Annotated in this window: 52 protein-coding genes and 9 pseudogenes (1 of these 61 running past the window's edge); 32 read left to right on the forward strand and 29 right to left on the reverse strand. The window is 69.8% G+C overall.

All coding sequences use genetic code 11. The features are described from left to right. Positions 1–62 precede the first annotated feature (62 nt). Together KUM44_RS29680 and istA are read right to left on the reverse strand one after the other, a co-directional pair. A pseudogene (locus KUM44_RS29680) lies at positions 63–533 on the reverse strand (ATP-binding protein); the annotation flags it as partial. Continuing rightward, positions 527–2,182: pseudogene (gene istA, locus KUM44_RS29685) on the reverse strand (IS21 family transposase). The pseudogenes istA and KUM44_RS29680, both read right to left, overlap by 7 nt. A 696-nt stretch (positions 2,183–2,878) precedes the next feature. Here istA and KUM44_RS29690 point away from each other — a divergent pair. Then, the gene (locus KUM44_RS29690; RefSeq protein ID WP_217212832.1) at positions 2,879–3,571 is read left to right on the forward strand and encodes a VOC family protein; all 693 of its coding nucleotides are present in this window, start codon (positions 2,879–2,881) and stop codon (positions 3,569–3,571) included. A gap of 219 nt (positions 3,572–3,790) precedes the next feature. Here KUM44_RS29690 and KUM44_RS29695 read toward each other — a convergent pair whose 3' ends face one another. From KUM44_RS29695 to KUM44_RS29720, 6 genes are all read right to left on the reverse strand, one after another. Then, entirely contained in the window at positions 3,791–5,050 is a 1,260-nt protein-coding gene (locus KUM44_RS29695) for a S9 family peptidase (protein ID WP_254390300.1), read from the reverse strand. Between the two features lie 274 nt (positions 5,051–5,324). Continuing rightward, positions 5,325–6,818, reverse strand: coding sequence for a ThiF family adenylyltransferase (locus KUM44_RS29700; protein ID WP_217212834.1), 1,494 nt, complete (start codon positions 6,816–6,818; stop codon positions 5,325–5,327). Further along, positions 6,815–7,186, reverse strand: a complete 372-nt coding sequence (locus tag KUM44_RS29705) for a hypothetical protein (protein ID WP_217212836.1) — start codon at positions 7,184–7,186, stop codon at positions 6,815–6,817. The genes KUM44_RS29700 and KUM44_RS29705 overlap by 4 nt, the downstream gene beginning before the upstream one ends. Next, a complete protein-coding gene (locus KUM44_RS29710) occupies positions 7,183–7,446 on the reverse strand; it encodes a hypothetical protein (protein ID WP_194038078.1) in 264 nt (87 codons plus the stop codon). The genes KUM44_RS29705 and KUM44_RS29710 overlap by 4 nt, the downstream gene beginning before the upstream one ends. Before the next feature lie 386 nt (positions 7,447–7,832). Then, complete coding sequence (locus tag KUM44_RS29715) at positions 7,833–8,351, reverse strand: ImmA/IrrE family metallo-endopeptidase (RefSeq protein WP_217178957.1); 519 nt, start codon at positions 8,349–8,351, stop codon at positions 7,833–7,835. Then, positions 8,338–8,664 (reverse strand): helix-turn-helix domain-containing protein, encoded by a 327-nt coding sequence (locus KUM44_RS29720; RefSeq protein ID WP_217212838.1) that lies wholly within the window; start codon positions 8,662–8,664, stop codon positions 8,338–8,340. Before KUM44_RS29720 ends, KUM44_RS29715 begins: the two co-directional genes overlap by 14 nt. 272 nt (positions 8,665–8,936) lie before the next feature. Between KUM44_RS29720 and KUM44_RS29725 the strand changes: the two are divergent. Next, a pseudogene (locus KUM44_RS29725) lies at positions 8,937–11,069 on the forward strand (Helicase associated domain protein); the annotation flags it as partial. 203 nt (positions 11,070–11,272) lie between these two features. On the opposite strand, the gene KUM44_RS29730 reads toward KUM44_RS29725, so the two are convergent. Then, the gene (locus KUM44_RS29730) at positions 11,273–11,506 is read right to left on the reverse strand and encodes a hypothetical protein (RefSeq protein ID WP_217212840.1); all 234 of its coding nucleotides are present in this window, start codon (positions 11,504–11,506) and stop codon (positions 11,273–11,275) included. A 145-nt stretch (positions 11,507–11,651) separates the two neighbouring features. Between KUM44_RS29730 and KUM44_RS29735 the strand changes: the two genes are divergently transcribed. Next, positions 11,652–12,188, forward strand: coding sequence for a hypothetical protein (locus KUM44_RS29735; RefSeq protein WP_217212841.1), 537 nt, complete (start codon positions 11,652–11,654; stop codon positions 12,186–12,188). An 81-nt stretch (positions 12,189–12,269) separates the two neighbouring features. Here KUM44_RS29735 and KUM44_RS47680 read toward each other — a convergent pair whose 3' ends face one another. The 4 genes from KUM44_RS47680 to KUM44_RS29755 all read right to left on the reverse strand — a co-directional run bounded on the left by KUM44_RS47680 (position 12,270) and on the right by KUM44_RS29755 (position 16,039). Next, positions 12,270–12,653 (reverse strand): transposase, encoded by a 384-nt coding sequence (locus KUM44_RS47680; protein WP_374202087.1) that lies wholly within the window; start codon positions 12,651–12,653, stop codon positions 12,270–12,272. After that, positions 12,568–12,990, reverse strand: a complete 423-nt coding sequence (locus KUM44_RS29745; RefSeq protein WP_308402761.1) for a GMC family oxidoreductase N-terminal domain-containing protein — start codon at positions 12,988–12,990, stop codon at positions 12,568–12,570. Before KUM44_RS29745 ends, KUM44_RS47680 begins: the two co-directional genes overlap by 86 nt. Before the next feature lie 340 nt (positions 12,991–13,330). Continuing rightward, positions 13,331–14,647: a cytochrome P450 gene (locus KUM44_RS29750; protein WP_217212847.1), complete on the reverse strand. Its 1,317-nt coding sequence runs from the start codon at positions 14,645–14,647 to the stop codon at positions 13,331–13,333. A gap of 36 nt (positions 14,648–14,683) precedes the next feature. Next, complete coding sequence (locus KUM44_RS29755) at positions 14,684–16,039, reverse strand: glutamine synthetase family protein (RefSeq protein WP_217212849.1); 1,356 nt, start codon at positions 16,037–16,039, stop codon at positions 14,684–14,686. Between the two features lie 348 nt (positions 16,040–16,387). On the opposite strand from KUM44_RS29755, the gene KUM44_RS29760 reads away from it, so the two are divergent. From KUM44_RS29760 to KUM44_RS29800, 9 genes are all read left to right on the forward strand, one after another. Then, positions 16,388–16,576 (forward strand): ferredoxin, encoded by a 189-nt coding sequence (locus KUM44_RS29760; protein ID WP_217212851.1) that lies wholly within the window; start codon positions 16,388–16,390, stop codon positions 16,574–16,576. A gap of 6 nt (positions 16,577–16,582) precedes the next feature. Further along, positions 16,583–17,803, forward strand: a complete 1,221-nt coding sequence (locus KUM44_RS29765) for an NAD(P)/FAD-dependent oxidoreductase (RefSeq protein WP_217212853.1) — start codon at positions 16,583–16,585, stop codon at positions 17,801–17,803. Between the two features lie 10 nt (positions 17,804–17,813). Beyond that, positions 17,814–18,620 carry an acetoacetate decarboxylase family protein gene (locus tag KUM44_RS29770; protein WP_217212854.1) on the forward strand — a complete coding sequence of 269 codons (807 nt, stop codon included), beginning with the start codon at positions 17,814–17,816 and terminating at the stop codon, positions 18,618–18,620. A 35-nt stretch (positions 18,621–18,655) separates the two neighbouring features. Further along, positions 18,656–20,119: an aldehyde dehydrogenase gene (locus KUM44_RS29775; protein WP_217212856.1), complete on the forward strand. Its 1,464-nt coding sequence runs from the start codon at positions 18,656–18,658 to the stop codon at positions 20,117–20,119. Then, a complete protein-coding gene (locus tag KUM44_RS29780) occupies positions 20,112–21,038 on the forward strand; it encodes a 3,4-dihydroxyphenylacetate 2,3-dioxygenase (protein WP_217212858.1) in 927 nt (308 codons plus the stop codon). Before KUM44_RS29775 ends, KUM44_RS29780 begins: the two co-directional genes overlap by 8 nt. 8 nt (positions 21,039–21,046) lie before the next feature. After that, on the forward strand, positions 21,047–21,892 hold the full coding sequence (locus tag KUM44_RS29785) for a fumarylacetoacetate hydrolase family protein (RefSeq protein WP_217212860.1): 846 nt from the start codon (positions 21,047–21,049) through the stop codon (positions 21,890–21,892). 140 nt (positions 21,893–22,032) lie between these two features. Further along, positions 22,033–22,656, forward strand: coding sequence for a TetR/AcrR family transcriptional regulator (locus tag KUM44_RS29790; protein ID WP_217212862.1), 624 nt, complete (start codon positions 22,033–22,035; stop codon positions 22,654–22,656). A gap of 204 nt (positions 22,657–22,860) precedes the next feature. Further along, positions 22,861–24,318 (forward strand): APC family permease, encoded by a 1,458-nt coding sequence (locus tag KUM44_RS29795; protein ID WP_217212863.1) that lies wholly within the window; start codon positions 22,861–22,863, stop codon positions 24,316–24,318. A 128-nt stretch (positions 24,319–24,446) separates the two neighbouring features. Continuing rightward, on the forward strand, positions 24,447–25,568 hold the full coding sequence (locus KUM44_RS29800) for a class II histone deacetylase (protein WP_217212866.1): 1,122 nt from the start codon (positions 24,447–24,449) through the stop codon (positions 25,566–25,568). 26 nt (positions 25,569–25,594) lie between these two features. On the opposite strand, the gene KUM44_RS29805 is transcribed toward KUM44_RS29800, so the two are convergent. Then, positions 25,595–26,305, reverse strand: a complete 711-nt coding sequence (locus KUM44_RS29805; protein ID WP_217212867.1) for a type 1 glutamine amidotransferase — start codon at positions 26,303–26,305, stop codon at positions 25,595–25,597. A gap of 116 nt (positions 26,306–26,421) precedes the next feature. Here KUM44_RS29805 and KUM44_RS29810 point away from each other — a divergent pair, with 116 nt between their 5' ends. The 6 genes and pseudogenes from KUM44_RS29810 (at position 26,422) to KUM44_RS29835 (ending at position 32,408) form a co-directional block, all read left to right on the forward strand. Further along, positions 26,422–27,912, forward strand: coding sequence for an aldehyde dehydrogenase (locus KUM44_RS29810; protein ID WP_217212869.1), 1,491 nt, complete (start codon positions 26,422–26,424; stop codon positions 27,910–27,912). Beyond that, positions 27,909–28,601, forward strand: coding sequence for a gamma-glutamyl-gamma-aminobutyrate hydrolase family protein (locus KUM44_RS29815; RefSeq protein ID WP_217212871.1), 693 nt, complete (start codon positions 27,909–27,911; stop codon positions 28,599–28,601). Before KUM44_RS29810 ends, KUM44_RS29815 begins: the two co-directional genes overlap by 4 nt. A gap of 7 nt (positions 28,602–28,608) precedes the next feature. Further along, positions 28,609–29,169 carry a hypothetical protein gene (locus KUM44_RS29820; RefSeq protein ID WP_217212873.1) on the forward strand — a complete coding sequence of 187 codons (561 nt, stop codon included), beginning with the start codon at positions 28,609–28,611 and terminating at the stop codon, positions 29,167–29,169. A 111-nt stretch (positions 29,170–29,280) separates the two neighbouring features. Continuing rightward, the gene (locus tag KUM44_RS29825; RefSeq protein ID WP_217212875.1) at positions 29,281–29,508 is read left to right on the forward strand and encodes a hypothetical protein; all 228 of its coding nucleotides are present in this window, start codon (positions 29,281–29,283) and stop codon (positions 29,506–29,508) included. A gap of 64 nt (positions 29,509–29,572) precedes the next feature. After that, positions 29,573–29,758: pseudogene (locus KUM44_RS29830) on the forward strand (TetR family transcriptional regulator); the annotation flags it as partial. A 193-nt stretch (positions 29,759–29,951) separates the two neighbouring features. Further along, on the forward strand, positions 29,952–32,408 hold the full coding sequence (locus KUM44_RS29835) for a SpoIIE family protein phosphatase (RefSeq protein ID WP_254390302.1): 2,457 nt from the start codon (positions 29,952–29,954) through the stop codon (positions 32,406–32,408). Positions 32,409–32,424: 16 nt separating this feature from the next. On the opposite strand, the gene KUM44_RS29840 is transcribed toward KUM44_RS29835, so the two are convergent. Next, the gene (locus KUM44_RS29840; protein ID WP_217212877.1) at positions 32,425–32,997 is read right to left on the reverse strand and encodes a MarR family transcriptional regulator; all 573 of its coding nucleotides are present in this window, start codon (positions 32,995–32,997) and stop codon (positions 32,425–32,427) included. Between the two features lie 103 nt (positions 32,998–33,100). After that, positions 33,101–33,261 (reverse strand): annotated as a pseudogene (locus KUM44_RS45855) (IS481 family transposase); the annotation flags it as partial. Between the two features lie 495 nt (positions 33,262–33,756). On the opposite strand from KUM44_RS45855, the pseudogene KUM44_RS47685 reads away from it, so the two are divergent. Next, a pseudogene (locus KUM44_RS47685) lies at positions 33,757–33,942 on the forward strand (hypothetical protein); the annotation flags it as partial. Here KUM44_RS47685 and KUM44_RS29845 read toward each other — a convergent pair. Further along, complete coding sequence (locus KUM44_RS29845; protein WP_217212879.1) at positions 33,899–34,690, reverse strand: IS5 family transposase; 792 nt, start codon at positions 34,688–34,690, stop codon at positions 33,899–33,901. The pseudogene KUM44_RS47685 and the gene KUM44_RS29845 sit on opposite strands and share 44 nt — an antisense overlap. A gap of 552 nt (positions 34,691–35,242) precedes the next feature. Between KUM44_RS29845 and KUM44_RS29850 the strand changes: the two genes are divergently transcribed. Then, complete coding sequence (locus KUM44_RS29850) at positions 35,243–35,899, forward strand: maleylpyruvate isomerase family mycothiol-dependent enzyme (protein ID WP_217212880.1); 657 nt, start codon at positions 35,243–35,245, stop codon at positions 35,897–35,899. Positions 35,900–36,129: 230 nt separating this feature from the next. Next, positions 36,130–37,431, forward strand: a complete 1,302-nt coding sequence (locus KUM44_RS29855; protein WP_217212881.1) for a DUF4241 domain-containing protein — start codon at positions 36,130–36,132, stop codon at positions 37,429–37,431. Between the two features lie 262 nt (positions 37,432–37,693). Here KUM44_RS29855 and KUM44_RS45860 read toward each other — a convergent pair whose 3' ends face one another. Beyond that, the gene (locus KUM44_RS45860) at positions 37,694–37,942 is read right to left on the reverse strand and encodes a transposase (protein WP_308402762.1); all 249 of its coding nucleotides are present in this window, start codon (positions 37,940–37,942) and stop codon (positions 37,694–37,696) included. 167 nt (positions 37,943–38,109) lie between these two features. Then, positions 38,110–39,306, reverse strand: coding sequence for a serine hydrolase (locus KUM44_RS29865; RefSeq protein WP_217212882.1), 1,197 nt, complete (start codon positions 39,304–39,306; stop codon positions 38,110–38,112). A 601-nt stretch (positions 39,307–39,907) separates the two neighbouring features. Between KUM44_RS29865 and KUM44_RS47690 the strand changes: the two are divergent. From KUM44_RS47690 to KUM44_RS47695, 3 genes and pseudogenes are all read left to right on the forward strand, one after another. Next, positions 39,908–40,074, forward strand: a pseudogene (locus KUM44_RS47690) (Tn3 family transposase); the annotation flags it as partial. 106 nt (positions 40,075–40,180) lie between these two features. Further along, positions 40,181–40,492 carry a transposase gene (locus tag KUM44_RS29875; RefSeq protein WP_254390305.1) on the forward strand — a complete coding sequence of 104 codons (312 nt, stop codon included), beginning with the start codon at positions 40,181–40,183 and terminating at the stop codon, positions 40,490–40,492. A 390-nt stretch (positions 40,493–40,882) separates the two neighbouring features. Further along, positions 40,883–41,464: pseudogene (locus tag KUM44_RS47695) on the forward strand (polyprenyl synthetase family protein); the annotation flags it as partial. On the opposite strand, the gene KUM44_RS45870 reads toward KUM44_RS47695, so the two are convergent. Then, on the reverse strand, positions 41,438–41,716 hold the full coding sequence (locus tag KUM44_RS45870) for a hypothetical protein (RefSeq protein WP_254390306.1): 279 nt from the start codon (positions 41,714–41,716) through the stop codon (positions 41,438–41,440). The pseudogene KUM44_RS47695 and the gene KUM44_RS45870 overlap by 27 nt on opposite strands. A 295-nt stretch (positions 41,717–42,011) precedes the next feature. Here KUM44_RS45870 and KUM44_RS29885 point away from each other — a divergent pair, with 295 nt between their 5' ends. Further along, on the forward strand, positions 42,012–42,902 hold the full coding sequence (locus tag KUM44_RS29885) for an HNH endonuclease signature motif containing protein (protein ID WP_254390307.1): 891 nt from the start codon (positions 42,012–42,014) through the stop codon (positions 42,900–42,902). A 98-nt stretch (positions 42,903–43,000) separates the two neighbouring features. On the opposite strand, the gene KUM44_RS29890 is transcribed toward KUM44_RS29885, so the two are convergent. From KUM44_RS29890 to KUM44_RS29925, 8 genes are all read right to left on the reverse strand, one after another. After that, positions 43,001–43,408, reverse strand: a complete 408-nt coding sequence (locus KUM44_RS29890; protein ID WP_217213081.1) for a lasso peptide biosynthesis B2 protein — start codon at positions 43,406–43,408, stop codon at positions 43,001–43,003. 5 nt (positions 43,409–43,413) lie between these two features. Then, the gene (locus tag KUM44_RS29895) at positions 43,414–43,704 is read right to left on the reverse strand and encodes a hypothetical protein (protein WP_217212886.1); all 291 of its coding nucleotides are present in this window, start codon (positions 43,702–43,704) and stop codon (positions 43,414–43,416) included. Continuing rightward, complete coding sequence (locus KUM44_RS29900; protein ID WP_217212887.1) at positions 43,698–44,507, reverse strand: asparagine synthase-related protein; 810 nt, start codon at positions 44,505–44,507, stop codon at positions 43,698–43,700. Before KUM44_RS29900 ends, KUM44_RS29895 begins: the two co-directional genes overlap by 7 nt. A gap of 20 nt (positions 44,508–44,527) precedes the next feature. Next, complete coding sequence (locus KUM44_RS29905; RefSeq protein WP_217212888.1) at positions 44,528–45,439, reverse strand: asparagine synthase-related protein; 912 nt, start codon at positions 45,437–45,439, stop codon at positions 44,528–44,530. 15 nt (positions 45,440–45,454) lie between these two features. Continuing rightward, on the reverse strand, positions 45,455–46,168 hold the full coding sequence (locus KUM44_RS45875) for a transposase (protein WP_254390308.1): 714 nt from the start codon (positions 46,166–46,168) through the stop codon (positions 45,455–45,457). A 57-nt stretch (positions 46,169–46,225) separates the two neighbouring features. After that, entirely contained in the window at positions 46,226–47,209 is a 984-nt protein-coding gene (locus tag KUM44_RS29915; RefSeq protein WP_217212890.1) for an SMP-30/gluconolactonase/LRE family protein, read from the reverse strand. Positions 47,210–47,509: 300 nt separating this feature from the next. Next, complete coding sequence (locus KUM44_RS29920; RefSeq protein WP_217212892.1) at positions 47,510–48,565, reverse strand: aldo/keto reductase; 1,056 nt, start codon at positions 48,563–48,565, stop codon at positions 47,510–47,512. A 223-nt stretch (positions 48,566–48,788) separates the two neighbouring features. Beyond that, entirely contained in the window at positions 48,789–49,199 is a 411-nt protein-coding gene (locus KUM44_RS29925) for an Atu4866 domain-containing protein (RefSeq protein ID WP_217212894.1), read from the reverse strand. Positions 49,200–49,301: 102 nt separating this feature from the next. Here KUM44_RS29925 and KUM44_RS29930 point away from each other — a divergent pair, with 102 nt between their 5' ends. Both KUM44_RS29930 and KUM44_RS29935 read left to right on the forward strand, forming a co-directional pair. Further along, the gene (locus tag KUM44_RS29930) at positions 49,302–50,132 is read left to right on the forward strand and encodes a helix-turn-helix transcriptional regulator (protein WP_308402763.1); all 831 of its coding nucleotides are present in this window, start codon (positions 49,302–49,304) and stop codon (positions 50,130–50,132) included. Positions 50,133–50,269: 137 nt separating this feature from the next. Then, the gene (locus tag KUM44_RS29935) at positions 50,270–50,464 is read left to right on the forward strand and encodes a hypothetical protein (RefSeq protein ID WP_254390310.1); all 195 of its coding nucleotides are present in this window, start codon (positions 50,270–50,272) and stop codon (positions 50,462–50,464) included. A 17-nt stretch (positions 50,465–50,481) separates the two neighbouring features. On the opposite strand, the pseudogene KUM44_RS29940 reads toward KUM44_RS29935, so the two are convergent. After that, positions 50,482–51,146, reverse strand: a pseudogene (locus KUM44_RS29940) (sodium:solute symporter); the annotation flags it as partial. Here KUM44_RS29940 and KUM44_RS29945 point away from each other — a divergent pair. From KUM44_RS29945 to nhaA, 5 genes are all read left to right on the forward strand, one after another. After that, entirely contained in the window at positions 51,112–51,495 is a 384-nt protein-coding gene (locus tag KUM44_RS29945) for a hypothetical protein (RefSeq protein WP_217213100.1), read from the forward strand. The pseudogene KUM44_RS29940 and the gene KUM44_RS29945 overlap by 35 nt on opposite strands. Positions 51,496–51,504: 9 nt before the next feature. Then, on the forward strand, positions 51,505–52,461 hold the full coding sequence (locus KUM44_RS29950) for a thiopeptide-type bacteriocin biosynthesis protein (RefSeq protein WP_217212896.1): 957 nt from the start codon (positions 51,505–51,507) through the stop codon (positions 52,459–52,461). Positions 52,462–52,597: 136 nt separating this feature from the next. Further along, positions 52,598–52,942, forward strand: coding sequence for an STAS domain-containing protein (locus KUM44_RS29955; protein WP_217212898.1), 345 nt, complete (start codon positions 52,598–52,600; stop codon positions 52,940–52,942). 364 nt (positions 52,943–53,306) lie between these two features. Continuing rightward, positions 53,307–54,842: a sodium:alanine symporter family protein gene (locus KUM44_RS29960; protein WP_217212900.1), complete on the forward strand. Its 1,536-nt coding sequence runs from the start codon at positions 53,307–53,309 to the stop codon at positions 54,840–54,842. 257 nt (positions 54,843–55,099) lie between these two features. After that, positions 55,100–56,195, forward strand: the 5' portion of a protein-coding gene (gene nhaA, locus KUM44_RS29965) for a Na+/H+ antiporter NhaA (RefSeq protein ID WP_217213083.1). It continues 203 nt past the right edge of the window; the window shows 1,096 of its 1,299 coding nt (coding positions 1–1,096); it begins with the start codon at positions 55,100–55,102; its stop codon lies beyond the right edge, outside the window.

The following is a 56,195-nucleotide window of genomic DNA, read 5'->3' on the forward strand; positions in this document are numbered from 1 at the left end:
TCCGTGCGGTGAAGATTCGATACCTCCACCACACACGGGGGCCTTCGCCATGATCAAGCCCGGGCAGTGTTAACAACGCTCGTGATCAATACAGCTAGCACGTAGCGGACGCGGAAGCCCTGCATGGCGGCCTCGGTGCCCAGCGCGATCAGCAGGTGGGACTTGCCGGTGCCGGAGTCGCCGATCAGGCAGAGCGGTTCGCCTTTCTTGACCCATTCGCAGGTCGCGAGCGTATTGACGGTGGCCGGGTCGACGTTGGGATTGGCATCGAAGTCGAAGGCCGGCAGGCTCTTTTCCCTGGGGAAGGCCGCGGCCCGGATGCGTCGTTCGGACCGGCGCCGTGCCCGGTCGTCGCACTCAGCCATCAGCAGCTCTGCCAGGAAGGCCCGGTAAGACATCTGCTCGCGGGCGGCGCCGTCGGCCTGTTCCTTGAACTGCTGGCGGATGGTGGGCAGCCGCAGCATGCGGCATGCCTGGTCGATGGAGGCGGTGGCGGCTTCTTCGGTCAGCCCGCGCTTGCGTGGACTCATGATCCTTCTTTCTCGCCGGCCGTGCGGCCAGGCCGTTTGAGGAGCTGGTCGTAGTGGGCCACCGAGGGAAGCGGCCGGGTGTCGGGTGGGAGATGGGACAGCCTCCAGTCGGCGAGGAAGGTCACCGATGCGGTCGGCCCCTCGTCCTTCGTCGCCTGTTCTGTCCCGGGACGGGCCGGCGAGGTCGGCCCACTGTCCGACTCGGCGAGTTTGCGGGCCTCCAAGGCGACCGCGTCGGCGGTCAGGGCCCCGGCCCGGTAGGCGGCGGCCAGGCCGGCCACGACCTGCTCGTGGTCCATGTGTCTCGCCAGCAGCAGTACTTCGATCAGCGCGCGGGTGCCGGCCGCGTCACCGTGGGCGGCCTTCGCCGCGGCCCACCACTTGTCGTGGACAGGGGTGAAGCGGCCTGCGGAGCGGGCCTGTTCCAGCGCGGTCGATCCGGGAAAGGCTCCTGGCTTGCGCAGCAGGGCCTCCAGGTAGTGGTCCAGGACCAGGCGGGAGCCGTGCCGGCCGCTGAGGCGTTCGTGCCGGGTGACCACGGTGCGGCCGTCGTAGACGATGAGGTCGTTGGCGTGCAGCAGGACCCTCAGCTGGCGGCCGATGAAACGAACCGGCACCGATTAGGCATTGCCGCGGACGCTGATCTGGCTGAAGCGGTTGACCCTCGGGGTGAACCAGCGTCCCGTCTCGAACGGCTCGGTCGGCAACGGCCGCAGCAGGTGCTGTTCCTGCGCGAAGTAGGCGCCGACGGTACGGGTGCGGCCCCGCAGCCTCCGGCCGTCGTCGTCCTGGTCCCACTGGTCGACCATCGCGTTCAGCTCGGTGAGCGAGGCCACTTCGGGGACGGGGACGAAGTGGTTGCGGCGGAAGTAGCCGATCTGGCCCTCGACACCGCCTTTCTCGTGGGCGCCATCGATGCCGGGCCGGCAGTAGAACGGCTCGATGCCCCAGTGCGAGCGGAATGCCGTCCAGCGGTCCGTCTCCACCCGGCCCCGGGAGAAGCCCAGCACCCGCTCGACCGCGGCCCGCAGATTGTCGTAGCGAATGTGCGCCCGCGGAACCCCGCCAAGTACCCGGAAGGCATGCACGTGGCCTTCGAAGAACGCCTCCTGACCTGCGGTGGCGAACACCCTGTGCACTGCCTTGCCGGAATACGACAGCCGCAGCGAGAACAGATAGAGCCGGGTCAGTTCACCGGCCAGGACCACGTGGACCTCACCGAAGTCGACCTCCGCTTCCGCTCCGGGCAGATGGGTCTGCGGCACGAACATCGCCTGCGGGCCGATCCCCGCGTCCCGCCGGATCTCCGGCCGCCGGTCCTTCACGTAGGTGCGGACCATGGGGTAGGAGATGTCGTCGGCGCCGTGCTCGTCCACCAACCGGTCGAAAATCCGCTGGGCAGTGTGCCGTTGCTTGGCTGGCGCGTCCAGATCAGCCTGCAGAATCCCGTCGATCAGAGGCTTGTAGGGATCCAGCCGGGACTCCCGACGTCGCTGCTGCTTGCGGGGCTCCGGCCACTGGCCGTCCAGGGCCCTCCGGACCGTCCGCCAGGTGACGTTGTACTTGCGCTGCAGAGCCCGCTGCGACATACCACCGCGGTGGTCACGGCGGATCGCGGCGTACAGATCGACCTTTGACTGCGACTTCCCCATAGGGCCCCCTGCGGCAGAAGCACAGTCCACCGTCCCACCGCAAGACCTTCGGTGACGTCAAAACAAACCGACATCGCAAACTCGGTCAGAAGGTGACTCCCACAGTCACCTCGAAACGGCTCCCGCACTGAGATACAAAGCCACTCCTCCACCAACTCCTCGCGTAACGCGAGGGAGCCAGGCCGGTCACGGTGGTAGCAGAAGAACTCCACGACCACAGACCCTTCCCCATCAAAGGCACCATCTCAACTGGCTTTCGGCAACGATGCCCCCGCGCTCCAAACGAGGCAGCATCGGGGGGAAGACAAGTCCGGGCATCCCGTGCATACAGCTGGACTACCGGGACCATCGCGACCGGCTCCGGCCCTACGGACGCGTCGAACGGCTTGTAGTGGTCCGGTTTGGCGCACATCGGCCAGGCTCGTCGGCCGACCACAGCAACGGCCCGCCAATGGAACTGTCCCCCGGGCCCGACTGCCCGACCCGGGGTAGAGGAGGGTGACCTCGCGCGCCGTACCGATCGACTCCGGAGAGATGGCCTCGACATCGAGTCGTAACGCCGCCGGCCCTAGCTCCCGCCCCGCCTCCCGTTGCACCCCGTTCAGCCCGTCGGCAACAGGACCGCCACATGCCGACGCTCTCCGGGAGTTCGTATCCCCACAGCCCGTCCTGACAGTGGACTGCAAGGATGCGGTCATGGAGCAGAAACTGAGTCGGCAGGAAGCGTCGGAGGCGGTCCAGGAGCATGGGTGGCGCTACTTGCTGGGCGCCCTGCAAACGTCGGTTCCGGTTGGGACGTTGGCTCAAGCGATCAACTTGGCAGCGGACGCTGTCGCAGTGTGTGGCAACGATGCCGATCGCCATCTCTGTATCGATATCCGTCCCGATCTGGCCGTCTTCACTCTGCAGTCGCTGGATCACGCAGCGGTTACTGCCCGGGATGTCGAACTCGCGCGTCGGATCTCTGCCATCACTGACAAGTCCGGGTTCCTGCCGGAGCCCGGACCCGGAACGGGGGCCCCACGGTCCGTCCAGCTTCTGGAGATCGCAATCGATGCCCTGAACATCGCCGGGATCCGACCGTTCTGGAAGGCAGTTTTGGGCTATGCAGATGAGGCGGGCGCCGAGGGACCGGAGGACCCGCTCGTCGACCCGGTCAGGCAGGGCCCGGCCATCTGGTTCCAACACATGGACCGCGCGCGTCCGCAGCGCAATCGCATCCACATCGACATCAGTGTTCCGCATGACGAGGCACCCCGGCGGATCGAAGCCGCGCTGGCAGCTGGGGGCCTACTCGTGTCCGCGAGCCGTGCCCCCGCTTTCTGGGTGCTTGCCGACCTGGAGGGGAACGAAGCCTGCGTCACCACATGGCAGGGCCGAGACAGCTGATGACACAACGTGGCGGTCACAGCCACTCGTTGATGGCCGCGATGAGGACGGCCGTCTCATAGCGGACCGCGAGTTTGTCGTACCTCGTGGCCACGGAGCGGTGCCTCTTGAGGCGAACCCCAACAGCTCCAGCACCCACGCACGCTGCTGAGCCACCCACCGATCCGTCCCACCCGGCATCGCCAACGCCAGCAGCGGAACACCCGGTAGCCGGCCCGCCTACCGCAGGGATTGGAACCACCGCACAACGGCGGCGGTTCCCGCCTGCTGGGAGCCCAGATGGCGGGAGCCGCCGTAGTCAGGGGCGCCGAGGCCGACCAGCGGGGCATGGACGCCGCGGGCGCGCAGGGCAGCATGGCAGTGGGCGGTGTTCGCGGTGACGGCCTGCTCGTCGCCATCGGCGTAGTAGAGCCGTATCGGAGCCCGCGGCGTCCAGTCGGCGCATACTCCGTCGGCGCTCCGCAGGGCCGCGGCCAGCCGTCCGGCGGGGTGGGCCAGCATCGCCCTGCCCTGGGGTGTGAGGAGTGCTTCAAGGGAGTCCGGAGTGCCAGCCTCGACATCCTGGCCCGTGTGCGTGCCATCGAGCAAGCCTTCGATGGTGCGGTCGTACGGCGCTCGGAACACCTGGGCCGGTGTGTCGTACAGGTGGTGCAGGCGGTTGAAGGCGACAAGGGTCAGCGCCGAGTAGATGACGCCGGCCTTCGGCTCCGTCCGCCCGGCCAGCAGCGCGGGCAGCTCCGCGTCGCGGAACGCGTATGCGCCGCTGATGGGCGCCACCGCGCGCAGCCGGAACCAGGCGTCGGTGCCTTCCTGCAGCGACCGGGCCAGTCCGAGTGCCGCCGACGCGCCCTGGGAGAAGCCGGTGACCAGTACCTCGCGCCGCAGCTCTCGGCCCTTCGCCGTCGCAACGGCGCGGGACGCGCGCAGCATGTCCAGGGCGGCCGTCGTCTCCGAGGGCACGTCCATCCAGGGGTGCGGGCCGGGGCCCAGGCCCAGCCCGAGGTAATCGGGGAGCACAGTGGCGAATCCGGCGGAGGCGTAGGTCAGGGCGGGGGCCTGGTCCCAGACACTGGTCGAGACCGAGGCGACGTCGCCCTTGAACAGTTCGGTGCCGTGCGTGAAGGACACAGTCCGCAGCCGCCGTTCACCGCTCTGCGGCAGGGCCAGCAGTCCACTGGCGGTTGTGGGCCGGCCGTGAGGGTCAACTGTGCGGTACACGATCCGGAAGGTGTCCAGACCGTACTGGACGGCGCCGGTGTCCCAGGCACCCGCCTTGTCCCCAGCCAGCTCGGCCGCGACCTCGCGGGCCGTGAGCGTGCGCAGGAGCTCGACCGAAACGAGCGTGCCCCGCGATAAGTCCGCCGCAACGGGCGCGACAGCGACGGCCCGGGGTCCCTTCGCTCCCTGTGCGAACACGGCCGTCGTGCCGCTCGCCGTCAGCGCCACCGACACCGTCGAGACCATCAGTATCCTGCTCATTCGCTTCATGTCGTGACCGTACGTATCCGCCCACACCGCCGACCATCCGGCCAACCCTCCGACATGTGTGGGGTTTTCCGGAGGATGTGTTCGGTGCTCGCCGTCGCTGTCCAACGACGTTCCCTGCCACTCGTCGGCCCCAGGTCAGCCTCACCACCGTGCGAGGCCCCGCGAGCGGGAACTCAACAACCCGCCCACGCAAGACGATCGGCTGGGAATCAACTCACGGCGGTGTTGTAACAAGCTCTGGAATTCGCCCTTCTGGCCGGGGGTTTCAGCGGAGTCGGTGCAGGAGGTCGTCGATAGCGCGCCGGGCGCGGAGCGGCCAGCGGCGTACCGCACGGGCACGAGCAGTACGAGCCTGTTCAGCGGCCGGGTGCTTTCCCGTGACGGTGACGGGAGCGTCGTCACCGAGCGCCCGCAGCATGCCGTCGTAGGGGCAGCTCGTCTCGCAGCCGTCCTCATGGTGGTCGAGGGTGGCGGTGGTCAGGTGGTACAGGTGGGCGCCGGTGTCGGCGATCCCGCCCGGCGCGGTCGTCATGGTGACGAACTGGTTCAGCTGCGCGGCCGCAGCGCTGGCGGAGAAGACGAAGACGTTCTCCTTGCGGCGCAGCGAATGGTCGGCGGGCAGGCCGATGAAGTAGGCGGGGTCGTCGAGGGAGCCGTCACGTTCGGCTTGGACGTGGGCGGGGTCGTACTGGCCCAGGCATTCCATGCAGGCGCGTCCGGGGGCGGCGATGTGGGCGCGCCATTCGGCGCCGCGCAGGCGTCCGCCGCGGGCGTCGACCGCGATGCCGCCGTCGACGACGGGGATGAGGTGGGCGTAGGCGAGGAGGTTGAGGACGGCGCGGGGCCAGGGCCGGTCGACGCAGGAGAAGATCACGTCGCAGTCGGCCGCGGCGGCGAACCCGTCCGGCTCGACCACGCTCAGCTCGTACGGCGCCGCCCGGAAGTTCGTGGCGGTGGCCGCGCGGCGGGCACTACGGGCGGCGAGACGGGCCTTGGCTCGGTGCAGGCGTACGTCACGGAGGGTCGCATGCAGGAGCCGGTCCAGGTTGACCTCCTCGACGGTGTCGAAGTCGAACAGGCTCAGGCGCTGGATGCCGGTGCGGGCCAGGGCTTCGACGGCGAGCATGCCGACACTGCCGCATCCGACGACACCGACGTGCAGGCGGGCCAGGTCGTCCTGGGTTGTCTGTCCCCAGGCGGAGACGGTGCGCAGCTGCCGGTTCGTGGCCGGCGGTGCGGAAAGGAGGCGGTTGTTGAAGGTGACCGACAGGCGGCCGCCGACCACGCGGACGCTCTCCGCCTCGGTGGGGGCGTAGCGGCGGGATGCCTGCTGCTGCCACATGCGGGCGCCGAATCCGGCATCCGCGCCCGCGAAGGTCAGACCGACCAGCGGACGTCCGGTGATCACCTTGGTCTGCGCCGCGAAGGACGCCTCGGCCGTGTGGTCGATGGCATTCAGGCGCTGCCATCCGCGACCCTTTGGGTGGGCGTGGATGAAGCCGAGCCCGCAGCCGTGCTCGGCCGCGAGGGCTGCGGCGCGCAGGAAGTAGGCGCTGGTGAAGTCCACCGTGCCGTGCACGATCCGCTCGCCCTCCCTCGGCAGCACCACCCCGGTGAGCAGCGCGGTGGTGCGGCTGGTGCCGGTGCTCGGCCGCCACAGCACGAAGGCGCAGTCCTCCTGCCCGTCCGCACGGCGCAGGTGATCCGTCAGGTGCTGGGCGGTGTCGCTGGTCATCGCGACCGAGAAGCGGGTGATCACGCGGAGGGTCCGTTCTCCAGCTGCGTGAACAGGGTGCGCAGGTGCCGCAGATAGCCGCGGAGCGTACGGTCCTGCGCCCAGTCGGCGGGCGGCCGGCTCCAGTGCTCCCACTCCTGCCCGAGCGGAGAGTTGTGCACCGCGCCGTGCGGATGTCCCAGGCGCGGGCTGATGTGCGGGCCGTGCGGGGCCGACAGCGGCCAGTCCGGCACCAGTTCCAGACCGATGCGTACCGTCGTCCCGGCCTGCGGGCCGACCTCGATGAGGTAGTCGAAGACGGCGAAGTTGCCGGCCTGCTCCACCGTGTAGCCGGCGCGGCGCAGGCCCGCGAGCATTCCCGCGGGCCCCGCCTCCGGCATCACCGCGGTCATGCGGTCGGGGTCGGGCCGGTGGAGACCGACACGAACGTCTCCCGCTCGTGCACAGTTATCTCCTCCTCCCCGCGGTCGGCGAACGAGTGCTGATGCCGCCCGGTGATCCGAACCAGGTAGTGCGTGGCCGCGTCGATACCGGCCAGGCCCAGGACCGCGTTCGGCGTCGTACGCTTCGGCACCTCCACCGGCTCACCGTCCACCGTGACCGTCACCGGCTTACCGCCGGTCTCCTGCTGCTGAATGTCTGCCGTCGTCATGACGACCACCTCTCCCCCGACCCGCCGCAGCGGGCCGGGATATGCGAAAGGCGGGCTCGAAGCGCGCCTACTCGCTCTTCTTCGAGCCGCGCGACGCGCGCTCGTTCACCGTCGTCGACGGGTGCCTGCGCACCGTCGACTGCTTCACGAACCGACCCGTGACCGCGCTCCGACCACGCTTCCCACCAGACCCACTCGCCTTACTGGCCTTGCCGGGCATGACGCACCTCCTGTCCCCAGAGACCACAGCGGCCCCTGCCAACACACCCAGGACAGCACGCACAGCCCTACATCGGCAACATTTTTTGAGTGACAGTTTCGCTGTCGTATGTTGACACAAGAAAGCCGCCCGGCGGACCGAGCGGCCTTCGACGACTCAGGGCGGCTTACGCCGTGGGACCAGCAAGGATGCCGAGATTGATCAGTCGGTAGCTCATGGCCATTTCGCTCATCTCAAAGCGCCCGGCCATGAGGTGCACCAACTGCTGGGCCGTACGGAACTCGGCCTCGCGCGCTGCCCGACGCACCATGGACTCAGGAGCCAGCAGGGCCGCAGCGAAACGGTTTGCTTCCATCTCCTCACGGTCCGTGGCCATGCTCGAGACCGTGTCACGGAAGTTGACGCGGGTATCGGTGTCGAGGATCAGCGGCCGACCGCGATGCAGCCGCAAGTGCCCAAGCTCATGAGCCACCGTAAAACGCCGTCGGTTCTCGTGATGCTTCTGGTTCACACCGATGACCTGCTCATCTCCCCGGCGCAGCAGCATGCCGGAGACGTCGTCCGGCATGTCCTGCGGTACAACAAGCACACCCAGCTTTTCCGCGATCAGCACCGGGTCGATAGGCGCCTCGTGGATGCCGAACTGCGTCAACAGCGCCTTGGCCGCCGCGTCAGACCTGGCCATCGCGCACCCTCCGTTCAAAGGCTTCCGACGCCACAGACGCCACCGCGTCCGCAAGATAGTCCGGCAACCCGTTTACCTGGCCGGGCTCCTGCAGCCCCGGCAGCAGGTCGGCCGGCTCCACCCCGAGTGCTGACGCAAGGCGCACCAACCGGTACAGCGGAGGAGCCTGCGCGCCGGACTCAATGTTCGTGACCGACCCACGTGTCAGTCCCGCCTTCCGGGCCAGCAACTCCTGCGTCAACTTCGCACGCACCCTCGCCGCGCGCACCCGCCGGCCAATCTCGGCATTGAAATCCCGCTCGACATCGTCCACGCCACTCCCCGCATTGACAGCCACACTGTCATTCCAACTTAGTCCACCCTCACCAAGACCACCACGGGGGCTCCACGACAACCGCCCAGTCAACGGCATCACCGCCTACGGCAGGCGCCGCACTGCCGGCGCCGACCCCAAGGCCGCCCATACGCGGACGGCACCGCACTCGAAGACCACTCCCCCAGGAAGGCACCCGACGTCGCGAGCATGCACGACACCAGAAACACCAGCTCAGCAGCATTTCTCACACGACTTCAGTCGGTAAAACGGACGAAGCCCACGGAACCGCCGGTGATCTTGGCCGACCCTGGGCCGCGATCCACGACAACGCCCGCATCCCTGCGGACTTCCGGCTCTACCTCACCACGACGCCGCGCATCCTCACCTCACCCCGCCCGCAGAAGGGCGCGGCTGGCCAAGAGCTGGAGATCGCGTCGATGGGCCAGGACTCGGCGACCTACGGGCCGTGGCTTGCCGAGCTCGGGCTGAGCGAGGCGATCGAGCGGGGCATCCTCGCCGGGTTCGAGATCGACGTGCTGGAAATCCGCGACCCCTCCCCGGTCCTCGGTGAGTCGGAGGAAGCGCAGCGGGGCCGGCGCCTGGCCCTCCTGCAGACCGCGCTCCTGGAGCACGCCGCCGCGCACAACCTGCGTACCGTCATGACCTTCCACCAGAAGGTCGAGGAAGCCGCCGCGTTCGCGGAGAGGCTGCCGGAGACCGCTGCCGAGCTGTACGTCAACGACGCCTCGGATGAGGACCTGGCGAAGGCGGAGAAGCTACCCGCGTCGTCGATCGACGCGGAGTTCTACGAGCTGGAAGCCGGCCGCCACGTACCCCCGGACCGCGTCTGGTCGGCATGGCTATGCGGCGACCACCTCGTCACCGAACGACGCGAGGTCCTGCGCCAGTTCGCAAACGGCATCGACGCCAACAACCGGCGCGTACACAGGGCGTTCCTCGCGAGCGTTCGCGTCCTCGGGGAAGGCGTGGAAATCACCGGCGAACGAGGAGTCGAGGCCGTGTGCTTCGCGGACACCCGCGGCTCCCAGGTCGAGATCGTCCAGAACATCGGCCGCGCCCTCAGGCTCAACCGCGACGGCAGCACGAAGATCGCCCGCATCATCGTGCCAGTCTTCCTGGAGCCCGGCGAGGACCCGACCGACATGGTCGCCAGCGCTTCATTCCGCCCCCTTGTGGCGGTGCTCCAGGGCCTGCGCTCGCATGATGAACGACTCGTCGAGCAGCTCGCCTCCCGCGCCCTCACCAGCGGCAAGCGCAAGGTCCACATCCGGCGCGACGAGGACGGGCGGATCGTCGGGGCCGGCGGCGAGGTGGGCGAGGGCCAGGAGCAGGGCAACACCGATGGTGCGGTCGAGTCGGCGCTGCTGCACTTCTCCTCTCCCAGGGACGCGGCAACCATCGCGGCTTTCTTGCGCACGCGGGTGTACCGGCCGGAGAGCCTGGTGTGGCTGGAGGGCTACCAAGCCCTCATCCGCTGGCGAGCGGAAAACAAGATCAGCGGCCTCTACGCCGTCCCCTACGACACCGAGGTCCAGGTCGGCGTCACCAAGGACTTCCCCCTCGGGCGGTGGGTGCATCAGCAGAGGAAGGCGCTGCGGGCCGGCGAACTCGACCCGCACCGCAAGGAGCTGCTCGACGCGCCCGAGGCCGGGATGGTGTGGGAGCCCGGCGAGGAAGCGTGGGAGGGCAAGCTGGCCGCGCTGCGCTCGTACCGGCGGGCCACCGGGCACCTCGCCCCGCGCCAGGACGCGGTCTGGGGCGAGGGCGAGGCGATGGTGCCGGTCGGGCAGCACATGGCCAACCTCCGGCGCAAGGGCACGAAGAACGGCCTGGGCAAGGACCCGAAGCGGGCCGCGGCGCGCGCGCAGCAGCTGACCGCGATCGACCCGGACTGGAACTGCCCCTGGCCGCTGGACTTGCAACGCCACCACCGCGTCCTCGCCGACCTCGTCGACGCCGACGGCCACCTACCCGACATCGCACCGGGGGTGCTCTTCGAAGGTGATGACCTGGGCAAGTGGCTCCAGCGGCAGAAGAATCCGGGCACCTGGGCGCAACTGTCGACCGAGCAGCAGGAACGACTGTCCAGGCTCGGCGTCAAGCCCTCTGAGCAGTCTGCACCGGTGACAGGGGGGAAGGCGGCGGGAAAGGCGTCAGCGGGTTTCCCGCGGGGGCTGGCCGCCCTGGCCCAGTACATCGCACGCGAAGGCAAAACCGTGGTGGGAAGGGCGCACCTTGAAGAGCTGCCGGACGGCACGGTGATCAAGCTGGGTGTGTTTCTGAGCAACCAGAAAGCCAGGCGTGACCGGCTGGATTCGACACAGCGGGCCGCCCTCGCCGAGCTGGGCTATACCTGGGCTGCACAGCCTGGCCGTGGATGACGGGCGTGCCGGGGGTGTGGACGTCTGAATAGCAGCGGTCAATGGCGCCAGTGGCTCCGGTGTTCTGTGTCATCGCATGTAGAGCGTGCCATCGAAGGCGGTCGTGGTGCGGCAACCGCCGGGTGCGAGGCCGTCTTCTCGTCGTGTCTCAATCTCCGGTCTGTCCGGCAGGGAGACTGGGGAGGGCAGTTGGGATGCGCGCCTTACTGATGCTGGCCGATGGCATTGGTCAGTTTGCCGTCGGCGCGGGTGTTGGCGTTGTTGTTCTCGGTGGTCTGCGGGTCGCTGTTGATGTTCGTGTTCAGCGCTGAGAGCTGGTCGATGATGTGGGCATTGTCGAGGGTTCCGTCGAGGAGTCCTGCGTGTGCCGGTGCAGTGGCCAGGATGGCTGCGCCGGCAGAGAGTAGGGCAGTGGTGAGGATGTTTCGCTTCAGCATGATCTGATCAACGGCCGTCGATGCCGCACCCTAAGAAGCTGTTGTCTTTCCGGACGTGATGGCTGTGTTTCTGCTGGTTGGGCATGGGGTCTGTGGTTCGGTGGGAGTGGTGGCCTGTCGGGTTGTCGTTCTCCGGGAGGTCGCGGTGCCGTCGGTGGTCGGACTGCTGGAACAGCACGAGCTGGCTGCCCGTCGTCGAGTTGACGGGTTGCGTAAGGAGGCTGACCGCATCCAGGCCGAGTTGGCCACAGCCGAGCTGGAATGGCAGGAATGGGTGATAGCCCGCAGGCGGGTCGACACGGTGCTGGCTCCGGAGGGCGGCAGCGCTGCGGACTCGGCGATCACCCCGGATCCGCGGGACGCGGACACGAAGCCAGCGCCTCGGGATGCGGCGAAGCCGAAGGCGCAGGTGCCGGTGTGGCGCCAGGGGCTGGCATGGTCGGTGCTGTCGGTGGACTACCAGCACATCCTCAAGGTGCTCGCGGACCGGGCCCGGCTCCATCAAGGGCCGCTGAGCTGCCAGGAGATGGCCGCGGCGTTCGGCATGGACGTGGTGCCGGCGCGGGTGGAGGCACTGCGGTCGAAGATGAAACGCCTGGTCGCCCGGGGCTGGCTGGCCGAGCCCGCGCCGGGCCGGTTCACGCTGGCTGCGGGCGTAAGTGGCCCAGGCGGCGGGGGATGAGCAGGATCAGCGGCCAGTAGATCATCGCCTCGACGCTGGTGGTACAGCGCTCGAAGTCGTGGGTCAGGCGGCGGGTGCGCATCAGCGGGCGAAGAGGTGCTCGACGATCCACCGCTTGGGCAGCACCACGAACCCCTTCCGGTCGTCGCTGCACTTGACGATCGCCAGGACCAGGCCGAGCGTGGCCAGGCAGTACCCGACGAGGCTGCCGGTGTGGCCGCCATCAGCCCAGACCAGGGCCAGCTCGTGGTGCGCGCCAGTCATCTGCTCCAGCAGGACCTGTGCGGCTGCGCGGTCGCCAGTGTCAGCGGCGGTGACCATCGCCCCCAGCAGCAGACCGAGTGTGTCGACACCACGACATGCGGCTGGCGCCTGTTGATCAACTTGTCCGCGTCGAAGCCACTGGCTGTCCGCCGCTGGAAACCGTTCCGACCTGCGAAACGGACGTATATAGGGAATCCACAGTGACTCGGAGTCCGTTCAACGGCAGACTCCCCGCCCCTTCCTGTGCCCGAGCCGGCAGCGGCGCCCCGATCTCGGCGGCGAACGCCTGCAGGGCGCCGTTGGCGGCGTACTCCACGCCGACCGCGCGGCCGTCCTCCAGCAGGACCCGGTGCATGCGGGCGCCCGCGGGCACAGTCAGCGCCGGGTTGTCCAGCGCCGGGGCGACGTAACTCTGCCACGCGTTCATCGGGCGAACGTCGCGGATCGTGGCGTGGTTGAATCCGACGCCGGTCATCCGCTCGCCGTTGAAGTCGTCGATCAGCTTGTGCCCGAGCGCGACGGCCGCCTCGACGAACACGGCGGCGGTGGGGTGGGGACCGGCGATCCGGCTGAGCGGCAGCTCCGCCCTTGCCGTGCCAGGCGCTCTCGCCGTCGACGTGGTCCTCGGACCGCTTGCACAGGTACGTTGCTGCTGCGCCATGTCGATCTCGTCCCGCGACCTCGTCGTCACTTGACGGAAACCGTAAGAGCGCCCGACCGCGGGAGCTCTCCGGCGAGTAGACGGACACTCGCCACCGAGCGCACCGCAGGGAGCCGGCCAAAGCCGCGGGCGCCGCGAACGCCGAGACCGGCCCCGGTGAGAACGGAGCTGCCGCGTCCCGAGGCCGTGGGACGCGGCAGCGCTCATGGGGGGGCCGTCAGGCGAGGGTGACCTCGACGGGCAGGTGCTTGATGCCGTTGACGAAGTTGGAGCGGACCCGGGGCACGTCGCCGGCCAGGCGGATGTCGGCGATCCGGGGGATCAGCTCCTCGAACATGATCCGGATCTCGGTGCGGGCGAGCAGGTTGCCCAGGCACAGGTGGGGGCTGCCCTTGCCGAAGGTGACGTGGTCGTTGTTGGTGCGGGCGACGTCGAAGTCGTACGGGTTGCCGAAGACCTCCTCGTCGCGGTTGCCGGAGGCGAACCACATGACGACCTTGTCGCCTTCCTTGATGTTCTTGCCGCCGAGTTCGACGTCGCGGGTCGCGGTGCGGCGGAAGTGGTAGACCGGCGAGGCCCAGCGCAGAAACTCCTCCACCGCCGACGGGATCAGGGACGGGTCGTCCTTCAGCCGGGCGAGCTGCTCGGGGTGCTGCAGGAGGGCCAGCATGGCGTGGGACATGGTGTGCCGGGTGGTCTCGTTGCCGGCCACCACCAGCAGCAGGAAGTAGTTGTCGAAGTCCTGCGGCGAGAGCGGCACGCCGTCGCGCGGAGTGGTATTGACCAGCTTGGAGACGATGTCGTCGCCGTTCTTGCCCCGGCGCTGCCGGGCCAGCTCGCGGCCGTACTCGAAGACCTCCAGGGCCGCCGGGGAGCGGAAGGGCAGGTCCTTGTATTTCTCACTCTCCGCACTCTCCAGCAGGACGTCCGCGTAGTCGGGGTCGGTGTTGCCGACCATGCGGTTGCCCCAGTCGATGAGCTGCTGGTTGTCCTCCGGCGGCACGTCAAGGAGGCGGGCGAGGACGTTGATGGGGAAGTCGGCGGAGACCTCGTTGACGAAGTCGAAGGTGCCCTTGGGCAGGGCCGCGTCCAGGGTCTGCGCGGTCAGGCCGCGCAGGAAGTCGCTGTAGCCGTTGATGACGTTCGCGCCGAACTGGCGCTGGATGACGCTGCGCAGGGCGCGGTGGCGCACGCCGTCCATCTCCAGGATCGAGGCGCGCTTCTTGATCTGGTCGTCGTCCAGCTCTTCGAGGTTGACGAACTTCGTGGAAGTGAAAGTCTCCGGGTCCCGGTCGACGGTGGCGATGTCGGCGTGCCGGGTGACGGCCCAGAAACCGGAGTTGGGGGCGTCCTCGGGGGTCCAGTGCACCGGGTCCTCGTGGCGCAGCGTGTGGAACATCCGCCAGGGCTTGACGGGGTCGGTGTAGTTGTCGAGGTCGGCGAGGTCGACGTCGCTCAGCACAAGGGGCTCGGCGAGGCGCTCGCGCAGCTCGGCCGCGGTGGCGGGGGTGGCGGGAACGGTGGGGCTGGTCATGGTGGTGGGTCTCCTGGGCGGGGGCTTCGGGGGGGGTTACAGGTGGTAGGCGTACTCGGTGAACTCCCAGTCGGTGACGTGCCGGCCGAAGCGCTCGACCTCGTCCCGCTTGTAGGTGAGGAAGGAGGTGGTGAAGTCCTTGCCGAGGACATCGATGAGGGCGGTGTCCGCCTCCAGCGCGTCCAGGGCGGCCGGCAGGTTCTGCGGCAGGAGGGCGGAGCGGGCGGTGTCGTAGCCGTAGCCTTCCAGCGAGGTCGGCGGCTCCTCGCCGGCCTCGACGCCGAGCAGGGCAGCGGCGAGCGTGCCCGCGATCAGCAGGTACGGGTTGGCGCTTGCGTCGCCGAGCCGCAGCTCCAGACGGGCGCCCGAGCCGCGCTCCGGCGGGATGCGGACCATGGCGCTGCGGTTGTCGAGCCCCCAGTCGATCAGCCACGGGGCGAGAGTGTCCGGGCCGAAGCGCTTGTACGAGTTGACCGTCGGGTTGGCCAGCGCCGCCAGTGCGGGCGCGTGGGCGAGGACCCCGGCGAGGGCGTGCCGGCCAGTGGCCGACAGGCCGTAGGCGCCGGCCGGGTCGTCGAAGGCGTTACGGCCGTCGGCGCCCTCGAAGGACAGGTGGAGGTGGAATCCGGAACCGCCGGCGTCGCCGAAGGGTTTGGCCATGAAGGTGGCGAGGTTGCCTTCCCTGCGGGCCAGTTCCTTCACCGCGGCCTTGAAGCGGAAGGCGCGGTCGGCGGCGTCGAGGGCCTCGGAGTGGGTCAGGTTGATCTCGTACTGGCCGCCGTCGAACTCGTGGTTTCCCGTGACGACGCCGAGACCCAGGTCGCGCAGTGAGCGCAGGGTGCGCAGCAGGTGGTTCTCGGGGTCGGCGCGCAGACCTGCGGTGTAGACGGCGCCGGTGACCTCGGGTGAGCGGCGCCAGCCGGTGGCGGTGCCGGGGGCGGGCTCCAGCAGGAAGTACTCCAGCTCGGGGCCGACGACGGGGTGCAGGCCCTGCTCGGAACATCGGGCAAGGACCGTGCGCAGCAGGTCACGCGGCGACTCGGGGGCGGGGGACCCGGTGGCGGGGTCGGTGACCTCGCCCAGAACGGTGGCGACACCCGGCTCCCAGGGCAGTACGGCCGCCGTGGACAGGTCGGGCCGTACTGACACGTCGGGCAGGCCGGCGTCCAGACCGCCCGCGACCGGGACCACGTCCCCCTGGGGCGTGGTGTGGTACACCGCGCGGCAGAAGGCCAGGCCGTGCTCGACGGCCGAGGGCAGGTGGTCCAGCAGGACGTCCCGGGCGCGGTCGGTGCCGATGAGGTCGGGGTAGATCACCCGGACCACGTCGACGCCCTCGGCGGCGAGGCGCTCGGCGTGCCGGCGGATGTCTGGGATGTCGGATGCGCTCACCGGTGTCTCCTTGGGCGGATGGTGGGGACATCCCCGCGCCCTCGGGGGCTGTGGGGATGGGTGGCGTACGGAAGACGGGCGCCGGGGTGCGGGGAGGCGGGATTACCCGGAGCTACTCGTTTGACCCCGAACGGTACGGAGGGGGATTGCGAACCCGCAAGGGGATCGTCGATTAAATTTATCCAAGTGGACAGCTATTGACCAGAGAGAAGTGGCTGCCTACCTTGTTTGAAGCCAAACGAGTTGGGGGTCCGGTTTTCCGTTCCCCTTTGGCCGGGGGGCCGGCCACACCCGGTCCGGTCCCCCTCACCCCCCTGCACCGACGCCCTCACCCTCAGGAGGACCGCCATGAAGGTCGTCGTCGACATGAACAAGTGCCAGGACCACGGCCAGTGCGTCTTCGCCGCCCCCGATGTCTTCTCCATGGACGACGCCGGCCACCTGGTCTACGTCTCCGACCCCGACGAGGCGCTGCGCGACGAGGTCGAGGAAGCCGCGGACGTCTGTCCGCTCCAGGCCATCCGGATCGAGGGCTGAACCCTCATGACCGCAACCACGACCGGGCGCGTCGTCGTCGCGGGCGCCTCGATGGGCGGCCTGCGCACCGCCGAGCAGCTCCGCGCGGCGGGCTGGACCGGGGCGATCACGGTGATCGGCGACGAGCCCCACATGCCGTACAACCGGCCACCGCTGTCCAAGGAGGTCCTCGCCGGTAAGGCCCCCTTCGAGTCGTTGGCCTTCACACCCAAGGCGGCCGCCGCGGACGTGGAGTGGCGACTGGGCACCAAGGTCGTCGCCGCGCGCCTCGACGAACGGATAGTCGAACTCGATGACGGCACCGCTCTGGCGTACGACGGACTGGTCGTCGCCACCGGCATGCGCCCCCGGCGCCTGCGCTGCCCCGGGCCGCTCGCCGGCCGCCACACCGTCCGCACCCTCGCCGACGCGCAGGGCCTGCGGGACGAGCTGACCCGGCCCGGTGTGCGCGTGGTCGTGGTCGGCGGCGGGTTCATCGGCTGCGAGGTGGCCGCCACCGCCGTAGGACTCGGTGTCCGGGAGGTGACCGTCGTCGATCCGCTGCCGCTGCCCATGGTCGGACCGCTCGGCGAGCTGCTCGGCGAGGCACTGCTCAGGCGGCACGAGGAGCGCGGAGTGCGCTTCGCGCTCGGTACCGGTGTCGCCGGGTTCGAGGGCGAGGACCGTGTGACCGGGGTCGTCCTGAGCGACGGCACCGTCCTTGCCGCCGACGTGGTGGTGGAGTCGGTCGGCTCCGTCGCCAACGTCGAGTGGCTGGAAGGGAACGGACTCGACCTCTCCGACGGTGTGCTCACCGACGAACAGCTGCGGGTCGGCGGACGGCCGGACGTGATCGCGGTCGGTGACGTGGCCCGCTTCCCCAACGCCCGCTACGACGGTGCGCCCCGCCGGGTCGAGCACTGGTCGATCCCCACCGACACCGCCAAGCACGCCGCGAAGGCCCTCGTCGCCCACCTCAACGGCGCGGGCGCCGAGCTCGCGCCCTTCGCGCCACTGCCCACCTTCTGGAGCGACCAGCACGAGTTCCGACTGCAGTCCTTCGGCGCCCCGGCGCTCGGCAAGGACGACGTACGGATCCTGGGTGGCGACCCCGAGGGTGACGTCCTGGTCGGCTACCACACCGGCGGTCAGCTGGTGGGTGTTGTCGCGCTCGGCGGTCAGGCCGCCGCCATGGGCGCCGCCCGTTACCGCTCCCAGCTGCTGAAGCAGCCCGCTCTCACCCCGTAAGGAACCCGTCGTGTCTGCTGTCCGTGGCTACTTCCACCCCAAGACGGCGAGCGGTGCCTCGTCGCTGATCCCCTCCCCGCCGTGGCGCTACTCCGGCGACCTGCTCACTATCGAGTACCGCACGGACCCCGCCCGGGTGCGCGAACTGCTCCCCGAGCCCCTGGAGCCGGCCGACGAGGACCCGGGCGCGGTCGCGCTGATCTGGGCCGACTGGCAGTCCTGCTCCGCCTCCGGGGACGAGCTCCTCGACCCCGTGCTCGCCCAGTACAAGGAGGCCTTCGCGGTCGTCCGCTGCAAGTACAAGGGGCAGACCTACACCCGCTGCGTCTACATCTGGGTCGACAAGGACTTCGCCATCGCCCGCGGACTGCACCAGGGCTACCCGAAGAAGCTCGGCTCCATCCACCAGACCCGCCCGCACCCGTACGGCCCCGCGCCGCGCATCGAGGCCGGTGCCCGCTTCGGCGCGACCCTGGCCGCCGCGGACCGGCGTCTCGCCCAGGCCGTGGTCACCCTGCGGGAGCCGTCGGAGACCAACGGTTTCGTCAACGGCCACCCCATGGCCCACCACCGCTGGCTGCCCTCCATCGAGAAGGGCAAGGGGCTCGCCCTCGACGAGCTGATCGAGTCCGGCGCGGCCTCTTTCGAGGGCGGTCAGGCGTGGGTCGGTGACGCCGAGCTGGAGCTGTTCGAGGCGCCCACCGAGGAGCTGGCCCGCCTGGAGATCCGCGAGCCGATCGCCGCGTACTACCGCCAGGTCGGTGTCGTCTGGGACGGCGGGCGGCTGCTGGAGTCCGGCACGTCCGGCGCCGAGTAACCCCCTTACGCATCGCAGGACTTGGAGAACCGGACATGACCGAACACACCCTCACGGTGGCCGGGGTCGCCATCGACACCCGGCACTGGATCGGCGGCGAACGCGTCGCCTCCACCGAGACGTTCACCGACGTCTCGCCGATCGACGGCAGCGTCCTCGGCGAGATCTCGCGGGGCACCGCGACGGAGGCCGCGGCCGCGGTGGCCGCCGCGAAAGCCGCCTTCCCCGGCTGGGCCGCCACCCCCCGCGCCGAGCGCGCCCGCGTCCTGCACGCCATCGCCGACGGCGTGGAGAAGCGACTCGAAGAGCTCGCGATCGTCGAGACCACCGACAACGGGGCGCTGCTGCGCTCGCACCGGCGCGGTGTGATGCCCCGGGTCGCGCACAACTTCCGGTTCTTCGCGGACTGGCTGCTACAGCTGGAACACGAGGACTTCGACACGCGCGGGCACACGAACCACGTCAGCTGGGACCCGGCGGGTCCGAGCGTGCTGATCACCCCGTGGAACGCGCCGCTGATGCTGTCCACCTGGAAGGTCGCCCCGGCGCTCGCCGCCGGCAACACCGTCGTGCTCAAGCCCGCCGAGTGGACCCCGCTCACCGCCTCCCTCCTCGCCGACATCGCCGCCGAGGCCGGGCTCCCCGCCGGTGTCCTGAACGTCGTGCAGGGCTACGGCTCCGAGATCGGCGACGCCCTCACCTCCCACCCGGACGTGCGCCGGATCAGCTTCACCGGGTCCGTGCCCACGGCCAAGCGGATCAGCGAGTCGGCGTCGGGGAACCTCACCCCGCTCAGCCTCGAACTCGGCGGCAAGTCCCCGCTGCTGGTGTTCGCCGACGCCGACCTGGACCTCGCGGTCGACCTCGCGGTGGAGCAGTACGACAACGCGGGGCAGGTCTGCCTCGCGGCCACCCGGTTCCTCGTCGAGGAGTCGGTCGCCGAGGAGTTCACCCGGCGGTTCGTCCAGAAGGCCGCCACTCTCGTGCAGGGTGACCCGCGCGACGAGGCCACGGACATCGGGCCGAACATCCACCCGAACCAGCTGGACAAGATCGACGGCTTCGTGCAGCGGGCCCTGGCCGCCGGAGCGCGCGCCGTCATCGGCGGGCATCGCAAGGACGGGCAGTACTACGCGCCCACCCTGCTCACCGATGTCGCCCAGGACTCGGAGATCGTGCAGGAAGAGGTCTTCGGGCCGGTCCTGACCCTCCAGACCTTCACCACCGAGGAAGAAGCCGTACGGCTCGCCAACGACACCCGCTTCGGGCTGGCCGCCACCCTGGCCACCGGCGACCCCGAGCGCGCCGAACGCGTCACCGCGCGCCTCGTCGCGGGCACCGTGTGGGTCAACTGCTTCTTCGTACGCGACCTGCAGGCCCCCTTCGGCGGCTCCCGCCACTCCGGTGTCGGCCGCGAGGGCGGCACCTGGAGCTTCGACTTCTACTGCGACATCAAGAACACCGTCACCGCACCGAAGGGCTGGAAGGACCATGGGTGAGATCGTCGGGGCGGGGCTCCTCGCCCATGTGCCCACCATCGTGCTCCCGGAGGAGGTTCGCCTGGAGCTGAACGAGGGCAAGGAGATCACCCTCGTCACCGGGCTCCAGGAGCTTCGCCGGGACGTCTTCGAGCGCGACGACTACGACACCGTCGTCGTCCTGGACTCCCACTGGGCGACCACCGTCGAGTTCGTTGTCACCGCGCAAGCGCGCCGGGCCGGCCTCTTCACCTCCGAGGAGCTGCCGCGCGGCATGTGCCGGATGCCGTACGACTTCCCCGGCGACCCCGAACTCGCCCACAACATCGAGAAGTTCGCCGACAAGCACGGCACCTGGATCACCGCGATCGACGACGAGTACCTGCCGATCTACTACGCCACGATCAACCTCTGGAAGTTTCTCGGCGAGGGCCTCCCGGACAAGCGGTGGGTGACCATCGGCGTCTGCCAGACCGGCGACATGGAGGACCACCTGCGCCTCGGCCGGGCGCTCGCCGACGGCATCGCCGCCACGCCGGGACGCCGGGTCCTGCTCATCGCCTCCGGCGCGCTCTCGCACACCTTCTGGCCCCTGCGCGAACTGCGCGACCACGAGGCCGGCGACCCGGCGCACATCTTCACCCCGGAAGCGCGCGAGGCCGACTACGAGCGGATCGCCTGGTTCAAGGAGGGCCGTCACGACAAGGTCCTCGACACCATGGACGCCTTCTGGAAGTACAAGCCGGAGGCCAAGTTCTTCCACTACCTGATGATGGCCGGCGCCCTCGGCGAACAGGCCTGCGTGGCCAAGGCCCGCCAGTACGGCGAGTACGAGAACTCCATCGGCACCGGCCAGGTCCACCTCTGGTTCGACCGCCCGGCCGACGGCTGGACCGGCACCGGCCTGCCCACCCCGCACAACCCCCACTCCCGCGTCTAGGAGCCTCCATGCCCGAGTACCGCCGCATCCTCCTCGACGGCGCCGCCGTCCAGGTCACCGTCGACGGGGACGAACTCGTCGCCGGGGACGGCCGCCGCGTCAAGATCGACGAGGCACAGCACCTGCCGCCTGTCGTCCCGTCGAAAGTGATCGCCGTCCACCTCAACCACCAGAGCCGCGTGAACGAGTTCGGCATCGAACTCCCGGCCACCCCCACCTACTTCCACAAGCCGACCTCCGCCCTCAACTCCCACAAGGGCGCGATCGTGCGCCCCGAGGGCTGCAAGTGGCTCAACTACGAGGGCGAGGTCGCCATCGTCATCGGGAAGACCGCGAGGAACATCTCGCCGGCCGAGGCGGGCGAGTACATCGCCGGCTACACCATCGCCAACGACTACGGCCTGCACGACTTCCGCGACACCGACGCGGGCTCCATGCTCCGCGTCAAGGGCTCCGACACCCTGTGCCCGCTCGGCCCGGGCCTGGTCACCGACTGGGACTTCCACGGCAAGAGCCTGCGGACGTACGTCAACGGCGAGGTCGTCCAGGACGGTTCGACCGACGAGATGCAGTGGGACATGCACTACCTCGTCGCGGACATCGCCCGCACGATCACCCTGTACCCCGGTGACGTGCTGCTGTCCGGCACGCCCGCCAACTCCCGCCCCGTCCAGCCCGGTGACGTCGTCGAGGTCGAGGTCGAGGGCCTCGGCCGCCTCACCAACCATATCGTCACCGGCCCCACCCCGATCCGCACCGACGTGGGCGCCCAGCCCACCGAGTCGGAGGAGGTGCTGTCCACCGCGCTCGGCGGCGACTGGGAGTTCCGCGGTATCCGGCCGCCCCGGCGTTGACGGATGCCCAGGAGACGGCGCCGCACCGGGCCTGACGGAGGAGGTCGCCCGGTGCGGCGCTGCCATGGGCGCGGTCACCCACGGGCGGCCGCGCTCACCCGCGAACCTGGTCATGGGAGCTTCCGGGTATGGTCGCAGCCATGACCGAACCCGCCGAGACTCCTGAAGGCCGCAAGCCACGTCGGCGCATGAACTACGGGGAGGGCCGCGAGGCCCTGCTCAACGCCGCCGTGCGCGTGGTGGCACGGGGCGGGTTGCGCAAGCTCACCTACCGGGCGGTCGCACAGGAGGCGGGGACCACGCACGGCCTGGTCGTCCACCACTTCGGCTCGCGCGATGCCCTGATCGAGGCGGCGCTGGAACACGCGATCAGGACCTCGCTGGACACCAGCGCACTGGAACCGGGCACAGGCAAGATCTCGGACTTCTCGGCGGGAGTCTCCGACATGGTGACAGCCGATCCCGACATACAGGCCTTCCAGTACGAGCTGCTGCTGGAAGGCCGGCGCCGCCCCGAGCTGCTGCCGCATCTGCGGGCGCTGTACGACGAGTACTTCGACGCCACCTATCGGGAGCTGGCCCGGATGCTGCCCGCGGGCACGGACCGCCCGCTGACCCGGCTGGTCTTCGCAGCCCTGGACGGGCTCGTACTGCACCAACTCGTCTTCGGCGAGCCCGAGACCACCGACGCCGCGATCGAGGAGCTGCGCGCCCTGCTCCGCCTGCTGGAGGCGGACGGGCGGACCGGTGAGTCATCCGGCTGACACCTCTGACCTGCGCATTCCGAGGCCCTGGACGTTCGGCGTCCGGGGCCTTCGCGTTCTGTGGCGATTACAACGCCGTAAAGAACCGGGTGCCGCCTGAGAATCTCCATGCAACCCCTTGCCAAGTGGATAGTTCCGGCCCACCATGAGGCAACTCGTTTGGCCAGAAACGAAGCACTCCTTCTCTCCTGGCAGGTGATTTGAGTGGACAGTCCGACGGCGGTCAGAAACGAGACCGTGGCCGACGCCTCCACCGCAGGCAAGCTCAAGCCCAACTCCCTCGGTGTTCTGGGCATTCTCTTCTTCGTTCTCTCTGCCCAGGCGCCGCTCACCGGCATCGCGGGCGCCGTCCCCATCGCCGTCGCCATCGGCAACGGCACCGGGGCCCCCGCCGCCTATCTGGCGGCCGGTGTGATCACCCTGCTGTTCTCGGTGGGTTTCGTGGCCATGGGGCGGCATGTCGTGGACGCCGGCGCCTTCTACATGTACATCGGCAAGGGTCTTGGCCGGTATCCGGGTGCCGGCAGCGCCGGGATCGCGCTGTTCGCCTACTGTGCGATACAAGCCGCGATGTACGGCCTGTACGGCGCGACCGCGAGCGCCCTGCTGGGACACTACACGGGAGCGGACGTGCCCTGGTGGGCGTGTGCGCTAGTCACCATGGTGATCGTCCAGGTGCTGGGCGCCTCGGGCATCGAGATGGGCGCCAAAGTGCTGGCCGTCTTCGTACTCGCGGAGTTCAGCATCCTGAGCGTCTTCGCGCTCGTCACCCTCCTCAAGGGCGGCGGGCCCGAGGGTCTCTCCTTCACCCAGTCGTTCTCGCCGAGCGCGGCCCTGGACGGGGCGCCGGGTGTGGCGCTGATGTTCGCCGTGGCTTCCATGATCGGCTTCGAGGCCACCGCCATCTACGGCGAGGAGGCCCGCGAACCCCGCAAAACGGTGCCCCGGGCCACCTACCTGGCCGTCGCCGTCGTCACCGGGTTCTTCGCGTTCGCCTCCTGGATGCTGATCTCCGCCCACGGCACCTCCCAGGCCACGGCGGCGGCCGGCAAGGCCCTGGAGAGCGGCGACTCGACGGGCTTCGTCTTCGCGCCGATCGCCGCCCTCCTCGGCGGCTGGGTGAACGACGTCCTGCCCCTCCTGCTGGTCACCTCCCTCTTCGCCGGCATCCTCGCCTTCCACAACTCCGCCAACCGCTACCTTTTCGCCCTCAGCCGCGACGGACTGCTGCCCCGCAAGCTGTCGTCCATCAACCGACGCCACTCCCCCGAAGTGGCCGGCCGGGTCCAGACCGCCATCGCGGTCCTCTTCGTCATGCCCTTCGCGCTGGCCGGCAAGGACCCGGTGCTGACCCTGTTCTCCTGGGGCAGCGGTGTGGCCGTGCTCGGGATCATGCTGCTGTACTTCCTGACCTCGGTCTCCGTGGTCGTCTTCTTCCGCCGCGAACAGCTCGACACCCGGCCCTGGAACACGCTGATCGCTCCCGTGCTGGGCTCCCTCGGCATCGCCGGTGCCATCGTGCTGATCATCGGGAACTTCACCACCCTGATCGGCGGCGACCCGACGACGGCGCTCTGGCTCGAACTCACCGTCCCGGTGGTTCTGGCCCTGGGGGTCCTCGCGGCCCAGCTGACCCGTGGCAGGACGGCGGCCGACGCCTGACGCCGCCCCGGCGTCGGGGCCGCCAGGACCTCTGCCCGGCACTGCGCCAGGCCTCCTGCCGGGGCTGACGCCGCTCGCGGCTTGCCACCCCTCTGGACCTTGGCAGCGTCCTACCCCTGGAGTACTTCATGAGCACCGCATACATCTGGCACGAGCTGTTCGGCTGGGCCGACCACGGCAGCGGCGGTCTGTTCCCCGCCGACCCGGCGGTCGGGCTGCAGCCGATCAGCCACCATGTGGCGCACCCCGACACCAAGCGCCGCCTGCACGAACTCGTCGTCGTCTCGGGACTGATCGACCACCTGGTCCGCGTAGCACCACGGCCCGCCACCGAGGAGGAGCTCCTGCGGGTGCACGCCCCCGAGCACCTCGCGCGCCTGGAGGCCGAGAGCGCCCTGCCCAAGGGCGGCGACGCGGGCGACGGGATCTCGCCGTTCGGCAAGGGCGGCTACGACATCGCCAGGCTCGCCGCGGGAGGCGCGATCGCCCTCGTCGAGGCCGTCGTCACCGGGCAGGCGGACAACGGCTACGCGCTGGTGCACCCCGCGGGCCACCACGCGCCAGGCCATACGGGCATGGGTTTCTGCCTGTTGAACAACGTGGCCGTCGCGGTCGCCCACGCCCGGGCGGCCCTGGGCGTACGGCGGGTCGCGGTGGTCGACTGGGACGTCCACCACGGCAACGGCACCCAGTCGATCTTCTGGGACGAGCCCGACGTACTCACGATCTCCGTCCACCAGGACGGCTGCTTCCCGCCCGACTCGGGGCACCTCACCGAGCGCGGTGGCCCCGCCGCCCCCGGCAGCGCGGTGAACGTCCCGCTGCCGCCCGGCACCGGCGACTTCGGTTACCTCTACGCCTTCGAGCACGTCGTCGCCCCCGCGCTGCGCGCTTTCGCCCCCGAACTCATCGTCGTGGCCTCGGGTTTCGACCCCAACGCGATGGACCCGCTGGCCCGCATGCTGGTCACCAGCCGGGGTTTCCGGGGCATGGCCGAGCAGGTGCTGCGGGTCGCGGAGGAGGTCTGCGGGGGCCGGGTGGCCGTCGTGCAGGAAGGCGGATACAGCCCCCACTACGTGCCGTTCTGCGGGCTCGCGGTGATCGAGACGCTCGCCGGGGTGAAGGTGCTCGACGACGCGTTCTTCCCTGTGGTCGGCGGCATGACCGGACACGAGACGACGGCGCACCAGAAGGCACTCGTCGACGAGGTCGCCGCACGTGTCCTGCCCCGGCCCGCCGGGGCGGTCTGAGCCCCGACGGGCCGGCGGCCAGGACGTCAGCCGACCACGCCCGCCACCCGGTCGAGGAAACCGTCGACCAGGTGGCGGGCGTTCGTCCGGGCCGTGGGCTCCATGCTCCGGCACCGGGCGAGCAGCTCACCGGGGTCCACGCCGCGCCTCGCACACTGCTCCGTACCGCCGTTTTCCAGCCAGCCGCGCACCGTCCCAGTAGTGATCTCCGGATGGAACTGCACGCCCAGGCTGCGCCCGGTGCGGAACGCCTGTACGCATACGTCGTTGCGGGCCACGCTCACGGCACCGGGCGGCGGGACGCAGCGGTCGTAGTGCCACTGGAACCAGGGACCGGAACCGACCAGGGAGGGATCGTCCGTGTCGACCTCGACCCAGCCGATCTCGGGGCGCGGTGCCGCCTCGACCGAGCCGCCGAGCGCGGTGGCCAGCGCCTGGGCGCCGAAGCAGACGCCCAGGACCGGGACGCCGAGGTGATGGGCCTTGCGCAGCAGGGCCAGTTCGCCGCCGATCCAGCTGCCGACTGCCGTCTCGTCGTACACCGACCAGGGGGCACCCAGCGACACGATCAGGTCCCAGCCGTCGGCGTCGGGGAAGTCGAAGGCCACGTCCGGCGCGTGATATCGGTCCTTGGGTACGACGGTCACGGCGGTCAGGTCGTACCCGCACTCCATGAGCCGGTCACCGACCGACCCGGGGTCCGTCACGTGGTCGTGCTGAACGACGAGTGCACGCACCGTGCGCTCCTCTCCCCGGGGTCCGCGGACCGGCCGGATCGCTGCCATGAGCCCTTGTGGCGGCTCCCCACACATCCTATCGTTTGGGTTCAAATAGTTTCCTTGGAGGTCCCCACATGCCGGACGTCACCCACGAGGAGTGGCAGCGCCACGCCAAATCCCTGGACCTCGTCGGCGCCCATCACATCGACGGCGTCGACGAGGGCGGAGGAGGGGCGACGTTCGCGGCCGTCTCGCCCCGTGACGGCCAGGTGCTGACCCAGGTCGCGGACGGGGGGCAGGCCGAGGTCGACCTCGCCGTGGCCGCCGCCCGGCGGGCCTTCGACTCCGGGCCGTGGCCCCGCCTCACCCCCGTGGAGCGCGGCCGGGCACTGCTGCGGGTCGCCGACCTGCTAGAAGAGCGGCGCGCCGAACTGGCGCTGACCGTGAGCCTGGAGATGGGCAAGCCCATCACGGACGCGTACGCCATTGAACTCCGCGCTCTGATCAACACGTTCCGCTTCTACGGCCAGCTCGCCGACAAGCTCACAGACGAGTCCCCGCACACCGCACCGGACGCCCTGGCCCTGGTCACCCGCGAGCCGGCCGGTGTCGTCGGAGCCGTCGTGCCCTGGAACTTCCCGCTGACGCTGGCTGGTTGGAAGGTGGCCCCGGCGCTGGCAGCCGGCTGCACGGTCGTACTGAAGCCGTCGGAGAACTCTCCGCTGTCGGCGTTGCTGCTGGGCCGCATCGCGACCGAGGCGGGACTGCCGCCGGGCGTACTGAACGTGGTCGGCGGCAACGGCCCGGTGGCCGGGCGAGCGTTGGGCCTGCACCCCGATGTCGACGTCCTCGCCTTCACCGGCTCCACCGCCGTCGGCCGGCACTTCCTGCGCTACTCCGCCGACTCCAACCTCAAACGCGTCTGGCTCGAACTGGGCGGCAAGTCACCCAACATCATCCTCCCGGACGCCCCCGACCTGGAGCAGGCCGCCGCCACCGCGGCCTGGGGCATCTTCTTCAACCAGGGCGAGATGTGCACCGCCCCCTCCCGGCTCCTGGTGCACTCCTCGATCGCCGACCGGGTGACGGAGGCGATCGTCCGCCGTGCCGGCGAGCTGCGGGTCGGCGACCCCCTCGACCCGGCCACCGAGATGGGCGCCCTGGTCGGCGAGAGCCACCTGGCCCGCGTACAGGACCACATCGCCACCGGCCTGGCCGAGGGCGCCCGCCTGCTCACCGGCGGCTCCCGCGTCCTCACCGACACCGGCGGCAGCTTCCTGGAGCCGACTGTCTTCGACCGCGTCGACCCCGGCATGCGGCTCGCCCGCGAGGAGATCTTCGGCCCCGTGCTCTCCGTACTCACCTTCGACGACGCCGACGAGGCCGTCCGCCTCGCCAACGCCACCGAGTACGGCCTCGCCGCGGGCCTGTGGACCTCCGACCTGTCCACCGCCCATCAGGTCTCCCGCGCCCTGAAGGCCGGCACGGTCTGGGTCAACTGCTACGAGGAAGGCGACCTGACGGTCCCCTTCGGCGGCATGAAGCAGTCCGGCAACGGGCGCGACAAGTCCGTGCACGCCCTGGAGAAGTACACCGAACTCAAGACCACCTGGATCCAGCTGTGACCCGACCGCTCATCGCGATTCCCGCCCGCTTCTCCGCCACCACGTCCGCCCTGCGGTACGCCGCCGAGGTCAACGCCCGCGCCCTGATCGAGGCCGTCTACCGGGCGGGCGGCGAACCCGCGAGCATCCACCCCGCCGAGGGCGACACCGAGGAACGCCTCGCCCGCTTCGACGGCGTGCTTCTCCCCGGCGGCGGCGACCTCGCCCCGCACCGCTACGGCGCCACCGACACCCACGACAGCGTCTACGACGTCGACGATCTCCAGGACACCTTCGACCTCGAAGTCGCCCGCGCCTCCCTGAACTTGGGCCTGCCCCTGCTGGCGATCTGCCGCGGCCTCCAGGTCGTCAACGTTGCCCTGGGCGGGACCCTGGAACAGCACATGGACAGCGACCACCGGCATGTCATGCACCCGGTGGCGATCCAGCGCGGCACCCTGCTGGAACAGGCCACCGGCACGGAGAAGACGGACGCCTCCTGCTATCACCACCAGCGGGTGGACCGCACGGGTGTGGGACTGACAGTCACCGCGCGGGCCGTCGACGGCACCGTGGAGGGACTCGAACTCCCCGGCGTCCACGGATGGTTCACCGCGGTCCAGTGGCACCCCGAGGACACCGCCCACGAGGACCCGGCACAGCAGGGCCTCTTCGACGCGCTCGTCCGAGCCGCCCGCGACAGACGCTGAGCACGCCATGGCCCTCTTCCGCAGCAAGCAGGCGCCACGACTCGCGCCCGAACTCGACGACGTCCCGCTGGGCCGGGTCCTGAAGGGACTCGGCTCCGGCCGCGGGCCGGGACCGCAGGACCTCGCCGTCGCCCAGGTGGAACGGCTGCTGCGGGACACCGGCGACGACTGGGACCGCCGCTGCCACCGCGTGCGCGTACTCGCCGAGACCGCGCCCTTCCTCGCCCGCGGCTGGCGGCTGCGGCGGCCCCGGGACCCGGACGCGCTGCTCCTGCACGCCTGGTCCGAACTGCCCACCGACCCACGTGCCGCCATGGCGACCTTCCGTCTCGCCGCCGACGCCCGGCCCGGCGACCCGACCCCGTGGGTCGGGTCGCTTGCGGCACTGCGCGCGCTGGCCCGTCCCAGCCCGGAACTCACGCCCGTCTGGCGGGAGATCCGCGCCCGCGACCCCTGGCACCGCGAGGCACACCTCCAGGTGCTGGCGTATCTCTCACCGGAGGAACAGGGCAGCCAGGCGGCACTGCGGGAGTTCGTGGACGAGGTCGTGATCGCCCTGCCCCACTGAGCGCCGGCAGCCTGCCTGCCGCTGACCGCCGCCGTCCGGCAGTACCACCGCGACCTCGACGCCGGCGGCACGCGCGCCCTCGGCATCGGGCGCTACTGGTCCCAGCCGCATGTGGCACCGCTGCTGGATCAGGCCCTCGCCCACTGGCCCCGCCCCGAGCACCCGCGCCACGCCGCCACCGTCGCCGACCTCGGGCTGCTCGCCTACGCCCTGTGCCGGGCGGGGCGGACGCGAGAAGCGGCCGGTGTCTTCGCCGCGACCGGCGGGCTGGTCACCCCCTGGCCATGGGGCCACGACGGTGACCCCGTGGAGCACTTCACCTACTGGAGCCGCAGTTGAGCGCCGATTCCACCACTACGGAGAGGGCAAGGAGGACACGGCGTGACGGTCCACGTCGAGGCCGATCAGCACAGGCCGGGATACGGGGGGGGGAGGACGGGAGGCTCTGCTGGCGGCGGCCATCAGGGTTGTGGCACGGGGCGGCCTGCGGAAACTGACCTACCGGTCCGCCGCCGCTGAAGCGGGCGTGACCCACGGCCTGGTCGTCCATCACTTCGGTACCCGGGACGCCCTGCTGGAACAGGCCCTGTGCGTGGCTGCCGATCACCCTGGCCTGATATTCCAGCAGGTCACCTCCGGTGACGCCCAGTGCACGCGGGACGGTGTGGTGCGCTGCGCAGGTTCCAGGCGGCCCACCGCGGGTAGCAGCCGTCCGCGCCGTCCGGCAGTACATTGAAGGGAACGGCCGGGAGACTCCCGCGCCCCGCACACTGGTGCCAGCCATGGCAGATCTCATGAATCCGCGAGAATCGGGACCGGAACAACCGGCGCCTGGCCGGGGGGCCGGTCTCGGCTCGCTGACGGCCGGGCGGGCGACGGCGGTACTGGACGACCGGATGCGCATCATCGGATGGAGCGCGGAGGCCGAGGCACTGTTCGGGTACGGGCCCTCCGAGGTCCTGGGCCGACGTGCCGACGACATCGTCACGGACACCGTGACGGGCGCCGGCCTGTCCGCGGCTTCCGGCGGCTCCGGAACGACAGACGAGACCACGCCGTACGGCATCCGGTCGGTGCGTCATCGCGACGGTCGGCCGATGCCTGTGGCCCTCACCCTCGACCAGCTCTCACACGGCACCGGAGGGGCGGCCTGGTTGCTGGTGGCGATGGGCCTCGACCTGCTCCGGCAGCGTGCCATCGACCGGGCCATGCTCGACGGACTCCACCGCCAGTCGCCGGTCCAGCTGGTCGTGTACGACACCGACGCCCGTGTCCGGTGGATCAACAAGGCCATCGAGAGGCAGTTCGGTGTGACGTCGGACGAGGTCGTGGGGCGCTTCGTGCACGACATCCTGCCGGAGGGGGTGCTGCTCACCGAGGACGGCCACTCGGTGAAGGACGTCGAGCGTCCCATCTTCGAGGTACTGCGTACCGGTGAGCCGGTGATCGACGTCCGCTACCGCAGCACGACCCGGCTCGACCCCCACCACGAGCATGTCTGGTCCCTCTCCTACTTCCTGCTGCGGGACGACACAGGCCGCCCGGTCGGCGTCTGCGAGGCCGGTCTGGACATCACCGACCGTTATGTGGTGCGGCAGCGTCTGGCCCTGCTCAGCCGGGCCGGCGGCAGCATCGGACGGACCCTGGACATGCGGGAGACCGCTCAGGGCCTGGCCCGGCTCGCGGTCCCCGAGTTCGCCGACGCGGTCACCGTGGACCTGCTCGAACCGGTTCTGGACGGCCAGGAGCCGCCGCGGGACGGCAGCCCGACTCCCGAACTGCGCCAGGTGGCCCGGTACGCCCGCGACGAGGTGTCCGGCGCCGTCGGGGACATCGCGGACGCCCTGAACGCCGTACGACTGCGGTGTCTGGCAGAAGGCGCGCCGGTCACCGATCTGGCCGCCGGCGCGCTTGCCGTGCCCCTTTCCGCCCGGGGCGCCCTCCTGGGCACGGCGGTCTTCGTACGGACCGCTCCGCGCGACCCCTTCGACACCGAGGAGACAGCGCTCGCCGGGGAGCTGGTATCCCGGACTGCGGTCTGCGTGGACAACGCCCGGCGCTACGCCCACGAGCACGCGACCGCGCTGACCCTGCAACGCGAGCTGCTGCCCCGTCGGCTGGCCCGGCCGGCCGGAGTGGAGCTCGCCCACCGTTATCTGCCCGCGGCGGGGCCGGTCGGCGTCGGGGGCGACTGGTACGACGTCATCCCGCTCTCGGGAGCCAGGGTGGGACTGGTCGTGGGCGATGTGGCGGGCCGCGGCCTGGGGGCGGCGGCCACCATGGGACGGCTGCGCACCACGGTCGCCGCCCTCGCGGCCCTGGACCTTCCACCGGACGAGTTGCTGGCCCGTCTCGACGATCTGGTGGCCCGCCCCTGCGCACCCCGGCTGACGGACACCGAGGACGACGACGAGGACCAGGCACTGGGCGTGACCTGCCTGTACGCCGTCTATGACCCGGTGTCGCGGATGTGTGTCATGGCCCGCGCGGGCCATCCGCCCCCGGTGCTGGCCGTGCCCGGCGGGCCCGCCGAGACCATGGCCGTGCCGGCCGGGCCGCCGCTGGGCCTGGGTGGCCTGCCCTTCGAGAGCGTCTCCCTTGAACTGCCGGAGGGCAGCACGCTGGCCCTGTTCACCGACGGCCTCGTCGAGAGCCGTACACGCGACATCGACATCGGTACGGGTGTCCTCTGCGACACACTCACCGCTCCAGGGGCAGGCCCTCTGGAGGAGACCTGCGATGCGGTCGTCGGGGGGCTGGTGCCCCAGCCCCCCGAGGACGACGCGGCGCTGCTACTGGTCCGCGTGCACGCCCTGCCGGAGCACTTGGTGGCAACCTGGGGCATCCCCGCCGACCCCGGTGAGGTCGCCCACGCGCGGAGCCTCGCCTGCGGTCGGCTGGCCGACTGGGAGGTGCCGGACGAGGCGGCCTTCGTCGTCGAACTCGTCGTCAGTGAACTGGTCACCAACGCCATCCGGTACGGCGGAGCCCCCGTCCAGCTGCGGCTCATTCGGGAGCGCGGACTCATCGTCGAGGTCTCGGACGGCGGCCACACCTCCCCGCACCTGCGCAGGGCCGCCATGGAGGACGAGGGCGGCCGGGGCCTGTTCCTCGTGGCGCAGCTGACCGACAGCTGGGGCACCCGCTACACGCCGGCCGGCAAGACGATCTGGACCGAAGTGCCCCTGAACCCGCCCCAGTTGCCGGATCTCTTCGCCGTCGACGCTTTCTCCCTGTGACGACGGTGACGGACTTTCAGCCCTTCGGTCGCCGCCCGCTGCGGCGCGGGGCCGGATCGGCACCGCCGAGGAGGGCCAGGCGGCGCTCCTCACCGTGCTCCTCCACCTGCCGTACGACCTGCCGCAGTCCCTCCGCGACGCGCCGGCACTCTTCGTCACTGAGCCGCGAGGCGACGAACGCCTCCTCCTGGTTGAACTCCGGGAACAGCCGCCGCATCAGTGCCTCGCCCTCCTCGGTGAGGCTGAGCAGCACCAGCCTGCCGTCGGAAGGGTGATCGGCCCTCTTGACCAGACCCCGCCCCTCCAGCGTCCGCGACACCCCGGTGAGCGTCCCCTTGGAAATCCCCGCCTCCTCCGCGACATGCCGGGTCTCCGACTCACCCCAGACCCACACCACCCAGAGCACGACGAACGCCGTCCAGGTCAGGTCGGCGCTCCTGAGCACCGTGTTCTCCAGGTGCTGGCGGACAGCCGACGCGGCGCGGTAGATGTTGGCGACCACCGCCATCTGATCACGATGGATCAGTATCCCCCCGAGCTTCGCCGCCGCCAGCTTTTCCGCCTCGGTGATGGACCGGTCGCCGGACACAGGCACGCTCCTTTGATCGTTCGGACCCAAATTATACGAGACGGCCGGCCGATGCCTCGATCCGAAGGGCCGACGTCACAGTGGCGGAGGCGCCCCCTGGACGTTGTCCTGAGAGGTCAGGAATGCGGCTGACGGGTGGTTGGCCTTGAGCGCGGTGTGTACGCGGTGGTCAGTGTAGGTGTGCAGCCATTCAGGGAAAGCGTCGCGTCGTTCCCGCTCGGAGCTGTAGGGGCGGGTGTAGGCCCACTCGTCCGGTAGCGTCCGGGTAGGGTCGGCCGGACGACGAGTCTCTGCTGAGCAGGTCTTTTTCCCGTCCGGCCTCCCTCCGAAGTGGCGCCGGGCCAGGCAAGCGCGACCGTGCGCTGGCGCAGCTCAGGTCCGTCGGCTGAGCACGGCCGGCAGACGAGAGCTTGAGCATGCGATGGCGCTTGGTCACCAGCCGGTCGGCGCAGGCGAGTCCATGCAGGTCGGCCAGCTGGGACAGGTCCGCCTCGGAGCGCGGCCCCTTGCCGATCGGGTACCAGGCCGGTAGCTGGCGAACGCGGCTGCCACCCGTTCCCGTGGCAGGTAGCGGGCCTGAGTCAGGGTGACGCCGTCACCGATCTGCTCCAGCAGCCACCGCAGCGGCTCAGCCGTGTCCACGGATGCCTCGGCCGACTCCTCCAGGGCAGGCAGGACTGCGGCGAGCAGGGCGCGGCGCTCAGTCGGGGGTGCCTCGGCCCCCACCTCGCGTCGTTCGCGCGCGGACGGCCTCCAGCGGGGCGCGGCCCTCGAACACAGGCTGCAGTTTGCGGGGCAGCTGTACCAATGGATGTGGTGCCGACATGGGTGGAGGCACTGCGGTCGAAGGCGAAACGCCTGGTCGCCCGCCATTGGCTGACCGAGCAGCAGCCGGGCAGGTTCACCCTCGCTGCGGGTGTGGCCGGGCCAGGCGGCGGGTCATGAGCCCGATCATCGACCAGTAGATCATCGCCTCGGCGCTGGCAGTGCGCCGCTCGAAGTCGCGCACCAGGCGGCGACTTCGCATCAGGTGGGCGAAGAGACGCTCGACGATCCACCGCTTGGGCAGCACCACAAACCCCTTGGTGTCGTCGCTGCGCTTGACGATCGAAACGACCAGCGCGAGGGTGGCCAGGGAGTACTCGACGAGACTGCCGGTGTAGCCGCCATCAGCCCAGACCAGGGCCAACAGGTGGTGAGCGCCCGCCACTTGCTCAAGCAGGACCTGGGCGGCAGTGCGGTCCCCGACATCGGCGGCCGTGACCATCACTCCCAGCATCAGGCCGAGCGTGTCGACCACGACATGCCGCTTACGGCCATTGATCAGCTTGCCGCCGTCGAAGCCGCGGCTGTCGGCGCCGACAACGGCGTCCGCCTTGATGGACTGCGAGTCGATCACCCCGGCCGTCGGCTCCGCATCCCGCCCCAGACGCTCGCGGACCTGGCCGCGCAGTCGGTCGTGGAACTCTTTGACCAGTGCATGGTCGCGCCAGCGGCGAAAGAAGGCGTAAACCCGGTCCCATGGCGGGAAGTCGGCGGGCATCGCCCGCCACTTGATGCCATTGTCCACGAGATACCGGATCGCATCGAGCATCGTCCGGTGGCAATACGCCTCCGGCTGGCCACCCCGGCCTCGCATCCAGCCGGGTACCGGCATCAGCGGCCGGACGGCCGTCCACTCCTCATCCGTCATGTCCGTCGGATAGCGGCGCTGCCGCGACCCGTTGTCGGCGGCGTTTCCGCACCGGTGAGCCAGGCAGTCACACTCCAGGGCGACCGAACTGGACGGCCCCGCCGTCGGCAGGGAACACTTCGGCAACAGGGCCTCCTGATGTTGCTCGGTGATTCGACACCAACGAGCTGTTCAGGAGGCCCTATTCGTATGCTCCAAGGGCCCCGCGACCACCCGATCGGGACTCCCGTTCGACGCACATCTCTCAAGATCGGAAAGACAACAGCTTCTAAGTCCTCCCGGAAGCGTGACGCTTGCGCGAACGCTTCCCCGGGACCGGCGTCAGGCAGCAGACTCACCCTCACGGCCTTCGTCTCGATCGGTGCAGCTTGGTCGGAGCACATGATCAGACGAAGGCCGCTCCAGCGTCCGGCGAACGCCCAGGCGAGCGGCCTAGTTCGAGGCCCATTTCGACACTGGAAGGTCGAATAGGCCCGCTACGCGGGTGCAGTCGATGAGTTTGGGCGGCGATAAGAGTCTGATGCAGGACACCCGATCTCTGGAGGCTGCCCTATGGCTGAACCACACGTTCTGGAAACTCGGCAAGCTCTGGAACGGGCGATTCACGTCGAGCGGTTGGCGCTCGCTCAGGACCTCGCCGAGCTCAGCGAGGCCCAGTGGGCGAAAGCATCACTGTGTGAACGCTGGACCGTGGAGGAGGTCGTAGCCCATCTGACGGCAGGTGCCAGCACGAGGATGTGGCGCTGGCTGCTGAGCATGCTGGCCGCGCGGTTCGACCCCGATCTGCACAACGACCGACGGCTCGCAAAGCACCGTGGTGCTACACCTGAAGAGACCTTGCGGCGATTTCGCGAAGTTGTCGCCGGACCCGCCGGGCCGTCAGGACATACTGCTGCCTGGCTGGGCGAAATAGTCGTCCACAGCGAGGACATCCGCCGGCCATTGGGTCTTGTGCGGACACCCCCGGTGGCCACCACGACCGCCGTGGCCCGGTTCTTCGCCAGCCGCGATTTCACCGTCGCGAGCCACACCGCAATCGCGGGCTTGCGGCTCGAGGCCACAGACGGACCGTTCACCACCGGCTCGGGGGATCTACTCCGGGGGCCGACCCTCTCGCTGGTGATGGGGATGGCAGGCCGCGCAGCGGCCTGCGGGGACCTTGAGGGGGACGGTGCGGCAGTCCTGCGCGCCCGACTGCGCTCAGGTTAAAGAACAAGCTGAGCGCCTGTGCCTGAGCCGTCCATGACGAAGTGGCGCTGGCGGCTCAACGGATCACGCTGGCAAGCCACTCGCTGAGCGGGTCATGGGCCGGATCACCGGCACGACCGTCTGGGCGCCGGAGCTGGGCCGCCGCCCGCCCAGCAGGGCCGTTGTCACAGGCAGCGGCTACCTTGCAGCTCAGCACAGAACCAAGGCAGGTTGCAGGAAGAGGAGCGGCAATGGTCGTCGAGGTGGGGTACGCGCAGGCGTGGGACCTGGAGACTTGCGCGCCCTGGCGGCCGATATCCGCCGAGAGGGCCCGGGAGCGGGATGCCGCCGGGCTTCCGTACGTGGTGGTGTACCGGGAGCCGGGCCGGGAGGCTCCGCTGGAAGTCCGGCTCGTCTCCTGGCGAGACCACTACGTCGGGCTGTGGGTCTACGACGCCCACGGCCGCCGCACCTACGACCTGGACATGCGGCTGCTGGACGACCCGTCGCGGCTGCTGCGCCGGTACTCCGTCGGCTGGTACTACACAGGCCCAGAGATGGCGGAGTTCGACAAGGCGTGCCCACGCATCACCGTGGACCTCTTCCCGGACGGGAGGGGCCGACGGACGGAGGAGCGGCAGGGGCAGGGCGGAGGCTCCTACGTCACCTCGCCCGGACTCCGGGATGACGAGCGCTGGATGGACCGCCCCGCCTTCGGGGAGTGGCCGCTGCTCTCGGCTCAGGTGCACGAGCTCATTGAGCCGCCGGCCTTTAAGGCGGCTGAGGTGGCCGAGGCAGCCGAGCCAGGTGACGGAGACACCCCTGCCACCTGCTGGCGTCCGCCGCGCCCCGCGCAGGCCGGGCCGATCAACGAGTTGTTCCGGCCCGGGGTGCGCGTGACCGACGGGTACCACCCCGAGATGACCGTCGTGGAGCCGCGCCGGGTCGGCACCCTGCGCGTACCCAGCGGGCTGCTGGCCGTCTCCGGCCCGGACATCGACCACGGCGACGGGCCGCGCATCACGGTCCCCGTCCCGCCCGGGGAGTACGTACTCGACGAGGCGCGGGTCCGGTACAGCTACTACTGCGAGTGGCGGGACGCCGAGGTCACGACCACGGAACCCACGGCCGTCCGCCTGCTCGTCAGCGACGCCCCCGCAGCGACCTGGGAGATGGCCCTCGGTCCGGAAGACGATCCCCGGCTCTTCATCGAGCAGCAGATAGCCGGCTTCGACACCGACGGCGCCACCGGCTGCTTCGCCGACGCCGGGGCCTGGGAGCCGCTTATCGCGCTCTTCGAGCGGGGGCTGATCCGGGGGGAGTTGGACCTGGACGGGTACGAGGACATCGATGACGATTCCATGTTCATGCAGCGCACCTGGGACGAGGTTTCCGGCGGCGAGCTCATGTCCTTCGCGACGACCGGGGACGGTACCTACCCAGTGTGGGTCGGCCGTTCCGAGGCCGGTGAGGTAATCGGCGTCGTGGTGCTGGTGGGGGGGATGCCCGAGCTGCTCCCGGAGCGGGACGGCCCCACCGATGCGGCTGTGTAGGCAAGGTCCTGCCTGCGGCCGCAGTCGCCAGCCTGGTTGCAGCTGGTGACGATCTCGGCAGCACGGTTCACAACGCTCGGCGCCGGAGTCCGGGGTACGTGTACCCATCAGGTCAGCGGCGGGTGCCTCCCGAACTCGTGAACACCGACTTGGCCGCCTTCGGGGTGCCTCCCGCGCTCATTCGACAAACGACTGGGGCCCGGCAGACGGTGGAGTCGACGTTCACGTCCCAGGTGATCAGGCCTTTCGCATCCGCCTCGGCCTAGAGCTGGGTGACGATCTTGGCCCAGGTGCCATCTCGCTGCCAGCGGCGGAACAGGTCATAGACCCGGTCCCAGGGCCCGTAGCGTTCCGGTACATCGCGCCAGGGGGCACCGGTCCGGGTCCGCCACCGCATGCCGTCTATCAGCTGCCGCCGCGTCCACACCGGCGGACGGCCCGTCTTGATGCCCTGCGGCAACAGCGGCTCCAGCCGGGCCCACTGTCCATTCGTCAGATCACCACGCCCCACAGAACGTGATCATTCACGACCAAGATCCACTTTCGCAACAGGCCCTAGTGGGCGAGGCGCTGCCGTACGCCCGCCGAACGCCCCGAAGTCACTGCAGCCTGAACCTCACTGAGGCCGGCACCGGCCGGGGGCCGAGCTCTTGCACTGCCGTCACCGGTCGGCGCGCGCTACTCAGAGACCGAGGGATGGGCCTCGCAAAGCGCCGTCTGGACCGCAGCCTGGATGTCGTCGCTCTGGGCGTCCGAGCTCCCCGGGCCGAGGTTCACCATGACCGTGGCCTGCCTGCCGTCGATCGTGGTGCCGGCGGCCGTCTCGTATCCGAGGAAGTCACCGGTGTGTCCCCAGTAAAGGCCGCCGCAGGGCAGCGGCTTGCTCTCCAGGCCGAGGCCGTACGCCCGACCGTCCGAGCTGCCGGTCGGGCGGGTCGTCATCATCTCCTTGAGCTGGGCCGGGTGCAGCAGCTTGCCGCGTACGAGCGCGCCCAGGAACCGGTTGACGTCGGTACCGCTGGAGATCATCCCGCCGGCCGCGCCTCCGACCGAGGGGTTGATTCTGGTGATGTCCATGAGCGGCGCGTCATCTCCCGGTCGCACGTACCCGCGCGGGTGCGGTCCGGGAATCGCCGATGCGTCACCCGGCACGGACGTCTCACGCAGGCCCAGCGGCTCGATGATGCGCCGCTGGATCTCCTCTCCGTAGGTGTTGCCGGTCACCTTTTCGATGATCATGCCAGCCAGCAGGTAGCCGGTGCTGGAGTAGCTCCAGTCGGTGCCCGGCTTGAAGGTCGGCGGGTGGGCGAGCGCAATGTTCACCAGGTCAAGGGGGTCGTGGTGGGCCAGGGGGTCCTTTAGGGCCTCCTGCGGGTTGAAGTAGTCGAGGAAGTCGGGCAGGCCGCTGTTGTGCTGGAGCAGCTGGCGGATGGTGATCGCCCGCCCGTCGTTGCCGTGGCCGCGGACGACGCCGGGCAGGTAGCGTTCCACCCGCGCGTCCAGGTCGACGCGATGCTCTCCAACCAGCTGCAGCACGGTCGTCGCCGTGAACGTCTTCGTCATGCTGCCGATCCGGAATCTGCTGTCGCGGTGCACCGGCGCCTGGCTCTTGACGTCCGCGACACCGCTGGTGAGCACAGTGCTGCCGCGCCGGTCCCGCATCTCGACGAGTGCTCCGGGGGCGCCGTCGACGGTGGTCAGCCGTTGCAGGAGTTCACGCAGCCGAGCGTCGTCGGCGGCGGCGTTGGAGGATGCTCCGGCGGTGACTTCGGTGGTGGTGGCTTCGGCGGCGTTACCCGGCAGTGCGGCCGCCGTGACACCGAGGGCTACGGCCAGTGTGAGTGCACCAACGAGCGCACGTTTGTGCTTGATCACGTTGTCCGTCCTTGATCGTCTTTCTCCTTGTCCTGTCCCACGATGCCCGCGGGGTGCGTGCCGGGGCGATGGGGCGATCACCCGGGCTCATGGTGGGGCTAACCCCCTGTCAGACCGTTTCCGGCACCCTTGGTTGATCGCGGCCGACAGCGGTCCGTGCCCAAGGTCCCGCTCACCCGGTAATGGCCGCGACAAGAGCACCACCGGCGTGATGGTGGCTCACTCGCGCGGGCCGTATGCGGTGACCCACTCGGCCAGATGCGGCCGCGCTGGCCACGGTGTTCAAACCGGCAGGTCCGCCCGGGCACACTGGCGAGCGATCACCGGAGCGCACCTGGTGGCGCTGGTACGGGCCGGAGCGACGTTCGAGAACGGCGTCCTGATCGAACGGAAGGAGGCCACCACAGCCTGCTCATGAACCATTCGATCCACAACTATTGACAATTGCTCCAACGCCGCAGAGCACCGACCCAATAGTTCACGCTGTCGCCGATTCCAAGCAGACTCCTCTGCACCCAGGCGCGCGCTGCCGTCCAACGCCTGCTCGGCGTCAGCACGTCCGCCGCCGAGCCCTGGTCAGCCCGGCACGTCAAAGCCGGTGCTGCGGCGCTTCACTCGTGGCGGCCCCATGCACCCCACCTACGCCGCGCTCGAAGAACTCGGTGGGGCCAGTGCGCACGATCTTCGCCTGTGACTACCTGGCCAGTCCCGGCCTGCGCCGCGAGATCCACGGCGGCCTCCAGGTCGTGGAGAACTGGAACAGCAAGGGCGCTCACGGACGGCTCGGCGGGGAGTGAAGGCCACCACCGGCAAGGGATTCGTGCCCAGTGCGAAGAGAGCTAGCAGGAGGCGGCGCTGGAGGACGTCACGCTCGATGCGCTCGTACGCGGCCACCGCCCTGCACCTGCTCCAGTCCGCCCTCGTCCACGTCAACACGCTGCTGGTCCAGCAGGTTCTGGCCGAACCGGCGTGGGCGAAGAAGCTGAGCGACGAGGACCGGCGCGGCCTGACCGGGCTGTTCTGGTCCAACGTCAACCCGTACGGCACCTTCCGCCTGGACATGGAAAAGTGCCTCGACCTGGCGCCGTCCGGCGTCGTGCCCCACCCCCGCACCCCGGCGGGCGCCTCCGACCGAACGTGTACGCAGACAGGACACCGGCTGGGTCGGACGTGGCCGTCAGAGTAAGGGCGTGCGAGTGACGGGGGCGTGCGGTCTATCCGGGGGGCAGGTGTCTGTGCGCAGAGTGCTGCTAGTGCGCCCTAGCCAGGGGGTTCTCTCCGCCCGTGACGTGTCAAGTGAAGAGTGACGGCTTGGTGCGCGCCTGCTCGTGGGCGGGCTGGGTTGGCCGGCTTCGTGGGGAGGAGCTGAACGATGGCGGTGACGGACCCGGCGGGGCCAGCGCGCACCGCACGGCAGGTGCTGACGGACGCGGGCGCGGCGACGTTGCCGGTGCTGCGGCAGGCCGCAGAGGGGCTGCCGCGGCGGATACGGCATCCGGTGGGGGTGCATTTCGGGTGGTGGGATACGGCGGGTGCGCCGCTTAAAGCGCGTGCGGGGAAGATGGTACGGCCCACCATGGCACTGCTGGCGTGCGAGGCGGTCGGCGGTACCGGTGCGGCAGCGCTGCCAGCGGCAGTGGCGGTCGAACTGGTCCACAACGCCTCGCTCCTGCACGACGACATCATCGACGGCGACCAGATACGCCGCGGTCGGCCTGCCCTGTGGGCCGAGATGGGCATCCCAGCGGCGCTGCTGGCCGGTGACGCTCTGTTCTTCCTCGCTGTCCAGGTGCTCAAGGCGGCTCCAGAGCCGGTGGGCGGGGAGGGGGTGCGGCAATTGACAGCGGCCGTCCAGGAGTTGATCGAGGGAGAATACGCCGACACTGCGCTGGAGTCCTGCCAGGCAGTGACGTCAGCGGAGTGCGCGGCGGTGGCCGCCGGGAAAACCGGCGCACTGATCGCGGCAGCCTGCGGCCTGGGCGCCCTGGCGGGCGGGGCGAGCACGAACCGGATAGGCCGCCTGCGGGCCTTCGGCACGCACATCGAGATGGCGTTCCAGCTGGTTGACGACCTGCTGGGGATATGGGGCGACCCGATACGCACGGGCAAGCCGACCGGATCGGACCTGGCCTCACGCAAGAAGTCCCTGCCGGTAGCCGCTGCCCTGGCGAGCGACACCTCGGCGGGTGCGGAGCTCGCCCGCCTCTATGCCCACCCTGATCCCCTGCCCGCAGCGGAGCTGGCGCAGGCCGCCCACTTGTGGCAGGCGAGCAGGGCCAGGACGGCCCGGGTAGTCGGTGCGCCAGCCGAGCCGGGCAGCCTCGGCAAGGGTGCGGGGCAGCCGACGCGCTATCGAGGCCGTGGACAGGTTGACGCTCGCCTCGAAGTGCCGGTCGGAGGCCAGGCTCATCACGGGCGGCTGGCCCGTGGCGGCGACGGGCGGCGACGGGCGGCGACGGGCGGCGACGGGCGGCGACGGGCGGCGAGGATACGGAAGAACTCACGGTCCCATCAGGGAGCCGAACCCGGCGGCTGGGCAACGGGATTGTTCTGTCTCCCGCTTATCGGTCCAGGGCGCCCGCACCAGGCGTCAGCCGCGACATCCCGTTTTCACTCGTTCGAGTCAGGTCGAGGTGTGCAGGGGAGGGCTGCGCTCTTTCGGGCGCGGGCCCGCATTGCCCGTGGCGGGCTCTATCGTGTGCCGGGTGAGCAAGTTCTCCCCCGGTACCCGCCTGTGCAAGATTCTTTTCTCGCGGGCCGTATCGTGCGCCTACCCCGGATGCCCCGAACCGTTGTGCGAAGAACACCGTGCTCACCTCAGCGTCAACGTCGACATCGCGCACATCCGCGGGGAAGAGCCTGGCGGCCCTCGCTTCGATCCGACCTTCCCTGACGTCAACGATGAGACCAACCTGATCCTGCTGTGCAAGAAGCACCACAAGTACGTGGACGACTACCCAGCGGACTACCCCACTGACGAGTTGCTGGGGTGGAAGCAAGACCAGGTTCGGAAGAGCCGCAGCCACGGTCTCGGCGAGGTTCAGGTCGAAGCGATCGTCAAGATCCTCACGACCCCTCGGGCGGAAGTTGAGGCCATCGGATTGATCGCCGTTCGGGGCCGCGCTGAGGTTGTCACGGGTCCCGTTCGAGACCTCCCGAAGATCACCTTCCTTAGCGACCAACCTGAGCAGTGCTACCTCGGGGTCCGGGTTCGGAACACCGGACCGATCGGCTTCGGCGTCGACAGTGCCGGGTTCGAGGTCGACTCCGGGGAGGGAGTCCTGACCCGCTACGACTTCCCGCAGGTTGACTACCCGGGGCGGCCGTCGGGCAGGGTTGAGCCGCACGGTAGCGATGTCTGGAGGGCTGATCCGCTCACCTTCGGGGCCGCCTGGAGTCCGCACATGCATATGGGGCGCCAGGGCTACGTGATGCTGCGGTTCAGGGCCTTCGCGTTTCTGGGGTCCGGCCTGCGCGTAGACGGCCCATGGGAAGACGGCATCCACCTTCCCTTTTGGGAGGACCACGTGACGCAGGCGAGGCTGGAGGAGATTGCGGAGCTGGGCCGGAGGATGAGGAACAAGCGAGCTTCGTGACCCAGGCCGGTGTGGGCGGCAGCGGTACGCATGGTGAACGCCGCAGTTGGCCGACTGCAGCGCTCAGCACACCCAGACCACGGCAACCCTGGTGCCGCCTACGGTACGGCGAGGACAGGCATCCACGGCCGGTCGACGGCGTCGCCGATGTCCCGGCCGACCGCACCCTCGGGGACCTCGGACCAGGCGTGCGCGGCGTCCGGAAGGAAACGGGCGCCAAGCACCCACCGGGCCCGGCGGCCGGTGAGGGCGGCCGTGAGAACGGTGGCGAGACTGATCTCCATACAGGCGACCCGGCCCGGCCACCAGGAGGGGATCACCGCCAGCACCGCCGTGTAGAGGGCTTCGATCCGGGCGAGGCGCACGTACGGCAGGCCACGCAGAAGCCGTACGGCGGCGATCTGCCAGCGCAGCGGCACCCGGCTCATCACCAGCGACAAGGCGAGCGCGACGGCCGCGATCAGGCGGTCCCGCCACCGCGCGGTGGGCCGGGCGGTGGGGACCATGACCGTCACCGCCACCACCTCCTTCGCCGGGCCCGGCGGGCGGTGTCGACGAGCACGCCTGTGACCACCAGTTCGTCGACGAACACGGTGATCTGGTCGCCGATCGCCTGCGGGTCCTGGCCTGTGGGGACAGCGATTTCGTCGGCGAGCCCTGTCGTGCCGCCGCGGACGGTGACGGCGTGCCAGATCTTCGAGGCGTCCTGATCGAGCATGAGCCACGTACCGCGGCGGATGTCGAGCACCGCCGTGCCGGATCGGCCCGTGGCGTGGTGGACGTGCGGGGCAGGGATCAGCACGCCGCCACCTCCCTGTCAGTCGTCCGGCCAGTCAGCCACCAGCACGTCACGATCAGCTGGTGCAGATCGGCGATCACCGTGGCGCTCTGACCCCGGGCCACCTGCGCGAGCGCGGCGCGGACGGTTGCGGGGTCGATGAGGCCGTCGACTGCGAGTGGACTCGATGCGATCAGCTCGTCGAGCTGGCCCTGGTGGCGGGCGAGTCCGGCGATGCGCTGGGCCGTAAACGACCCCTTGGAACGGCGCGAGGTCAGCCAGTCCGGAAGCTGCGGCAGCGCGGCCCGCAGCAGCGGCTTGTAGGTCACCAGGCCGCGCCGGGCCAGGGCCCGGACAGCGAACGCGGCCCGAACGACCTCGTTGTCCAGGTACGGGTACACCGGCTGCACGCCGAGAGCCTCGGCGTACGGGGCCCAGCCGCGGGCCGAGGCGCCCACTGACCGCAGGGCGGCCCACTGGTCGAACTCATCGGCGAGTTCGGGTTGCTGGTTGCGGGCGGCCTGCCGCAGGAGCGCGGCGACTTCGTGGCGTCCCTCGGCTGTGAGCCAGGAGGCTCCGGCCCCGAGGCGGCACCACGACCAGCCGGCCACGACCGGGCTCGGCGCGATGGGCCCGCGTTCCAGGGTCTCGGCGGCGCGTTCAAGGGTGCTGGCCCGGCCGAGGTCGGCGGCCTGCTTGAGGGCCTTCCAGTACGGGCCGGGGGCGGTGTTGCGCAGCCGGGCGAACGCGACGGCCTGGCGGTGGGCCTCGCGGCGGCGGCCGTCCTGGAGGAGGCGGACCCAGCAGGAGCTGGAGGCGTCGAGCACGATGTCCCCGCCGTGGCCGGTCAGGTGCAGCGCCAGCCCCCGTACGGGGTGCAGGTAGGCGGTGTCATGGCGTACATCGCCGCCTCCAGCACCGGCTCCGCCCCGGTCGGCTGCCTTGGCGGGAAGGAGAACGGCAACTGCTCGTCGCCTCCGGTGGCGACCGTGTGCCGGGTGCCGGTGTGTTCGGCGACGCGGGCGGCGAAGGCCATGTCCTCGCCGCTGGTGTAGCCGTCGGTGTACGTCACCGCGTGCACGGTCCCGACGCCGGCGGCGAGGATGACGGCCGCCGAGGAGTCCAGCCCGCCGGACAGGTCCGCACCCACCGCGCCGGCGGCGCGGACCCGGTGCTGGACGGCACCGGTGAGGACGCGGCCGAACCGCTCGGCGCCTTCGCGCAGTTCATCCACGGGTGTGATGCCCGCGATGTCGATGAGGTGCGGCGGCGCCTCGGGCGCGAGCAGGAGCCCGGACCCGCCGGGCACCTGCCGGATCTGTTCGTACGGTGTGCGGTGCGGCCAGTGGTGTTCTCCCGCCGCGAGTAGGGCCGCCAGCAACGGCAGGTCCGGTACGAGCGGACGGCCCAGCAGGCCCGGCTCACTGGCCCACGCCGTTCCCTCCTCGTGTGGCGTGTAGTAGATGGCCCGGATGCCGGCGAGGTCGCCGCACACGAACCGCTGCCGCCCGTTGTCCGCGACCGCCCAGTACGAGCCCGGCCAGCGGGTCAGCTCCGCCCACCGGCCCGCTCGTACGGCCGGAAGCATGGCGCGGAGCTTGTGCTCGGTGAGCGGGCAGTCGCCCACGACCGCGAGCGAGACCGGACCGTCGGCAACCGCGCGGGTCCGCGCAGTCTGGGCCCGGCGGACGCCTACGAGCCCTTCAACTTCCGTTCCGCCTCCGGCGGCGGTGCCGCCGGCCATCCACTCCCGTTCCATCTGTTCGCCTCCCCTTCAGACGCGACCGGGGGCCGGCCGTCGTGCGGCTGGCCCCCGGGGTGCTCGGTGGTGTCCTGGGGATTGTGAAGGGAGCGTGTGGTCGTGAGCACTGTTTCCTGTGGAAACGGCGGAATCCGCGGCGGGCGAGCAGCGTTGGTTCGGCTGATCATGAGCAGAACCTCGAGTGAGACACCTACAGGAAGTCACTGTGAGTAGTTGGCACTCCCTCGAGAGGAAGGGGGTGAGGCGTCTGCCGGCGCCAGAGACCGCGCGCACCAGGCCGGTCCCCTTCAACCGGGCCAGGGCGAGGTCGAGGAGACGGTCGGCATGGTTGTCCTCGGTGAGACGGTCGCTGAAGTCGGTCAGCACGCTGTGGTGGAAGCCGGGGCCGTCCAGCTCCATGGCCATGGCGTACTTGAAGTCGATCCCGGCCCGCACCGCCTCGGCGGCCTGCCGGCCCGACAGCCCGAGCACGAACTGCAGCACGCACACGGTGACGAGCTGGGCGGGCGAGAGGCCCGGGCGCCGTCGCGCGGGTAGCAGTCGGCGAAGTCCTCGTCGCTCCGCAACCCGTCCAGGCGGTCCCTCACCCACATCGTCGTCGTACCCGCCGGGGTTGCCCAGCCGTGCGCTCTGCACTGTCTGGAGTGGGACTTGCTCACCGGAACGAGGAGGGAGCGACAACGGGCACTTCGATGTCTGCACGGGCTCGTGGAACACCCCCGGCATGCCCCCACCGATCACCGCGGCGCACCGGAGAACTCCAAGATCACGGGCAGAGTCGAGCTAAAGGTCCCGCTCGGCGGGGACGGCTGCGTCCAGTGGCACGGCGGAGAGGGTGAAGGGGAGTATCTCGGGCGGGAGTCCGTTGATCCAGCGGTTGTACTGGCTGTTGACGACCAGTGCCCGGTCACGGGCGAGGGAGATGGAGCTGGGGTGGTGGAAGCCGCCGGGTGCGAGCAGCCGACTCGTGTAGCGGCCCTGGGACAGGTCGGGGGACATGGCGATGACAGTGACCTGGGGGGTGAGGCCGGGGACGTTGTTGATGTTGCCCTGGACCACGTACAGCCGCCCGTCACGGAAGGCCAGCCCGTCGCCGTTGGGGAGTTGGTGACCGCCGAGGTCGACCTGGTGGACCTGCCGAGTATGCCGGTCGATGCGCCACAGCTGCCCGGTGGAACTGTTGACGGTCAGTAAGTGGCCGCCAACACAGGTGATGCCGTTGAGATTGTGCTTACCGTCGATCCATTCGACGGGGGTCGCGGTGACGTCGAGCCAGCGTTCGAGGTGCGGGCCGCTGCTGGAACCGGTGAGCCGGTAGACGACGGGCCGGAAGGAATCGGTGGCGTACGCACTGCCGTCCGGCGCGACGGCGATCTCGTTGACGAAGCCGCCGTCCACGCCGCGCAGCAGGGCCAGCAGGGCGCCGCGCTCGGTGTCGTACACCCGCAGGGTGCCGGTGTCCGCGCCGCCGACCAGGAGCCGCCTGGCGGAGTCGATCGCCATCCCGGACGTGGTGGTGCGGCCGTCGGTGCCGTCGGCCGACCACGGGCGCAGCGCGGGCTTGGTCAGGTGACCGCGGTAGAGGGTGCCGTCCGCGGCGCTGCCGACATAGAGGTGTCCGGTGCGCGCGTCGTAGGCATGTCCGCTGGGGAAGGCCCGGTCCCCGGGGAGGACGTACTCCGTCGGCAGCCGGCCGGCACCGGGCGGCGCGCTGCCGCCGGACTGCGCGGTGGTCGGCGCCGTCCGGGTCCAGGCCGTCGCGGACATCACAGCCGCGGTGCCGAAAGCGGCGGTCAGTATCCTCCGCCGTGACACAGGATGTTGTCCCATCAGATGCTCCGTCTCGTCGGGGCCGGGCACGGCCGTGGCCGGCCGGTGGGTGCCAGGTCGTCATGGCCCGGCGGGCGGCGGGGCTCCGACGCTCCGCCGTTCCAGGGGACTGACAGCAGAGTGAACGACCTGTAGGTGATGGAGATCGCTGAAGTTTCCCCGCCGCCTCGAACCCGGTGTGTCGATGGCGTTGGCGAGGGCGCCGATGGCCGACGCCGGCAGTGCGACAGGCGCGGTTCACCCTGCATTTCGAGCCTTGGCCGGGCCGGTTCCCGCGCCGGTGGCGGTGATGGCGGCGCCGATCTCGTCCAGGTCGGCGGCGGTCAGCTCCAGATCCCCCGCACCGATCCAACCGTCGACCTGGGAAGCCGTGCGCGCGCCCACGATGGCGCCGCTGATGCCCGGCCAAGCCAGTACCCAGGCGATGGCGACCTCGGCCACGCTCACCCCGTGTCGCGCGGCGATCGGCCTCAGCGCGTCGGCGAGCTGGAGGTTGGCGGCCAGCCCGGTGGTGAAGTCGGCATGCGCGGACCGCCAGTCGTCGGTGCCCAGCGACGCCGCCCGCTCGGCGGTGAACGCGCCGCTCAGCAGTCCGGACTGCATCGGCGAGTAGGCGATCACGCCGGTGCCGTTGGCGGCTGCCCACGCGACTTCGGGCGCTGCCGACCGGTTGATCGCCGAGAACGGCGGCTGGATCGCGTCCACATGCGCGATCTTCTCGGCCGCCTCCAACTGCGCCACGTCGTGGTTGGACAGGCCGATCGCACCGACCTTGCCTTCGGCCTTCAGGTCGGCCATGACCTGCCAGTACTCCTCCAGCGCAGTGGCGTTGGGCGATACCGCGCCGGAGCCGTCACCGGCGTACTCCAGGGACTCGCCGGTGTCGGGCCAGTGCACTTGATACAGGTCGATCCGCTCCACGCCCAGCCGCCGCAGCGAGTCCTCGACCTCGCGGCGCACGCTGGCGGGCTTCATGATCCGCCGGGGCGCGGCCGACGGGTTGTCCTGGTCCCACACCAGGCCGGCCTTGGTGAAGACGTACGGCTTCTCGTTCTCGGAAAGGTTCGCGATCGCCTTTCCGACCAGCTCCTCCGCGTGGCCGAGGCCGTACACGGCGGCGGTGTCGATCCAGTTCACGCCCGAGGCGATCGCGTGCCGGACAGCCGCGATCGACTCGGCGTCGTCGGTGTCGCCCCAGCTGAACCTCCAGCCGGACCCGGCCACCACCCAGGATCCGAACCCCACCCGGGTGATCTCCATCCCGGTACGGCCCAGCGTTTGCTTGGCAAGCATGGCTCTCTCCTTCTCTTTCCATCTCTTTCCATGGCAGTGGACGGCGGCGGAATTCCCGGCATGCCGGACGGCTTCCAGCCGGATCGGCCGCATGACCTGGCGCGCGTTCTCGCGCCGCCTGGCGGATGAATGACACGTGGTTCCACCCCGGTTACGGCAAGGGCTCCGCCCTCGGCGCCGAGCGCCCGCACCTGGCCGGGTGGAAGGTGCGGCTGGTAGCGCGTCAGCGCCACAGTTGGTAGCCGCTGAGTTCCAGGTGATGAAAGTCGCCGGCGATGCTGCCCTCGGCCGTGGCGCCGTTGTCGGCGCTCAGGTGGAAGCTCTTCTCGCGGACCACATAGCTGCCCTTGTAGGCCGCCCGGGTGCCGTTGAGGTCCTCCTCGAAGGTGCCGTCACGGTCGAGCCGCAGGACGAGGTCGCCGTCCTTACTGGCCCAGGTGCCGACGAGCGCGGCGGGTATGCCCTCGCTCCCCGGCGTGCCCGAGGTGCTCCGCGGGGGCGTGCCGGAGATGCTCTGCGTGGGTGTACCCGCCGGCGCCGGGGGTCGGGTGGCCGAGCCCCTCGGGGTCCCGGTCTCGGCGCTGCAGGCCGTGAGGGCGATGAAGACGGCGATCACGATGGCTTTGTGCTTCACGCCGACCACTGTCGGCCGGGCCGCGCGAGCCGCACCAGGGCAGGTCCATCCTGGGGAAAAGCTCCCCACCCTGGCGGGGTGGTATCCGCCCATAATGAGGATGTGGATCGACGGACAGAGCTGAGCATGTTCCTGCGCTCGCGGCGGGACCGGGTGACGCCGCAGGAGGTCGGGCTGACCACACACGGCCGGCGCCGGGTGCCGGGCCTGCGCAGAGAAGAGCTCGCCCACCTCGCCGGGGTGAGCATCGATCACTACGTACGGCTGGAGCAGGGACGCAATCCCCACGTGTCCGAGCACGTGCTCGACGCGATCGCCCGGGCCCTGCGGCTCAGCGCCGACGAGACCCGCCACCTGCGCAACCTGGCCCGTCCCGAGTCCCGCCGCGTCCAGCAGGAGCCGGTGGCCAGCGTACGTGCCTCATTACGGATGCTGCTTGACACCCTGGCCGGACCGGCCTACATCGTGGGACCGCGCTCGGAGTTCCTCGCCTGGAACGACCTGGCCAGGGGCGTGTTCGCCGACTTCCCCACGCTGCCGGCAGCCGAACGCAACGCCGCCCGGCTGGTCTTCCTCGACCAGACCTTCCGCGAGCTGTTCGGGCAGAGCCTGCCGCGCAAGTGTGCCGACACCGTCGCCTACCTGCGCCTGAACGCCGGTCGGCACGCCGACGACCCGCAGCTCATCGAACTCATCGGCACGTTGTCCATGCGCAGCCAGGAGTTCCGCCAGTTGTGGGCACAGCAAGACGTCAACGACAAGTCGCACGGCCGCTACCGGCTCGACCACCCGCTGGTAGGACAGCTCGACCTGCACTACGAGGCCGTGGACGTGGCCGATGCGGCCGGCTGGAAGCTGATCGCCTACTCGGCCCAGCCCGGCTCCCCGTCCGCCGACGCGCTGCGACTGATCGGCAGCTGGATCTCCAGCTGATCCGCCCGTTATCTCCAGAACGACCGCACGGCCGCCCGGCCTCTCGTCCGCGAGCCCCACGCGAAGGCGTACGAGCCAGGTGTAACCCTGAGGTACGCGCCGTCCTGGACCAGCACCACCGCGAGCTGCGCGAGGCAATGTACGCCACCCTCGTCACCGCCGACCGCGAGGGGCAGCTCGCCCCTGGCGCCGACCCCGGAGCGTCCGCGGATCTGCTGGCGCTGCTCGCCTATGGCGTCAACCTGCGCTCGCGTGCCGGTGCGGATGCCGCGACGCTGGGCAAGACGGTGACCGCCGCCCTGGACTCGATCGGTGTCCGGGCGGCGGCGTAGAGGTGCCTGGATCCGGCTCAACTGGGGTTGGTTGCAGGTGAAGTGCCGGGACGGAGCGTGGGGGCCGCCTCCGCTTCCGCTTCTGCCACATCCGCCGTGTAGTCCCCGGGGGGCGTGACGTCGATGCCCTCGGGGGCCTTCGCGGCCTTCAGGACGAAGGTGAGGACGACCGTCACGACCACGTTCAGCACGAACGTCGTCAGGCCGATGTAGCCGATCTCCCCGATGCCTGGGATCTCCTTCGCCGAGCCGCCGAAGTGCTTCTGCGTCGGCGAGGCGACGCCGTACGCGGCGACCGTGCCGACCGCCCAGCCGGCGAGCAGGGCCCAGCGGTGGAACCAGCGGGTGAACAGGCCGCCGACCAGGGCCGGGAAGGTCTGGAGGATCCAGATGCCGCCCAGCAGCTGGAAGTTGATCGCGACCGTCTTGTCCATGGTGAGGACGAAGACCAGGGCGCCCACCTTCACCAGCAGCGAGACCAGCTGGAGACCTTGGTCTCCTGCGCGGGCGTCGCGTCCAGCTTGATGAAGTCCTTGTAGATGTTGCGGGTGAAGAGATTCGCGGCCGCGATGGACATGATGGCCGCGGGGACGAGGGCGCCGATGCCGATCGCCGCGAAGGCCACACCCGCGAACCAGGACGGGAACATGTCCTCGAACAGCTGCGGGATCGCCAACTGCCAGCAGCTCGCGGCAATGGCCCTTGCCGACGCCGACCGCAAGCGAATGGCCGAACGCGCCCTCCTCTACTGCCTGACCGACCCGCCGCAGCTCGACCAACTCACCACCCGCGGTCTGTGCCACGGAGTCGGCGGCCTGCTATGCACCGTCCAACGCGTCGCCGAGGACGCCGAAACCCCCACCGCGTTCAGCGACCGGCTCCCCGAACTCCGCGAACGCTTCCTCGCCCTCAGCCCGCCGAAGGAACCTGGCTTTCTCACAGGAGCGGCGGGGGCAGCCCTGGCGTTCCAAGGCACCGAACCGGGTTCCGAGATCCCCACTGAATGGGACGGCTGCCTGCTCTTGCGCTGAGGAGATGAAGTGGACCACGAGGACCCCGGCGTGCTGGAAAACGCGGTGCTGTCCGTCCTCACCGGCACGCCGGTCAAAGAGGCAGCTGCCAGAGCAAGCACGTCCCCTGCCCGACTGGCCGACGCGGTCGAGCGCTGCCGCTCCGCCAGCCGGGCCGCACTGGACACCCCACCAGCGGACTGGCACCAGGTGAACATCGAGTTCACCGACTACCCAACCGCAGACGGCACCTTCCGCGCCTACCTTCAGCCGGCCCTGCACACCGGGCCGGTCGCAGCATGGTGGTTCGTGCGCAAGTACCCCTGCTGGCGTCTACGCGTCCAGCCGGCCCCGGGCGCGAAGACCGAGGACACTATCGAGCACGTCTCCAAAGCCCTCGACAACACCCTGTCCTGCGGTGTGGCCACGCGGTGGTGGCCTTCGCCGTACGAACCGGAAGCCGTCGCCTTCGGTGGCCCGCACGGCACGAGGCTCGCACATGCCCTGTTCCACGCCGACAGCGTCGGCGTGCTCCGCTACTACCAGCACGTCACCGATGACCCCGGGGAGCTCCTCGGGCCCAAGGAGACCTCCCTCCTCGTCACCACACTGTTCCTGCGCGCCGCTGAGCTGGAGTGCGGCGAACAGGGAGACGTGTGGGGGCAGGTCGAAGCCAGACGGCCCCTGCCCACAGACATGTCCCCCGACAAGGTCAACGGCATGGTGGGAACGCTACGGCGGCTCCTGATGCTCGACGCCGGCCCTGCACTCACCGACGGGCCCCTGATGCTTCTCCGTGCCTGGGTCACCAGCATGGAGCACGACGCACGAGCCCTCGGCTCAGCAGCACGTGCGGGCGACCTTCAGCTCGGGCTGCGCGGCATTCTGGCCAGATACATCCTCTTCCACTGGAACCGCATGGGATTCACCACCCGCCAGCAGGCCGTCTGGGCACGCGCTGCCCGGGAGGCAACCCTGGGGCGCTGACCAAGCCTAGGCGCCGGCTTCACCAGCACCAGTATGTGGATCGAAAGGCGACCTGCCGGAGGACTCAGTAGGCTGCGGCCAGGTGTGCCGGGAAGTCTGGTCGGCGAAGATCGCCCCTGCCCTCACGGAGTTCTCGATGCGCATCTTCCGCCCGCGCCGTCGCACACAGCCTGAAGCCCAGGGCCCGCATACTCACCGCGTGGTCCGGCTGCACGGCGCTTTGGACGGTCGTAGCGCCGAAGCGACAGGTCGACGCCTGGTCCGGCTGGCCAATGCCGGGCCGGAGGTTCTGGAAGTCGATCTCGCCGACGTGAAGTACCTCAGCCCTGACGGATGCGCGGCACTCTTCTTGGCGCTCCGCGCCGCGAGAGCGCACGGTACGCGACTGACCATCACCCATGCGGACGAACGAGCCCGATCCGTCCTGCTGCAGATTGGCCTCTCCCGTGCCCTGTCGGCCGGGACGAGGGACGACCGGTAGGGCGCGGTGCCGCGTCACGATCCCGTCACACAGAGATATGTGTCCGCTGAACGGACTTTCCTCTCCGCATAACGGTCTGATTTCGCCACCTGGCGCTTTTGCGATGCCCCGCCGGAAAGTGACCTGCATCACTAAAGATCTGGCAAAGGCCATGGTAGAACGTCGCAACTCCGCAGGCGGCATAACCCCCTCGCTGCTGTGCGGAGCGTCGGCGTGCGCGCCGGCGACAGACCAGGGGCCGTGACGTTCCGAGTCCGCGGACGCGTCATCCCAGGTCGCCGATCGGACAACGGCGTTCGCTCAAAGACCGCACTCTCCCGGCGCAGGTTTCTGCGCCGGTCCCCGCGCCACCGAGGTAGCCATAGTGTCACTCGACTCCATCACCACGTCCGTCGACGAAGCAGTCAGCGGATTCTTCGAGCCCATAGCCACATGGCTCGGGGAAGTCGTCTTCTACACGGTCCCCGTTGGAGGGACCGACCTTCCCTTGATCGTCGCCTGGCTCGTGGTCGCGGGTCTCGTCTTCACCGGCTGGTTCGGGTTCGTCCAGTTCCGCAAGTTCAGACTCGCCGTCGACGTGGTGCGCGGGAAGTACGACGAGAAGGGGTCGACCGGCGAGGTCAACCACTTCCAGGCCCTGACCGCGGCCGTCTCCGGCACCGTCGGCCTCGGCAACATCGCCGGCGTGGCCGTCGCCGTGTCCATCGGCGGCGCCGGTGCCACGTTCTGGATGATCCTGTGCGGCCTGCTCGGCATGGCCACCAAGTTCGTCGAGGTCACACTCGGCGTGAAGTACCGCGAGGTGCACGCCGACGGCACCGTCTCCGGTGGCCCGATGCACTACCTGCCCAAGGGCTTCAAGGAGCGCTTCGGCAGCGGCGGCGCCAAGTTCGGCAAGGTCCTCGCCGTCCTCGCCTCGATCATGGTCCTCTTCTTCGGCCTGTTCGGCGGCAACCTGTTCCAGACCAACCAGAGCTACGCGCAGGTCTCCTCCACCTTCGGTGGCGAGGACGGCTTCCTGGCCTCCTCCGCCGGTGCCGTCCTCTTCGGCCTGGTCGTCGCCGCGCTGGTCGGCCTCGTGCTCCTCGGCGGCATCCGCTCCATCGCCTCGGTCACCAGCCGACTGGTGCCCGCGATGGCCGGCATCTACATCGTCGCCTGCCTGATCGTCATCCTGGTCAACGTCACCCACGTGCCGGACGCCTTCCAGACCATCCTGCGGGGCGCCTTCGAGGCCGACGGCGTCGCGGGCGGTGTGATCGGCGCCCTGATCATCGGTTTCCAGCGGGCCGCGTTCTCCAACGAGGCCGGGCTCGGCTCCGCCCCGATCGCCCACTCCGCGGTCAAGACCAACCACCCCGCGAGCGAGGGTCTGGTCGCCCTGCTGGAGCCGTTCATCGACACGGTCGTCATCTGCACCATGACCGCGCTGACCATCGTCATCGCCAACCCGGCCAGCTGGGGCGATGCCCGCGAGGGCGAGAGCATCGGCGGCGTCACCATCACCTCCGACGCCTTCGAGACCGTACTGCCCTGGTTCCCGGCCGTGCTCACCGTCGCGGTGCTGCTGTTCGCCTTCTCCACGATCCTGACCTGGGGCTACTACGGCCTCAAGGCGTGGTCGTACCTGTTCGGCAACAGCAAGGCCAGCGAGATCGTCTTCAAGGTCGTCTGGAGCCTGTTCGTGGTCGTGGGCGCCCTGATGTCCCTCGACTCGCTGATCAGCCTCGCCGACTCCGCGCTCTTCCTGCTGTCGGTGTTCAACATCATCGGCCTCTATCTCCTCGCCCCGGTCGTCAAGCGTGAGCTCAACTCCTTCCTGGAGTTCGTCCGGGCCCGCAAGGCCGGCGAGATCGCCGACGGCGACAGTGACCAGGAGTCGGTGAAGACCACCGTCTGACCGCCCCCGCGGCCCGGCTCCTGAGCGGGCCCGTGCTCACCTCGCGCCTTGGTGAACACGGGCCCGCTCGTCATGCCTTCCACTGCGTTTCAGCAGGTGAAACGGCACCTAGCGGAACGCAAAGACGCCGGTTAGGGTGTTAAGAACGCGTCAACATGCAGCCCGCAGGGGCTTGGATCCGACGCGCGGTGTGCCGGGAAGTCTGGTCGGCGTCAGGGGCTCGTATGCCCGCAAGACGATCCCCGGAGGACTCCTTCATGGCTGCCGCGCCCCGCGCACGTTCCCCCTTTCTCGGCCTCCTGCCGCTGCCCGAGCGCACGGCCATCGCCCAGGCCCTGAGGACGGAGACCGTCGGCGGGCTGGTCCTGCTGGGGGCAGCCGTGGTGGCGCTGGTGTGGGCGAACACTCCGTGGGCCGACACCTACGAGCGCATACGCGACTTCCACTTCGGCATACCGGCACTCGGCCTGGACCTCTCCATCGGGCACTGGACCGCCGACGGCCTGCTCACCTTGTTCTTCCTGGTCGCCGGCATCGAGCTCAAGCGCGAACTGGTCGTCGGTGAGCTCCGCACCCCCGCCACCGCCGCCCTGCCGGTCATCGCCGCCCTCTCGGGCATGATCGTCCCCGCCGCCTTCTACGCGATCACCGCGTCCGCGGGAGGCGGCAGCCTGGACGGCTGGGCCGTGCCCATGGCCACCGACATCGCCTTCGCGCTGGCCGTGCTCGCCGTACTCAGCACCCACCTGCCCGCCGCGCTCCGTGCCTTCCTGCTCACCCTCGCCGTCGTCGACGACCTCGGCGGCATCCTCGTCATCGCCGTCTTCTTCAACAGCGACCTCAACTTCGCAGCCCTCGGCGGAGCGCTCGCCGGCCTCGTCGTCTTCTACCTGCTCCAGCGCTTCCGCGTCCGTGGATGGTGGTGGTACGCCCCACTCGGGCTCACGATCTGGGCGCTGATGTACAACGGCGGCGTCCACGCCACCGTCGCCGGCGTGGCGATGGGTCTCATCCTGCGCACCACCCGCGACGCGGACGAGGACCGCTCTCCCGGCGAACGCACCTCCCACCTCCTGCATCCTGTCTCCGCAGGGGTCGCAGTCCCCCTCTTCGCGCTCTTCGCCGCCGGCGTCAGCATCTCGGTCGCGTCACTGAGCGACGTGTTCACCAAGCCCGAACCGCTCGGCGTGGTACTCGGACTCGTCCTCGGCAAGACGGTCGGGATATTCGCCGGAACCTACCTGGCCGCACGCTTCACCCGTGCCCGCCTCAACCCGGAACTGGCCTGGGCCGACGTCTTCGCCCTCTCCGCACTGGCCGGGATCGGCTTCACCGTCGCCCTGCTGATCGGCG

It is taken from the genome of Streptomyces sp. AC550_RSS872 (genome assembly GCF_019049285.1).
Taxonomy (GTDB): Bacteria; Actinomycetota; Actinomycetes; order Streptomycetales; family Streptomycetaceae; genus Streptomyces.

What these genes read in the sequence shown, in the direction of transcription:
- KUM44_RS29835 (WP_254390302.1), top strand. Translation starts at nt 29,952, where the DNA reads ATGGCAGATCTCATGAATCCGCGAGAATCGGGACCGGAACAACCGGCG.
- KUM44_RS29760 (WP_217212851.1), top strand. Translation starts at nt 16,388, where the DNA reads ATGAAGGTCGTCGTCGACATGAACAAGTGCCAGGACCACGGCCAGTGC.
- KUM44_RS29890 (WP_217213081.1), bottom strand. Translation starts at nt 43,408, where the DNA reads ATGGTCCCCACCGCCCGGCCCACCGCGCGGTGGCGGGACCGCCTGATC.
- KUM44_RS29690 (WP_217212832.1), top strand. Translation starts at nt 2,879, where the DNA reads ATGGAGCAGAAACTGAGTCGGCAGGAAGCGTCGGAGGCGGTCCAGGAG.
- KUM44_RS29800 (WP_217212866.1), top strand. Translation starts at nt 24,447, where the DNA reads ATGAGCACCGCATACATCTGGCACGAGCTGTTCGGCTGGGCCGACCAC.
- KUM44_RS29810 (WP_217212869.1), top strand. Translation starts at nt 26,422, where the DNA reads ATGCCGGACGTCACCCACGAGGAGTGGCAGCGCCACGCCAAATCCCTG.
- KUM44_RS29955 (WP_217212898.1), top strand. Translation starts at nt 52,598, where the DNA reads ATGCGCATCTTCCGCCCGCGCCGTCGCACACAGCCTGAAGCCCAGGGC.
- KUM44_RS29750 (WP_217212847.1), bottom strand. Translation starts at nt 14,647, where the DNA reads ATGACCAGCCCCACCGTTCCCGCCACCCCCGCCACCGCGGCCGAGCTG.
- KUM44_RS29935 (WP_254390310.1), top strand. Translation starts at nt 50,270, where the DNA reads ATGTACGCCACCCTCGTCACCGCCGACCGCGAGGGGCAGCTCGCCCCT.
- KUM44_RS29715 (WP_217178957.1), bottom strand. Translation starts at nt 8,351, where the DNA reads ATGGCCAGGTCTGACGCGGCGGCCAAGGCGCTGTTGACGCAGTTCGGC.
- KUM44_RS29845 (WP_217212879.1), bottom strand. Translation starts at nt 34,690, where the DNA reads ATGACGGATGAGGAGTGGACGGCCGTCCGGCCGCTGATGCCGGTACCC.
- KUM44_RS29920 (WP_217212892.1), bottom strand. Translation starts at nt 48,565, where the DNA reads ATGCTTGCCAAGCAAACGCTGGGCCGTACCGGGATGGAGATCACCCGG.
- KUM44_RS29730 (WP_217212840.1), bottom strand. Translation starts at nt 11,506, where the DNA reads ATGCTGAAGCGAAACATCCTCACCACTGCCCTACTCTCTGCCGGCGCA.
- KUM44_RS29875 (WP_254390305.1), top strand. Translation starts at nt 40,181, where the DNA reads ATGCGCTCGTACGCGGCCACCGCCCTGCACCTGCTCCAGTCCGCCCTC.
- KUM44_RS29705 (WP_217212836.1), bottom strand. Translation starts at nt 7,186, where the DNA reads ATGACCGCGGTGATGCCGGAGGCGGGGCCCGCGGGAATGCTCGCGGGC.
- KUM44_RS45870 (WP_254390306.1), bottom strand. Translation starts at nt 41,716, where the DNA reads ATGAGCCTGGCCTCCGACCGGCACTTCGAGGCGAGCGTCAACCTGTCC.
- KUM44_RS29850 (WP_217212880.1), top strand. Translation starts at nt 35,243, where the DNA reads ATGGCTGAACCACACGTTCTGGAAACTCGGCAAGCTCTGGAACGGGCG.
- KUM44_RS29695 (WP_254390300.1), bottom strand. Translation starts at nt 5,050, where the DNA reads ATGAGCAGGATACTGATGGTCTCGACGGTGTCGGTGGCGCTGACGGCG.
- KUM44_RS29765 (WP_217212853.1), top strand. Translation starts at nt 16,583, where the DNA reads ATGACCGCAACCACGACCGGGCGCGTCGTCGTCGCGGGCGCCTCGATG.
- KUM44_RS29780 (WP_217212858.1), top strand. Translation starts at nt 20,112, where the DNA reads ATGGGTGAGATCGTCGGGGCGGGGCTCCTCGCCCATGTGCCCACCATC.
- KUM44_RS29710 (WP_194038078.1), bottom strand. Translation starts at nt 7,446, where the DNA reads ATGACGACGGCAGACATTCAGCAGCAGGAGACCGGCGGTAAGCCGGTG.
- KUM44_RS29945 (WP_217213100.1), top strand. Translation starts at nt 51,112, where the DNA reads ATGTCCTCGAACAGCTGCGGGATCGCCAACTGCCAGCAGCTCGCGGCA.
- KUM44_RS29855 (WP_217212881.1), top strand. Translation starts at nt 36,130, where the DNA reads ATGGTCGTCGAGGTGGGGTACGCGCAGGCGTGGGACCTGGAGACTTGC.
- KUM44_RS29785 (WP_217212860.1), top strand. Translation starts at nt 21,047, where the DNA reads ATGCCCGAGTACCGCCGCATCCTCCTCGACGGCGCCGCCGTCCAGGTC.
- KUM44_RS29820 (WP_217212873.1), top strand. Translation starts at nt 28,609, where the DNA reads ATGGCCCTCTTCCGCAGCAAGCAGGCGCCACGACTCGCGCCCGAACTC.
- KUM44_RS45875 (WP_254390308.1), bottom strand. Translation starts at nt 46,168, where the DNA reads ATGCCGGGGGTGTTCCACGAGCCCGTGCAGACATCGAAGTGCCCGTTG.
- KUM44_RS29775 (WP_217212856.1), top strand. Translation starts at nt 18,656, where the DNA reads ATGACCGAACACACCCTCACGGTGGCCGGGGTCGCCATCGACACCCGG.
- KUM44_RS29905 (WP_217212888.1), bottom strand. Translation starts at nt 45,439, where the DNA reads ATGGAACGGGAGTGGATGGCCGGCGGCACCGCCGCCGGAGGCGGAACG.
- KUM44_RS29915 (WP_217212890.1), bottom strand. Translation starts at nt 47,209, where the DNA reads ATGTCCGCGACGGCCTGGACCCGGACGGCGCCGACCACCGCGCAGTCC.
- KUM44_RS29790 (WP_217212862.1), top strand. Translation starts at nt 22,033, where the DNA reads ATGACCGAACCCGCCGAGACTCCTGAAGGCCGCAAGCCACGTCGGCGC.